Source organism: Clostridium tyrobutyricum, assembly GCF_019144085.1.
Classification (GTDB): Bacteria; Bacillota; Clostridia; order Clostridiales; family Clostridiaceae; genus Clostridium_B; species Clostridium_B tyrobutyricum_A.
Window position 1 is genome coordinate 1 of sequence record NZ_JAHHUY010000008.1, and the last position, 57,671, is coordinate 57,671.

At 30.1% G+C, this 57,671-nt stretch carries 57 protein-coding genes (1 of these 57 running past the window's edge); 5 read left to right on the top strand and 52 right to left on the bottom strand.

Going from position 1 to position 57,671, the window contains the following annotated elements; all coding sequences use genetic code 11:
* Nucleotides 1-306 precede the first annotated feature (306 nt).
* Nucleotides 307-849: a spore protease YyaC gene (yyaC, locus tag KM800_RS05250; protein ID WP_217812127.1), complete on the top strand. Its 543-nt coding sequence runs from the start codon at nt 307-309 to the stop codon at nt 847-849.
* Nucleotides 850-907: 58 nt separating this feature from the next.
* On the opposite strand, the gene KM800_RS05255 is transcribed toward yyaC, so the two are convergent.
* The 29 genes from KM800_RS05255 to KM800_RS05395 form a co-directional block, all read right to left on the bottom strand.
* Complete coding sequence (locus KM800_RS05255; RefSeq protein ID WP_217812128.1) at nt 908-1,936, bottom strand: rod shape-determining protein; 1,029 nt, start codon at nt 1,934-1,936, stop codon at nt 908-910.
* 83 nt (nt 1,937-2,019) lie between these two features.
* Nucleotides 2,020-2,274, bottom strand: coding sequence for a sporulation transcriptional regulator SpoIIID (spoIIID, locus tag KM800_RS05260; RefSeq protein ID WP_217812129.1), 255 nt, complete (start codon nt 2,272-2,274; stop codon nt 2,020-2,022).
* Between the two features lie 160 nt (nt 2,275-2,434).
* Complete coding sequence (locus tag KM800_RS05265; protein WP_217812130.1) at nt 2,435-3,154, bottom strand: M23 family metallopeptidase; 720 nt, start codon at nt 3,152-3,154, stop codon at nt 2,435-2,437.
* Between the two features lie 92 nt (nt 3,155-3,246).
* Nucleotides 3,247-4,263: a stage II sporulation protein D gene (gene spoIID, locus KM800_RS05270; protein WP_217812131.1), complete on the bottom strand. Its 1,017-nt coding sequence runs from the start codon at nt 4,261-4,263 to the stop codon at nt 3,247-3,249.
* Between the two features lie 155 nt (nt 4,264-4,418).
* Nucleotides 4,419-5,678, bottom strand: a complete 1,260-nt coding sequence (murA, locus tag KM800_RS05275; protein ID WP_217812132.1) for a UDP-N-acetylglucosamine 1-carboxyvinyltransferase — start codon at nt 5,676-5,678, stop codon at nt 4,419-4,421.
* A 52-nt stretch (nt 5,679-5,730) separates the two neighbouring features.
* A complete protein-coding gene (locus tag KM800_RS05280; protein WP_217812133.1) occupies nt 5,731-6,489 on the bottom strand; it encodes a hypothetical protein in 759 nt (252 codons plus the stop codon).
* Nucleotides 6,490-6,658: 169 nt separating this feature from the next.
* Nucleotides 6,659-7,057 carry a F0F1 ATP synthase subunit epsilon gene (locus KM800_RS05285; RefSeq protein ID WP_217812134.1) on the bottom strand — a complete coding sequence of 133 codons (399 nt, stop codon included), beginning with the start codon at nt 7,055-7,057 and terminating at the stop codon, nt 6,659-6,661.
* Between the two features lie 31 nt (nt 7,058-7,088).
* Nucleotides 7,089-8,486 (bottom strand): F0F1 ATP synthase subunit beta, encoded by a 1,398-nt coding sequence (gene atpD / locus KM800_RS05290; RefSeq protein WP_217812135.1) that lies wholly within the window; start codon nt 8,484-8,486, stop codon nt 7,089-7,091.
* Nucleotides 8,487-8,498: 12 nt separating this feature from the next.
* Nucleotides 8,499-9,347, bottom strand: a complete 849-nt coding sequence (gene atpG / locus KM800_RS05295) for an ATP synthase F1 subunit gamma (protein WP_217812136.1) — start codon at nt 9,345-9,347, stop codon at nt 8,499-8,501.
* A 22-nt stretch (nt 9,348-9,369) separates the two neighbouring features.
* Nucleotides 9,370-10,884, bottom strand: a complete 1,515-nt coding sequence (gene atpA, locus KM800_RS05300; RefSeq protein ID WP_217812137.1) for a F0F1 ATP synthase subunit alpha — start codon at nt 10,882-10,884, stop codon at nt 9,370-9,372.
* A 10-nt stretch (nt 10,885-10,894) separates the two neighbouring features.
* Nucleotides 10,895-11,434: a F0F1 ATP synthase subunit delta gene (locus KM800_RS05305; protein ID WP_217812138.1), complete on the bottom strand. Its 540-nt coding sequence runs from the start codon at nt 11,432-11,434 to the stop codon at nt 10,895-10,897.
* A gap of 2 nt (nt 11,435-11,436) precedes the next feature.
* Nucleotides 11,437-11,916 carry a F0F1 ATP synthase subunit B gene (locus KM800_RS05310; RefSeq protein WP_217812139.1) on the bottom strand — a complete coding sequence of 160 codons (480 nt, stop codon included), beginning with the start codon at nt 11,914-11,916 and terminating at the stop codon, nt 11,437-11,439.
* 57 nt (nt 11,917-11,973) lie between these two features.
* Nucleotides 11,974-12,213 (bottom strand): ATP synthase F0 subunit C, encoded by a 240-nt coding sequence (gene atpE / locus KM800_RS05315; RefSeq protein ID WP_217812140.1) that lies wholly within the window; start codon nt 12,211-12,213, stop codon nt 11,974-11,976.
* A gap of 80 nt (nt 12,214-12,293) precedes the next feature.
* Nucleotides 12,294-12,986: a F0F1 ATP synthase subunit A gene (locus KM800_RS05320; protein WP_217812141.1), complete on the bottom strand. Its 693-nt coding sequence runs from the start codon at nt 12,984-12,986 to the stop codon at nt 12,294-12,296.
* A 32-nt stretch (nt 12,987-13,018) separates the two neighbouring features.
* Complete coding sequence (locus KM800_RS05325) at nt 13,019-13,381, bottom strand: ATP synthase subunit I (RefSeq protein WP_217812142.1); 363 nt, start codon at nt 13,379-13,381, stop codon at nt 13,019-13,021.
* Nucleotides 13,382-14,034: 653 nt separating this feature from the next.
* A complete protein-coding gene (locus KM800_RS05330; RefSeq protein ID WP_217812143.1) occupies nt 14,035-15,216 on the bottom strand; it encodes an acetyl-CoA C-acetyltransferase in 1,182 nt (393 codons plus the stop codon).
* Nucleotides 15,217-15,435: 219 nt separating this feature from the next.
* The gene (gene wecB / locus KM800_RS05335; protein ID WP_330655530.1) at nt 15,436-16,596 is read right to left on the bottom strand and encodes a non-hydrolyzing UDP-N-acetylglucosamine 2-epimerase; all 1,161 of its coding nucleotides are present in this window, start codon (nt 16,594-16,596) and stop codon (nt 15,436-15,438) included.
* Between the two features lie 10 nt (nt 16,597-16,606).
* Complete coding sequence (locus KM800_RS05340) at nt 16,607-17,635, bottom strand: MraY family glycosyltransferase (protein ID WP_217812145.1); 1,029 nt, start codon at nt 17,633-17,635, stop codon at nt 16,607-16,609.
* Between the two features lie 29 nt (nt 17,636-17,664).
* Nucleotides 17,665-18,078: a deoxycytidylate deaminase gene (locus KM800_RS05345; RefSeq protein ID WP_217812146.1), complete on the bottom strand. Its 414-nt coding sequence runs from the start codon at nt 18,076-18,078 to the stop codon at nt 17,665-17,667.
* Nucleotides 18,079-18,209: 131 nt separating this feature from the next.
* Entirely contained in the window at nt 18,210-18,839 is a 630-nt protein-coding gene (gene upp / locus KM800_RS05350) for a uracil phosphoribosyltransferase (protein WP_217812147.1), read from the bottom strand.
* 31 nt (nt 18,840-18,870) lie between these two features.
* A complete protein-coding gene (gene rpiB, locus KM800_RS05355; protein WP_217812148.1) occupies nt 18,871-19,320 on the bottom strand; it encodes a ribose 5-phosphate isomerase B in 450 nt (149 codons plus the stop codon).
* A 76-nt stretch (nt 19,321-19,396) separates the two neighbouring features.
* Entirely contained in the window at nt 19,397-19,855 is a 459-nt protein-coding gene (locus tag KM800_RS05360; RefSeq protein ID WP_217812149.1) for a low molecular weight protein arginine phosphatase, read from the bottom strand.
* Between the two features lie 31 nt (nt 19,856-19,886).
* Entirely contained in the window at nt 19,887-20,939 is a 1,053-nt protein-coding gene (locus tag KM800_RS05365; protein WP_217812150.1) for an L-threonylcarbamoyladenylate synthase, read from the bottom strand.
* A gap of 28 nt (nt 20,940-20,967) precedes the next feature.
* The gene (locus KM800_RS05370) at nt 20,968-21,690 is read right to left on the bottom strand and encodes a ZIP family metal transporter (protein ID WP_217812151.1); all 723 of its coding nucleotides are present in this window, start codon (nt 21,688-21,690) and stop codon (nt 20,968-20,970) included.
* A 65-nt stretch (nt 21,691-21,755) separates the two neighbouring features.
* On the bottom strand, nt 21,756-22,373 hold the full coding sequence (locus tag KM800_RS05375; protein WP_217812152.1) for a hypothetical protein: 618 nt from the start codon (nt 22,371-22,373) through the stop codon (nt 21,756-21,758).
* Nucleotides 22,374-22,417: 44 nt separating this feature from the next.
* Nucleotides 22,418-23,488: a peptide chain release factor 1 gene (gene prfA, locus KM800_RS05380; protein WP_217812153.1), complete on the bottom strand. Its 1,071-nt coding sequence runs from the start codon at nt 23,486-23,488 to the stop codon at nt 22,418-22,420.
* 90 nt (nt 23,489-23,578) lie between these two features.
* Entirely contained in the window at nt 23,579-24,436 is an 858-nt protein-coding gene (gene prmC / locus KM800_RS05385; protein ID WP_217812154.1) for a peptide chain release factor N(5)-glutamine methyltransferase, read from the bottom strand.
* A gap of 23 nt (nt 24,437-24,459) precedes the next feature.
* Nucleotides 24,460-25,392, bottom strand: a complete 933-nt coding sequence (locus KM800_RS05390) for a DUF1385 domain-containing protein (RefSeq protein ID WP_217812155.1) — start codon at nt 25,390-25,392, stop codon at nt 24,460-24,462.
* Entirely contained in the window at nt 25,392-25,994 is a 603-nt protein-coding gene (locus KM800_RS05395; protein ID WP_217812156.1) for a thymidine kinase, read from the bottom strand. Before KM800_RS05395 ends, KM800_RS05390 begins: the two co-directional genes overlap by 1 nt.
* Before the next feature lie 189 nt (nt 25,995-26,183).
* On the opposite strand from KM800_RS05395, the gene rpmE reads away from it, so the two are divergent.
* Entirely contained in the window at nt 26,184-26,396 is a 213-nt protein-coding gene (rpmE, locus tag KM800_RS05400) for a 50S ribosomal protein L31 (RefSeq protein ID WP_217812157.1), read from the top strand.
* A 65-nt stretch (nt 26,397-26,461) separates the two neighbouring features.
* Here the strand turns inward: rpmE and rho are convergent, their stop codons facing one another.
* The 5 genes from rho to ypeB form a co-directional block, all read right to left on the bottom strand.
* On the bottom strand, nt 26,462-27,940 hold the full coding sequence (rho, locus tag KM800_RS05405; protein ID WP_217812158.1) for a transcription termination factor Rho: 1,479 nt from the start codon (nt 27,938-27,940) through the stop codon (nt 26,462-26,464).
* 293 nt (nt 27,941-28,233) lie between these two features.
* On the bottom strand, nt 28,234-29,841 hold the full coding sequence (locus KM800_RS05410; RefSeq protein ID WP_217812159.1) for a CTP synthase: 1,608 nt from the start codon (nt 29,839-29,841) through the stop codon (nt 28,234-28,236).
* A 256-nt stretch (nt 29,842-30,097) separates the two neighbouring features.
* Nucleotides 30,098-30,403 carry a ribose-5-phosphate isomerase gene (locus KM800_RS05415; protein WP_217812160.1) on the bottom strand — a complete coding sequence of 102 codons (306 nt, stop codon included), beginning with the start codon at nt 30,401-30,403 and terminating at the stop codon, nt 30,098-30,100.
* A 132-nt stretch (nt 30,404-30,535) separates the two neighbouring features.
* Nucleotides 30,536-30,946 (bottom strand): DUF1934 domain-containing protein, encoded by a 411-nt coding sequence (locus tag KM800_RS05420; RefSeq protein ID WP_217812161.1) that lies wholly within the window; start codon nt 30,944-30,946, stop codon nt 30,536-30,538.
* 72 nt (nt 30,947-31,018) lie between these two features.
* The gene (gene ypeB, locus KM800_RS05425; protein WP_217812231.1) at nt 31,019-32,386 is read right to left on the bottom strand and encodes a germination protein YpeB; all 1,368 of its coding nucleotides are present in this window, start codon (nt 32,384-32,386) and stop codon (nt 31,019-31,021) included.
* 313 nt (nt 32,387-32,699) lie between these two features.
* On the opposite strand from ypeB, the gene KM800_RS05430 reads away from it, so the two are divergent.
* The gene (locus tag KM800_RS05430) at nt 32,700-33,950 is read left to right on the top strand and encodes an MGDG synthase family glycosyltransferase (RefSeq protein ID WP_217812162.1); all 1,251 of its coding nucleotides are present in this window, start codon (nt 32,700-32,702) and stop codon (nt 33,948-33,950) included.
* Nucleotides 33,951-34,005: 55 nt separating this feature from the next.
* On the opposite strand, the gene spoIIR is transcribed toward KM800_RS05430, so the two are convergent.
* From spoIIR to KM800_RS05480, 10 genes are all read right to left on the bottom strand, one after another.
* On the bottom strand, nt 34,006-34,716 hold the full coding sequence (gene spoIIR / locus KM800_RS05435; protein ID WP_217812163.1) for a stage II sporulation protein R: 711 nt from the start codon (nt 34,714-34,716) through the stop codon (nt 34,006-34,008).
* An 84-nt stretch (nt 34,717-34,800) separates the two neighbouring features.
* Nucleotides 34,801-37,056: a Ger(x)C family spore germination protein gene (locus tag KM800_RS05440; protein ID WP_217812164.1), complete on the bottom strand. Its 2,256-nt coding sequence runs from the start codon at nt 37,054-37,056 to the stop codon at nt 34,801-34,803.
* A 20-nt stretch (nt 37,057-37,076) separates the two neighbouring features.
* Complete coding sequence (locus KM800_RS05445) at nt 37,077-38,540, bottom strand: spore germination protein (RefSeq protein WP_217812165.1); 1,464 nt, start codon at nt 38,538-38,540, stop codon at nt 37,077-37,079.
* 147 nt (nt 38,541-38,687) lie between these two features.
* Nucleotides 38,688-39,530, bottom strand: a complete 843-nt coding sequence (ispE, locus tag KM800_RS05450; RefSeq protein WP_217812166.1) for a 4-(cytidine 5'-diphospho)-2-C-methyl-D-erythritol kinase — start codon at nt 39,528-39,530, stop codon at nt 38,688-38,690.
* 106 nt (nt 39,531-39,636) lie between these two features.
* Nucleotides 39,637-42,267, bottom strand: a complete 2,631-nt coding sequence (gene cphA, locus KM800_RS05455; RefSeq protein WP_217812167.1) for a cyanophycin synthetase — start codon at nt 42,265-42,267, stop codon at nt 39,637-39,639.
* A gap of 15 nt (nt 42,268-42,282) precedes the next feature.
* Nucleotides 42,283-43,089, bottom strand: coding sequence for a cyanophycinase (locus tag KM800_RS05460; protein ID WP_217812168.1), 807 nt, complete (start codon nt 43,087-43,089; stop codon nt 42,283-42,285).
* Between the two features lie 136 nt (nt 43,090-43,225).
* Nucleotides 43,226-44,785 carry a DUF3794 and LysM peptidoglycan-binding domain-containing protein gene (locus KM800_RS05465; protein WP_217812169.1) on the bottom strand — a complete coding sequence of 520 codons (1,560 nt, stop codon included), beginning with the start codon at nt 44,783-44,785 and terminating at the stop codon, nt 43,226-43,228.
* Nucleotides 44,786-45,193: 408 nt separating this feature from the next.
* Nucleotides 45,194-45,430, bottom strand: coding sequence for a Veg family protein (locus KM800_RS05470; RefSeq protein ID WP_017751744.1), 237 nt, complete (start codon nt 45,428-45,430; stop codon nt 45,194-45,196).
* Between the two features lie 204 nt (nt 45,431-45,634).
* Nucleotides 45,635-46,519: a sporulation peptidase YabG gene (gene yabG / locus KM800_RS05475; RefSeq protein WP_217812170.1), complete on the bottom strand. Its 885-nt coding sequence runs from the start codon at nt 46,517-46,519 to the stop codon at nt 45,635-45,637.
* 126 nt (nt 46,520-46,645) lie between these two features.
* Nucleotides 46,646-47,653, bottom strand: coding sequence for a CotS family spore coat protein (locus KM800_RS05480; RefSeq protein WP_217812171.1), 1,008 nt, complete (start codon nt 47,651-47,653; stop codon nt 46,646-46,648).
* A gap of 114 nt (nt 47,654-47,767) precedes the next feature.
* Here KM800_RS05480 and KM800_RS05485 point away from each other — a divergent pair, with 114 nt between their 5' ends.
* Nucleotides 47,768-48,895: a glycosyltransferase family 4 protein gene (locus KM800_RS05485; RefSeq protein ID WP_217812172.1), complete on the top strand. Its 1,128-nt coding sequence runs from the start codon at nt 47,768-47,770 to the stop codon at nt 48,893-48,895.
* Between the two features lie 86 nt (nt 48,896-48,981).
* Here KM800_RS05485 and KM800_RS05490 read toward each other — a convergent pair whose 3' ends face one another.
* Genes KM800_RS05490 through KM800_RS05505 form a run of 4 tightly spaced genes read right to left on the bottom strand, consistent with a single transcriptional unit; the run spans nt 48,982 to nt 52,066 of the window.
* Nucleotides 48,982-50,010, bottom strand: a complete 1,029-nt coding sequence (locus tag KM800_RS05490; protein WP_217812173.1) for a CotS family spore coat protein — start codon at nt 50,008-50,010, stop codon at nt 48,982-48,984.
* 42 nt (nt 50,011-50,052) lie between these two features.
* On the bottom strand, nt 50,053-50,802 hold the full coding sequence (locus tag KM800_RS05495; RefSeq protein WP_217812174.1) for a spore coat protein: 750 nt from the start codon (nt 50,800-50,802) through the stop codon (nt 50,053-50,055).
* 39 nt (nt 50,803-50,841) lie between these two features.
* The gene (locus tag KM800_RS05500) at nt 50,842-51,036 is read right to left on the bottom strand and encodes a hypothetical protein (RefSeq protein WP_217812175.1); all 195 of its coding nucleotides are present in this window, start codon (nt 51,034-51,036) and stop codon (nt 50,842-50,844) included.
* A 22-nt stretch (nt 51,037-51,058) separates the two neighbouring features.
* Complete coding sequence (locus tag KM800_RS05505; protein ID WP_217812176.1) at nt 51,059-52,066, bottom strand: CotS family spore coat protein; 1,008 nt, start codon at nt 52,064-52,066, stop codon at nt 51,059-51,061.
* Between the two features lie 175 nt (nt 52,067-52,241).
* Between KM800_RS05505 and KM800_RS05510 the strand changes: the two genes are divergently transcribed.
* Nucleotides 52,242-53,363 carry a glycosyltransferase family 4 protein gene (locus KM800_RS05510; RefSeq protein ID WP_217812177.1) on the top strand — a complete coding sequence of 374 codons (1,122 nt, stop codon included), beginning with the start codon at nt 52,242-52,244 and terminating at the stop codon, nt 53,361-53,363.
* Nucleotides 53,364-53,510: 147 nt separating this feature from the next.
* Here the strand turns inward: KM800_RS05510 and KM800_RS05515 are convergent, their stop codons facing one another.
* From KM800_RS05515 to larC, 4 genes are all read right to left on the bottom strand, one after another.
* The gene (locus KM800_RS05515) at nt 53,511-54,785 is read right to left on the bottom strand and encodes an ABC transporter substrate-binding protein (protein ID WP_217812178.1); all 1,275 of its coding nucleotides are present in this window, start codon (nt 54,783-54,785) and stop codon (nt 53,511-53,513) included.
* A 111-nt stretch (nt 54,786-54,896) separates the two neighbouring features.
* Nucleotides 54,897-56,288 carry a radical SAM protein gene (locus KM800_RS05520; protein WP_217812179.1) on the bottom strand — a complete coding sequence of 464 codons (1,392 nt, stop codon included), beginning with the start codon at nt 56,286-56,288 and terminating at the stop codon, nt 54,897-54,899.
* A gap of 406 nt (nt 56,289-56,694) precedes the next feature.
* A complete protein-coding gene (gene larB / locus KM800_RS05525; protein WP_217812232.1) occupies nt 56,695-57,444 on the bottom strand; it encodes a nickel pincer cofactor biosynthesis protein LarB in 750 nt (249 codons plus the stop codon).
* A 47-nt stretch (nt 57,445-57,491) separates the two neighbouring features.
* A protein-coding gene (gene larC, locus KM800_RS05530; RefSeq protein ID WP_217812180.1) for a nickel pincer cofactor biosynthesis protein LarC crosses the window boundary here: on the bottom strand, nt 57,492-57,671 show its 3' end. The gene runs 1,065 nt beyond the window's last position; the window shows 180 of its 1,245 coding nt (coding positions 1,066-1,245); the start codon falls outside the window, past its right edge; its stop codon occupies nt 57,492-57,494.

The window sequence follows — 57,671 nt, forward strand, 5'->3', positions numbered from 1 at the left end:
TCTACCAGCTGAGCTATGCCAGCGTATGATTGATATTTTGGCAATCAATAAAACTTATAAATAAAAAATTCATTACCGTAAATTAGTATACATGGTGAATATAATATTTTCAAATTTTATATACCACTATTTTCATGGATTATATAGTATTATATTCATTTTTCTCTATTTTTCTTTCAATATCGCACATTAGCGATTATAGTACTTATACCCCATTTATTAAAAAATATTATATTACATTCTATTTTTTTAATTATGTCATATAAATTATATATGACATTCAACACATATAAAGAGGTGAACACTTTGAATAAAGTAAAATCTAACCATAAGAGTAAACTGGCTTACTATAAGTTAGCATATTTTTTAAAAGATTATATTAATGAAAATACTGTAATAGTTTGTATTGGAACAGACAAATATATAGGAGACTGTCTTGGGCCTTTAGTAGGTACACTTCTTAAAATAAATCATTTTCCCCTACCTGTATATGGTACAATTGAAGATCCAATACATGCTTTAAATATTGATAATAAGCTAAATGAAATAAAATTAAAACATAAAAATTATAATATTATAGGTATAGATGCCTGTCTTGGCAACCAAGAAAATATAGGTGAGATACAAGCGAGAGATTTCCCCATTCATCCTGGAAAAGGTGTTGGTAAATCTCTGCCCAATGTAGGAGAATCATCAATAATAGGTATAGTTGATTCAAATGAAAATGAAAATACATTTAGCTGTACTAATAATATAAGATTAAGTTTAATTTTATCCATGGCAAAAGTTATACTTCGTTCTTTAATGCATGGATACTATTTATACTATAATGATGATTTACTTGTATAGATAAAAATCTAACTTACTAGAAATTAATTCAAACTAATAAATTAGATTTAAATGAATATTAGTCTATAAGAGTTATATCATCGCCACTAAATGTAAGCTCCATTTTGTCCAAATATTCGAGTACTTTACCTGTACCAATAGCTACACATGATACTGCATCTTCAGCTACATATACTGGTACACTTGTGACCTCCTGTATCAACTCATTTAACCCATTTAAAAGAGATCCCCCTCCAGTCATGACAATACCTTTATTAGAAATATCTGCTGCCAATTCTGGAGGAGTCTTTTCAAGTACTGCGTGGGTTGTATCAGCTATTGCATTTATAGTATCTTTTAGTGCATCTCTCATTTCAGTAGATGATACTGCTATATTTTTAGGAAGACCTGTAACTAGATCTCTACCTCTTATTTCCATGCCAATTTCACTGTCTGGTTTATATGCAGAACCTATATTTATCTTTAATTCTTCTGCAGTTCTCTCTCCTATCATAAGTTTATGTTCTTTTCTTATATATTTCATTATTGATTCATCAAACTTATCTCCAGCTATCTTGATAGAAGATCTTACAACAATACCCCCCAAGGATATTACAGCTACATCAGTAGTGCCTCCACCTATGTCAATAACCATATTTCCTTCTGGTTTTGTTATATCAATACCAGCACCTATAGCTGCTGCTAATGGTTCTTCAATCAAAAACACTTTTTTTGCGCCTGCATTTTGTGCCGCATCAATTACAGCCCTTTTTTCAACTTCTGTAGCCTCACAAGGGACACAAACTACAACTCTAGGAGTAATTCTTTTTTTACCACAAGCTTTTCCTATAAAATATTTCAACATCTTTTCAGTTACATCATAATCAGATATAACCCCGTCTCTAAGTGGTCGTATAGCCACAATATTGCCAGGTGTTCTTCCAATCATCTGCCATGCTTCTTCACCTACAGCAAGTACCTTATTTTGGTTCTTGTCTATTGCAACTACTGATGGTTCTTTTAATATTACACCTTTTCCTTTAATATAAACAAGTATTGTAGCTGTACCTAAATCAATTCCCATATCTGTTCCTATACTAAAAAACATTCCTTTTTCACTCCTACTCTCCCTTTCTTTTCATTGCATATCACTATTAAGTTTATCATATTATAATTATAATAGGAATGTTTTTAACCTTCAATAGCCTTATATTTCATTTTAGTTGCATTACCACCCCTAATATGTCTCTCTGCTTTATTGAAATCCAATATGGTTTTTGCCTCTTTTGCTATCTGAGGATTTATTTTTGGAAGTCTCTCAGTCATATCCTTGTGTATGGTACTTTTACTAACGCCAAAAACCTTGGCGGTTTTCCTAATAGTAGCCCTTGATCCTATTATATATTCAGCTACCTCTAAAACTCTTTCTTCAATATAATCTTTCAATTTATTTCAACTCCTCTATAAATTCTGAATTAATAATCAAAAATTCAATTTATTATTAATTAATTTTTAATACATAAAATTTCTATCTATAATAAATACAAAAGTATCTTAATTTTCTTTTTCTATGAGCCATTTCTTTATTTAAAGAAATGGCTGAAATTTAATATTTTATATATTTTCCCGGATCAACAAAACTATTTCCTTTTAAAACAGCAAAATGAAGATGATCCCCATATTTTTCATAGCCAGATCTAAGACTAGTATTTCCAACTACTCCTATTACTTGACCTTTTAATATATTCTGACCTTTAGAAACTTTTAAGTTAGAATCCAAGTTTGAATAAACTGTCTTCAATCCATTTTGATGATTTATAATTACCTGAACTCCGTCTTGAGTATTAGTATCCACTTCTTCTACTTTTCCAGTCATGGAAGCAAATACTGGTTTTCCAATAGGAACTTGTATATCATATCCTAAATTTGGCCTATAAGTTCCTGTAGAATCCCAATATACTGGGTCTGTTGAAAATCCTCTTGCTATATTTCCTTCTACTGGCTTTTGAAAAGTCGTGCTAACTGAATTTGACACTCCTTTTGAAGGTTCTTGCTTTTGAGAATTAGCGTTTGTTCTACTTTCTGCTTTACTACTTTTTTTAACTTGAAGAGCATTATCATATTTATCTTCTGACTTAGCCGTATCTTTGTGCTTATTTTGTGATTGAGATATAGCAGCTCTGTTTTTTTGCTCAGCTTGATTTCTAGTATTCCTGGCTGTTAAATAAGCCGCTGTAGCTGCCACACAAAGACAGATAAATAATATTATATAAAAGCCCTCCTTTTTCAAAAAACTAAATGGTCTTTTAATAAAATTTTTGTTCATATCAACACCTCCTTTTTGTAGTTTGTCCAGAGTATAGAAAAAAATACATCTTTTGTAAAATTTAATCAAAAAAATAGCAGTATTTTTAACTGCTATTTAATATCACTAATTTTTTCTATTTTCACTCCACTATAGTAATGACAAAGTATATCCTTGTAATTTTTACCTTTTATGCCCATAACGTTAGCGCCCCATTGACTCATACCAACATCATGTCCATATCCTAAACATTGAATATAAACTTTGCTATTGCTAAAGCTTATACTAAAATTAGCTGAATTGAGCCCCATTAACATTCTAAATTTTGTACCTGCTATAGTTGTTCCACCAAGTTTTATTTGTTTTACAGAACCAGCTTCTGTTCTATGCTCTATTTTTACTTGGGAGCTTAAGTTTTGTATGGATAGTCCAGCTTTTGGATACTGCGAATTAACCTTTAGTACAAACTCTTTTAGAGAAAATGTATTTGATGTTTTATATTTTTTAGCTATTTCTTCTCCCGGACTTTTAACACTTTTTAAATACCCAATATTTGAATTAAAAACTTCACTGGCATCTTCCGTAACTCCACTGCTTGTAGAGAAATAATAGGGTTCTTTAACCAATTTACCATTATAAGTTAAAATTTCCCCCTGAGTAGACTCTGAAGCATCTACTACTTTGTTCCAATATGTATTACTATACTTTTGAGGCCATTTTTCCATTCTTTCCTTTTTTGACATGAAAACCTGACATTTCGGAGTATCACACACATCTGCTCCAGTATTACTTTTATATTTTACACCTCCATACTGTTCCATATGGGCTAAAGCAAATGTTCTAGCTGCTACAGCTTGTGCTTTAAGTGCCTCTTCCGAAAAGTTTGCCGGCATTTCCCCTGCCACTACTCCTGTCACATAATCTTCTATAGGAATTTCTTCTACCTTGTTTTCTTTAGTTATATAAACTTTAATTTTATCCACATACTTTTCCTTAGATATTATATTTTTAGAGTTTATAAAAAAATCTGGCAATTTTCCTATCTGCTTATACTGAAAACCAACTATAATTAATGACATTAAGATTATAAAGGTTGAGAACATCCCCATTAAAATAAATATTCTCTTCAATACTAACGGACTCCTCTCAATTATACCTGCAATGTTATACTACCATTACAGGCTTAAATTATAAAAACTTTATATATTGTGATATTTCCCAAACAATATAATTTATGATGAATCCGAAGAGAATATTACAAATAATTTTTTAATATAGATTTATATTAATTTACTACCCTTTCAATATCTGCACCAAGAGCCTTAAATTTATTTTCAATGCTTACATAGCCTCTATCTACATGATATATATCTGATATTTCTGTTTCCCCCTCTGCAGCAAGGCCGCAAAGTATAAGTGCTGCACCTGCTCTAAGATCTGTAGCTCTAACTTCTGCACCTGTAAGTCTTGGAACCCCCTCAATAACAGCACTTCTACCATCTATTTTTATATTGGCCCCCATTCTTTTCATTTCAGCTGCATGCATAAATCTATTTTCAAATATAGTTTCAGTTACTATGCTTGTGCCAGTTACTGTAGCTAATAAGCCCGTAATTTGAGACTGCATATCTGTTGGAAATCCGGGATATGGCATTGTCTTTACATCTATTGGCTTTAAATCCCTATTGCCATCTACAATTACGCTGTTGCCATGAGGTTTTATATATACTCCCGCTTCAGTAAGTTTAGCAATTATAGGCTTTAGATATTCAAGGTTCACCCTGTTTATTTTAAACTTGCTTCTAGTTATTGCTGCTGCAACCATAAAAGTGCCACATTCTATTCTGTCATTTATAGGATTATGTGTTGTTCCCTTTAGCTCTTTTACTCCTATTATCCGAATAGTATCACTACCAGCACCTATTATACTGGCACCCATATTATTTAAAAATTTTCCCAGGTCTGCTATTTCAGGTTCTTCTGCAGCATTTTCTATTATAGTTTCACCTTCTGCCATTACAGCTGCCATCATTATATTTTCTGTAGCTCCTACGGAAGGAAAATCTAAATATATATTGTTTCCAATTAACTTATCTACATTTGCCTCCACATAGCCATGCCCTACATTTATGTTTGCACCAAGAGCATTAAATCCCTTAAGGTGCAGATCTATTGGTCTTGTTCCTATATTACATCCACCAGGCAAAGACAATTTAAAATGTCCAAATCTAGATATCATTGGCCCCATTATAAGAAATGAGGCCCTCATTTTTTTTACAAGTTCACTATCAGGCATAGAATCTCCAATATTTGAACTGTCTATTATTATTTTATTTGAAGTCTTATCTATATTTATTTCTGCTCCAATGCTTTTTAATATATTACTTATAACAAATACATCCTCCAACAATGGTACATCATCTATAATACATTTATCGCAGCTTAATATACATGCTGCTATAATAGGTAATACTGCATTTTTAGCAGAACTTATTTTTACTTCTCCATGAAGCTTGTTTCCTCCTCTAACTACTATTTTACTCATTAATTGTCCTCCATTCTATAATTTCTGGTATGTTCTTTATTTGAAATAGTCATCAATATGTCTCCATAATTTCTGGTGTTCCCATTATTAAATAAGTACCAGTAGAATATTCTACAACTGCAAAATTAAAATCAATTGGTGCTCCGTTACTATAGATTTTTTCATATTGACCTGTGTAGGCAGTAGAAGTATACCCATTTTCTATAGCTTCAGTATTTATCTTATTAACCCCGATAATTTTTAAAACATCTATTACTTTTTTATAAGTTTCATCTACATTATTATTTTCCATTCTTATCTTAATATACCTATAAGTTCTAATATTTTCTACTTTATTTCCCAGTATTTTATCCAAATTATTTTCTAATTGCTGAATCATATACTTATTATCCTTTTTAACTATATCGATCTTTACAATATTATGATCATCATATTGTGTGCTTTCTATAAACCCATTGATAGAATTTCCCTGAAACTCTGTGGAATAATCTTCATTATTATAAGATGTTTTTTTATTCAATTTACCATGTTTATCTATTTTATCAAATAATTCATCTACAGTTTTTCTTCTGTCGCCGTGGCTATCAAATTGAACCATAATACCATATTCTACAGTTCGTCCCTTTAATGATTTAATTATGTTACCAAATACATCTATCTTGTTACATGTATTTACTGATTTATTCTGAAAGAGTGTTTCATTTGAATTGTTTTTTTCTTGAGTATATGTTTTGTTTGCTAATGATTTGAATGATAATGATAGTATAAATACTATACATAATGTAATTGAAAAGATAACTTTATTCTTCACGATCTGTCCCCCCTATTTATTCTAAAATTATGGACAGATTTCAAAATAATATTCACTATTTTAATATTTTTTGTAATGCATCTACTACTAATATATAGTTGTTATAACTATATTGTGAATAAATTAGGTCAAAAAAGGTGCAGAGTAAATACTCTGCACCTTTTAATGATTATTTCAAGTTAATTCTGGCTAATGCCCTAGCTAATGCCATCTGAGCTCTCTTCACATCTATATTGTCCTTATGACTTCGCAGTCTTTCTTCTGCTCTTTTTTTAGCTTCTTGTGCTCTTTTTTTATCTACTTCATCTGGCCATTCACAATCATCACACAAAATTTTTAGTTCGTTATTTTTTACTTCCAATATTCCACTGGAGGTAAATACTGTTAGCTTTTTACCATCTTTTTGTGTGATTTCAGTATCAGCAGGTCGAAGCGTAGTTATTAAAGGCATATGATTTGGAAGAATTGCAATACTACCTTCTATGCTTTCTGTTAATACTTCTACCACTTCTCCACTGTAAAATTCTCTTTCAGGAGTAAGGATAGTCAATTTTAAAGGTTCTGACATATTAATCTCCTTCTCTTACAACTAATATAATCTATTGAGCTTTATCCATGCTCTTAGCAGCTTCAACAACTTCTTCTATAGATCCCTTGAATAAGAAAGCTGTTTCTGGTAAATTATCATATTTACCTGCAAGTATTTCTTTAAATCCTTTTATAGTTTCCTTTATTGGAACATATTTACCTTTATATCCTGTAAATTGTTCAGCAACAGAGAATGGTTGAGATAAAAATCTTTGAATTCTTCTAGCTCTTAAAACAACTAGTCTGTCTTCTTCTGAAAGTTCATCTACACCAAGTATTGCTATAATATCTTGAAGTTCACTATACCTCTCAAGTATATGCTTAACTTTTGATGCTATATCATAGTGTTCTTTTCCTACAATTCTAGGGTCCAATATTCTTGATGTGGATCCCAGTGGATCTACAGCAGGATAAATACCAATTTCTGATATTGATCTTGATAAAACTGTAGTAGCATCAAGATGTGTAAATGTTGTTGCTGGTGCTGGGTCAGTCAAGTCATCTGCTGGAACATATACTGCCTGAACAGATGTAATAGAACCATTCTTGGTAGATGTTATTCTCTCCTGAAGAGCACCCATTTCTGTAGCAAGTGTTGGCTGATAACCAACCGCACTAGGTATTCTACCTAGAAGTGCTGAAACCTCAGAACCTGCCTGTGTAAATCTAAATATGTTATCTATAAACAGAAGTACGTCCTGACCCTTATCTCTAAAATATTCAGCCATTGTAAGTCCTGTAAGAGCAACTCTCATTCTTGCTCCAGGCGGTTCATTCATTTGACCGAATACAAGCGCAGTCTTCTTTATAACTCCAGACTCCTGCATTTCATAATAAAGGTCATTTCCTTCTCTTGTTCTCTCTCCAACACCTGTGAATACAGATAATCCACCATGTTGTTTTGCTATATTGTTTATAAGTTCCTGTATAAGAACTGTTTTACCAACACCGGCACCACCAAACAATCCTATCTTTCCACCTCTTTGATATGGGGCAAGAAGATCTATAACTTTAATACCAGTTTCAAACATTTCAGGCTTTACAGACTGATCTTCAAAACTTGGTGGTAATCTGTGAATTGGATGGTAAGTATCTGTCTTTACTTCTCCCTTTTCATCTATAGCCTGACCTAACATATTGAAAAGTCTTCCTAAAACCGGTTCTCCTACAGGTACAGATATAGGAGCTCCTGTATCTAAAGCATCCATACCCCTCATTAATCCATCTGTGCTTTCCATTGAAATAGTTCTTACTACATCGTCACCTAAATGTTGGGAAACTTCTGTAACAACTTTTCTATCTCCAGATTGAATATCTATAGCATTATATATATTAGGAAGGTTTTCTGGTTTGAATTTTATATCTATTACAGGTCCTATAACCTGAACAACTTTGCCTATATTTGGCATTAATGTCCCTCCTTACTTAAGAGCTTCTGCTCCTCCAACTATCTCAGTTATTTCCTGAGTTATAGCAGTTTGTCTCTCTCTATTATATTTAAGATTTAAATTTTCCAGTAAATCATTTGCATTTTTAGTTGATCCATCCATGGCTGTCATTCTTGATGCCTGTTCGCTAGCTTTTGAGTTCATCATGCAATTAAGAAGTTTTTGTTTTAAATGTGATAGAACCACGTCATCTATCATATATTCTGCTGACGGCTCAAACTTCACAGAAACTCGCTTAGTTTCCTTGTTAGCTTCTAGAGGAAGTACTTTCTCAACAATTACATTTTGTCTAACAGTAGAAACAAATTTCGTATATGCTATATTAATTTCTCCTACTTCTCCATTTTTATAAAAATCGAGTGCTTTATATACTATGGTATTTGCCTCTTTCATGGTAGGAATATCCGGAATATCTACATATTCCGCTTCAGTTTTATAATGCAGTCTTTTAAAATACATTCTTCCCTTTTGTCCTACCGCTATAAGAATAGAATTTTCTCTATCCTTTGACATTTTAGCATCCAGTCCAGTTACAACACTATTATTAAATCCTCCACAAAGTCCTGTGTCTGAATTTAAGCATATATATAATTTCTTTTTGCTTCCATTACCATGTATATAAATGTTTCTTCCTTCAGCCTCTGAAACAAACTCATTTACAACAGAAGTAAATAACTCACAGTATTTATCATTTGCATCAAGCTTCTTTCTGACTTTTCTAAGATTAGCGGTGGCAATAAGTCCCATGGCATTTGTTATTTTCTGGGTACTAGTTACTGATTTAATTCTTCTCTTTATTGCAACAAGTCCTGCCCCTGCCATATTTCACCTCCCGCAAAGGAAATTACACCTCTGCTAAAAATATTTTTTTAAATTCTCCTATAGCACTTCCAATTTTATCGCTTAATTCATCAGATATAACTTTTTTCTCTGCTATTTCCTGTCCCAGTTCTTTATGATGAGTATCCATATATTCAAGGAATTCGCCCTCAAATTGTACGATTTTTTCAACTGGTATATCCATTAAATGATTTCTACTAGCTCCAAATAATATAAGTATCTGATTTTCTACAGGCATTGGTTTATACTGAGGCTGCTTTAATATTTCTGTTAATCTCTTACCTTTTTCGAGTCTTCTCATAGACTCTTTATCAAGGTCGGAACCAAATTGAGCAAATGATGCAAGTTCTCTATACTGTGCAAGATCCAATCTAAGTGTACCTGCTACTTGCTTCATAGCTTTAATCTGTGCATTACCACCAACTCTGGATACTGATATACCGGCGTTTATAGCTGGTCTTTGTCCTGCGTAGAAAAGTTCTGTTTCAAGGAATATCTGTCCATCTGTTATTGAAATAACATTTGTTGGTATATATGCAGTAACATCTCCTGCCATAGTTTCTATTATAGGCAATGCTGTAATAGAACCTCCACCTAATTTATCTGACAATTTTGCAGCTCTTTCAAGTAATCTTGAATGTAAGTAAAATACATCTCCAGGATATGCTTCTCTTCCTGGTGGTCTACGAAGTAATAATGACATTTCTCTATAGGCAACTGCATGCTTGGATAAATCATCATATACTATAAGAACATCTTTTCCCTTATGCATGAAATATTCACCTATGGTGCATCCTGCATAAGGAGCAATGTATTGAAGTGGTGCGGAATCTGATGCTGTAGCTGATACAACTACTGTATAGTCAATAGCACCCATTTCCGTCAAATCATTTACTATATGTGCTACAGTAGACTGTTTTTGTCCTATAGCTACATATATACATATTACATCTTTTCCCTTTTGATTTATTATAGTATCTATGGCAATAGCCGTTTTACCTGTTTGTCTATCTCCTATAATTAATTCTCTTTGTCCTTTTCCAATTGGTATCATTGAATCTATAGCTTTTAATCCAGTCTGAAGTGGTTCATTAACAGACTGTCTGGTTATAACTCCCGGAGCTACTACTTCTACAGGCATAGTTTCTGAAGCTTTTATAGGTCCTCTACCGTCAATAGGTTGACCAAGAGCGTTTACTACTCTTCCTATGACGTCATCTCCTACTGGTACTTCAACAACTTTACCTGTACTTTTAACTGTATCTCCTTCTTTTATTCCCTCTTCAGAACCTAAAAGAACACAACCTACATTGTCTTGTTCAAGGTTCAGAGCCATACCATAAACACCATTTGGGAACTCTAAAAGTTCATTTGCCATGCACTTGTTAAGGCCATAAACTCTAGCAATACCATCACCAATTTGAATTATTGTACCTGAATCAACTGTTTTTAATTTTTTTTGATATTTCTGTATTTCATCTTTTATAATTGAAGTTATCTCTTCAGGTTTTATGTTCATAGGCTCACCTCTAATCTCTCTTAAGCATTATTTTTTTCATTTCAGAAAGTTTTGATTTTATCGTTCCATCAATAACTTCGTTATTTATATCAATATAAACACCGCCTATTATAGATGAATCCAATTCTGCTTTTATCAAAACTTTTTTATTAAATTTCTTTTCTAACTTCTTTTGCAATTCTTTTTCTTCATCTTGTTTTAAGGGAACTACTGTCTTTACTTTAGCTATAACAGTATTATTTTTTTCTAGATAAATATTTTCAAATTCTTTAAAATTATTTTCAATACTCATAATCCTATCTTTCTTTATAAGAATCATTAAATATGAAAATATATCATCATCTATACGTCCCTTAAATATATTAGTAAATACTTTTTCTTTAGCTGTAGTGCTGACTTCAGGATGTTCAATAATCTCTAACAATTTATGATCATCTTTTATAAGTTTTACAACTTCTCTAAACTCTTCTAAATACTCTTTTACTTTTCCTTTTTCTTCTGCAATATTATAAATTGCAAGAGCGTATCTTCTATCTAAATATTCATACATAGTTAGATACCTACCTTAGCTATAAAATCTTTAATAAGTTTTCTATGTTGTACTTCATCAATAGAGCCTTCTAGAGCTTTTGATGATACTAAAACTGCCAAATCTACAACTTGATTTTTTATATCATCTTCTGCCTTCTGTTTTTCTCTTTCAGCCTCAGTCTTGGCCCTGTTAAGTATTAATTGGGCATCTTTCTGAGCATCATCCACTATACCTTTAGAAACTTTATCAGCTCTGTTTTTATAATCCTCAACAATTGACTTACCTTCTTGTTTTGAATTAGATATTAGTTTCGTATGCTTAACCAATAATTCTTGGGATTTCTTTTCATTTTCATTAGCATTTTTAATTTCAGAATCAATCTCCTCTTGCCTTTTGTCAATAGTGTCAGCAACTCTCTTAAAGAAGAAATGTTTTAAAATTAAAAACAATATTATAAAGTTTATTATTGTTATAATAACTCTAGACCAGTTAATTTCCATATTGAGCTTCAATCCTCCCCTCTAAATATCTATTAAATTGCTGGGGTTATAATTAAATCAAACCTTAAATACTAAGATAAGAGCTATCAATAGTGAATATATAGCTGTTACTTCGGCTAAAGCTGCACTTACAAAGAAAGTACTAAGTATTTTACCACTTGCTTCTGGTTGTCTTGATACTCCTTCAACTGCTTTTCCAGCTGCAGTACCAACACCAATACCTCCTCCTAAGCATCCTATAGCAGCTAATCCTGCACCAACTGCTGCCATACCTGATATAAATGAATGTGCATCCATAATAAAAATCCTCCTTTAAATTTTCAAAAATAAATTTTACTTATAATTCTATACTACTAATTCTATACTACTTTTTTCTTTTATTCTTCTGCTTCTTCTGCTACAATCTTTATGTTCATCATTGTCAACATAACAAATACTAACATTTGTATTGATCCATCAAACAAATCAAAGAACGCATGTAAAGGAATAGGTATAATAAATTGTGCAGGCCAAGCCATGCTGGCTAATCCACTATATACCATTCCAACAATTACAGCACCTGCTGTCATATTACCAAATAGTCGTAAACTCAATGAGACTGGAAGAACCAATCTTTCTATAATATTAATTGCAAACAATGGTGCTGCTGGCTTACCATATGCCAATAGATACTTTCCTACTCCAGCTTTTCTAATTGCATTATATTGAACTAATACAAAGGTTATAATTGCCAGACCTGCTGGAACGCTTAAATCTTCACTAGGTGTCCTTACGCCTAATGCTAATGGGCCAATATTAATTAATATAATGTATATAGCCAAAGTTCCAACATAGGGTATAAAAGAAGTATATCTCTTTCCCATATTTCCCTCAACCAAGTTTTTTATTGCACCATAAAGCATCTCAACTGCACTTTGTTTTTTACTAGGGATTTTTTTCATATTGCTTGTCATAACTATTGCAAGTATGGCAAGGAATATAATTATTACCCATTGGGAAACAATACTAGATGTTATCGGGATATTTAAAGAACCCAAATGTATTGTAAACAATGTTGAAAACTTCTCCACCTTATCACATCCTTTCCTTTAATAAATTATCATCAATTATTTCTAACAACTGAATATATATATATTCCCAATAAATTGGAAGTATATCCAACTAGATAAGCAATAGTACTATATTTATCATAGTTAAAGATTAAATATCCTACTGCTGCTGCAATTATAATTCTTAATACAAAGCCTATAATATACAAAGATGCTGATGAATTCTTAAATTTTTCAAAAGCTAGTCCGCCAACTGCACTATTAATAAAGAAATTCAATACTGCTATAAGTACTCCAACCATTATAAAAATACCATAACTCTTGAATATTATCTGTCCTATAATGGATAGTATAATACCAAATATGAGATTAATTATGGATACCTTCTTTATCATATACACAATATCTTTATTCATGAAGTTCCTCCTAGAAGTAATTACTGACTTCTCAATGAATCCAAACATATTAAGATTATATCACAAAATAATACAATTTTCTCTAATAAATTTATACAGCTTAAAGCTCATACAACAGACCACTCATACTACTGCTCTTTTTAAATAAAATCAAAATTGTATTTTTAATATCAATCATTTGTTAGTTACCTTATACGAGTAATTATATATCTAACTTTATAATTAATTAAAACATTAAATTTCATGATTTTTTTTAATATACGTCTATATTGGTTAATTAAAACGTAAAACATGCCTATGTATTATATATATAGGCATGTTTATTATATTTATTGTACAAACTTAAAATTTAAACTACTGTGAATAAATAGTTGATTTTTCTTAAATATAAAAATTCATCCTTTAAAAAGACAATAAGACATAATTTTAACATTATCTTAAATATTATATGTAATAAGTATTAATTGTACAGCATTATGATAACGTTTAACGTATTGATGATACTATACTGATTTTTACAATATAGATAGAAAAAAGCAACTGATTTCTATAAAATACAGGAATCAGTTGCTTTTTTTCTATCTATAATTATCAGGGATACCACTTAAAACTGTCTTTTTTAATAAAAATTTAACATTTTAAATTTTTGCTTATTATCTTTCAACGATTATAGCAGTTCCCATTCCACCGCCTATACATAATGTAGCTAAACCACGTTTTGAATCTCTTTTCTTCATTTCATAAAGTAAAGTAGTAAGTATTCTTGCTCCTGAAGCTCCAATAGGATGTCCAAGTGCTATTGCTCCTCCATTTACATTTACTTTGCTCATATCAAATTTCAAGTCTTTTGCAACAGCTAAACTCTGAGCAGCAAATGCTTCATTTGCTTCTATTAAATCTAAATCATCTACAGTTAAATTAGCTTTTTCAAGTGCTAATTTTGTAGCATGGAATGGTCCATATCCCATTATACTAGGATCCAAGCCTTTTGATCCATAAGAAGTAATTTTAGCAAGTGGTTTAATTCCCAATTCTTTTGCTTTATCTGCACTCATTATAACAAATGCTGCAGCTGCATCATTTATACCTGAAGCATTGGCAGCTGTAACAGTTCCGCCATCCTTCTTAAATGCTGGTTTTAATTTTGATATTCCTTCAACAGTTACACCGTCTCTAGGGAATTCATCAGTATCAAATACTATTTCTCCCTTTTTTCTATCCTTTATTACTACTGGAACTATTTCATCTTTAAATTTACCAGCTTTTATAGCTGCTACTGCTTTTTGTTGTGATGAAACTGCAAATTCATCTTGCATTTGTCTTGTTATGTTCCACTTTTCTGCTATATTTTCAGCCGTAATACCCATGTGATAGTTATTAAAAGCATCCCAAAGTCCGTCTTTTACCATTTCATCTATAATCTTACCATCAAACATTCTTTGTCCCCATCTTGCACCAGGCATTACATATGGAGCAGCAGACATATTTTCCATTCCACCAGCTATAACGATATCATCATCACCGGCTTTTATCATCTGAGCTGCTAAACTTACTGCTCTAAGTCCTGAACCACAAACTTTATTTATAGTAAATCCAGGCACTGTATTAGGTATACCTGATTTTATCAATGCTTGTCTTGCTGGATTCTGACCTAAACCTGCCTGTAATACATTACCCATTACAACTTCATCTACAAGTTCTGGTTTAATATTAGCTCTTTTTAAAGCTTCTTTTATAACCAAAGCTCCTAAATCAGTTGCTGGAACTGACTTCAAGCTACCTCCGAATTTACCTATTGCTGTTCTAACGGCACTTGCAATTACAACTTCTCTCATGACTATTCCTCCTAAATATTTATATTTTAAATTTAAATTGATTACAAACCTTTTTATCAACAACTTCATTATACTAGATAATTAAAAGTTTATCAATCATTTTTGTTAAAAAAAACACAAAGTTTTTTGAAATAATAGCCAGAAGGTCTGACCACTCTAGCTATTCAACATTTTTATATTTATATAATATATCATTTTGACTAAATATTCAATAAGAATTTATATTTTTAAGTAATCGAATTCACTATATTTTCCTTTTTCTATGTTAAAATAATCAAGTATGGCATCTACAATCCTAATTGAAGCTTTACCATCACCATAAGGATTTATTGACTTACTCATTTTATCATATTCTTCTTGATTTCTTATAAGTTCATTTGCACTTTTAACTATAAATTCAGTAGATGTGCCTACAAGCTTTACAGTACCTGCTTCCACAGCTTCAGGTCTTTCCGTTACATCTCTTAAAACAAGAACTGGTTTACCCAAGTGAGGAGCTTCTTCCTGCAATCCACCTGAATCTGTCATAACTAGATAACATCTGTTCATTAAATTATGAGTTTCATCTGTATCAAGAGGTGGAAGCAAATGTACTCTATCTATTCCTCCAAGTATTTTATACACTGTATCTTTGACGATTGGATTTAAGTGCACCAAATATATTAATTCCACATCTTTATTCTGTTCTACTATGTCCTTTAAAGCTTCACAAATATTTTCTATACCCTGCCCCCAATTTTCTCTTCTATGGGCTGTTATCATTATAACTTTATTTCTGTTATAGTCTATTTTATTAAGCTCATTATTGTGAAATTGATAACTGTTACTTACTGTAAATCCCATAGCATCTATAACTGTATTACCTGTTACAAATATTTGTTGTCTCTGTACTCCTTCTTTTAACAAATTATTCCTGGACTTGGGTGTAGGTGCAAAATGTAAATCAGCTATAGCACCTGTAAGCTTTCTATTCATCTCTTCTGGAAATGGGAAATACTTATTATAAGTTCTAAGACCTGCCTCTACATGACCTACTTTTATTTTTTTATAAAAAGCAGCCAATGCACCACCAAAAGTAGTTGTGGTATCGCCATGAACAAGTACTAGATCTGGTTTTTCATTTTCAAATATTTCATCTAGTCCTTCAAGCACTCTAGTTGTTATACCTGTAAGACTTTGCTTCTTTTTCATTATATTCAAATCAAAATCAGGTTGTATTTCAAATAAGTTCAATACTTGATCCAGCATCTGTCTATGTTGTGCAGTTACACAGACTTTATTTCTTATTTGAGATCTTTTATTTAATTCTTTTACAAGCGGAGCCATCTTTATAGCTTCTGGTCTTGTACCAAATATTGTAATAGTCTTTAACATCTCTATATTACCTCCATTACTCTCTGTGCTTAAAAAATCCTACTTTCCAAGCTAGTATAATAAGTACTATCATAACTCCCAACAATAAAAAATAAGCCTTCTGTGGATTTATTTCCGCGGCAATTATAGAAAAACTTCCAAGTATTGCACTTATTATATACATTATTAAAACTGCTTGTTTTTGATTTAATCCCATATCTAAAAGTCTATGATGAAGATGTCCTTTATCTGCTGACATAATAGGTTTTCCATTTATTTTTCTCCTTATTACGGCAAACAATGTATCATATATAGGTATACCAAATGCCAATATTGGTACTGCGATAGGAAATACTGCTGCTGATTTTATAGCTCCTTCTATAGATATGGCCGCAAGCATAAATCCTAAAAGTTGAGCTCCTGTATCACCCATAAATATACTTGCAGGATTAAAATTATAAGGTAAAAATCCAAGTATAGATCCTGTAAATATAATAGTTACCATAGCGGCTTCATTTCTTCCATTCAAAACAGCTATTATAGAAAGTGTAATACCTGCTATTAATGCTATTCCTGCTGCCAATCCATCCAAACCATCAATTAAGTTCATTGCATTGGTTATTCCAACTACCCATATTATAGTAAGCGGTATAGACAACATTCCTATATGTATATACTGATATATGCTACTAACAGGATTTGTTATAATAGTTATTCTTATACCAAAATATATAAGAATTAACGCTGCCAATATTTGAAATAATAACTTGCACCATGGTTTTATATCATATTTGTCATCTATAAAACCCCCAATTACTATTACAGTAGCTCCAAATATCAAGCCTTTTTCAGGACTGGATAATTCCCCCTTGTTTAAAATTAATGTTATTATAAAAGAGATATATATAGATAATCCTCCTAGAAGTGGAATTGGTTTATTATGTACTCTTCTACTATCTTTAGGTATATCTATAACATCTAACTTTACTGCAATTCTTTTTACAAATGGTGTAAATGCCGCCGATATCAGTATTGAAATTACAGCAAGAATATATATATTATTCATAAGTCAAACCTTTCTCATAAAATTGCATTTTATTTTCTTACTATCTTCATTAATTCAATCTTAGGTGCATATTCAAACCAATTGATTTCAGGAGTATATTCCTTACAAAATATTACTTTTTTTATACCACAGGTAATTATAAGTTTTTGACATTCAGGACATGGCATATGCGTAACATATAATGTAGCATCCTCCCTGTCAATAGGAGGAACTTCTAAAAGACAATTTACTTCAGCATGAATTGTCCTTATACAATGTCCCTGCTTCATGAAACATCCTGCTTCATCACAATGAGCCAATCCTTTTGGACTTCCATTGTATCCTGTACCTTTTATCCTTCTATTTTTAACCAGGACTGCTCCTACATGAAGTCTTGGACATGTGCTCCTTTCCGCAACTTGAAATGCAATATCCATAAAATAATTATCCCAATCTTTTCTCATAAAAAGTTATCTCCCAGCATAAATATGTTATATTATATTATAAACTATAAATTCATATTTTTAAAGAATTGCAGTTATCTTATAATAGAATTAGAGACCCTTGAATATGCAGTCAAGAGTCTCAATTTTAATTATTTAGTTCCGTAAAGTCTGTCACCTGCATCACCAAGTCCTGGTATTATATATCCATCCTGATTCAATTTATCATCTATAGCTGCTACATACACATCTACATCCGGATGCATGTCAGTAACCATCTTAATACCTTCTGGTGCTGAAATTAAACACATAAGTCTTATCTTTTTTGCACCTTTTTTCTTTAAAAGAGTTATTGCATCTGATGCTGAACCGCCTGTAGCAAGCATTGGATCTGTTACAATTACATCTCTTTCTTCTATGTCCTGAGGTAATTTGCAGAAATATTCTACAGGCTTTAAAGTTTTTTCATCTCTATAAAGCCCAATATGTCCTACTTTAGCTGCTGGGATAAGGCTTAACATTCCATCTACCATACCAAGTCCAGCTCTAAGTATTGGAACTATTGCTACCTTTTTACCAGAAAGCATTTTACAAATAGTCTTGCATATAGGTGTTTCTATTTCTACTTCTTCTGTAGGAAGATCTCTCGTTACTTCATATGCCATAAGCATAGCTACTTCCTCTACAAGTTCTCTAAAATGCTTTGAGCCTGTATTTTTATCCCTTATTAAGGCTAATTTATGTAATATAAGTGGATGTGCTATCTGTGTTACTTTGCTCATGTGTATTTCCTCCCTTTATTTATCACAAGTATTATTTACTGTATTTATTTTCTATCATGGTAATTTTATCAATTCTTTTTTTATGTCTTCCTCCTTGAAATTCAGCACTTAAAAATGTATCTACTATATCCATTGCCACTCCTGAACCTATTACTCTCTGTCCAAGTGCCAATACATTAGCATCATTATGTTCTCTTGATGCATGAGCACTAAATGTATCACCACATAGAGCCGCCCTTATTCCTGGAATTTTATTTGCGGATATACTTATTCCTATACCTGTTCCACAAACCAATATACCAAATTCATAATTTTTAGAAGCTACCTGTTCTCCAACTTTTTCTGCAAAATCCGGATAATCACAGGAATCTTCTGAAAATGTTCCAAAATCCTTAAATTCTATATTTTTAGTCTTTAAATGTTCCATTATTTCCTTTTTTAAAGGAAATCCAGCATGGTCACTTCCTAAAGCAATCTTCATAAATATACCTCCCATAGTTTATTAATAATCTAAAATAATAGATGTGCACAAACCACAAAAAAAGAAGATAAAAACATTAAATAATGCCTGTATCTTCTTTCAGTTTTCTTAAAAGTAATAAAATACTAGCCTCTATCTGTTTATAAGTAAGTTCATATACATCCATATTTCTTCCAAATGGATCAGCTATATCACCCTTTAATGCTATAATTTCCCTCAATGTAAATATTTTATTCTTAAAATCTGGAAAACTGTCTGTAAGAATATCTTTTATATACTGGGTCATAGTTAAAATCAAATTTGAATCATTTAATTTGCTGTTAGTAATTTGAACTGCTTTTCTACTGCTTATATCAACATCAATATATCTTTTGACAACATCTGCAGATTCAGGAGAGGTTATACTATTTGCAATAACAGATATACCTGCAGAATGTGAATATAAGCCATCTATATTGCAAAGTTTATTAAATATGGCTTCTGCCATACAACTTCTACACGTATTGCCTGTACATACAAATAAAATTTTTTTCATAGCACTCCCTCCTCATTAATAATAAAAGTTTTTAAACTTGTGTAATATCAAAAGCAGCAGATTTCTGAAGTCTATTCATTACAGCTATTCCTATACCTTCTTCTTCAAAAGCCTCCGAAATTACAATATCTATATTTTCATCATCAAAGCTTCTCAATGTTTCAAAAAGACTTTTCGATATCTCTACCATATTCTTTCTGCTTCCAAGAGATATTATAAAACCTTTTTTATAGTATTCTTTGGTTTCATCTGTGGCCATTATGCCTACTTTTTTACCTTCATCTATATAATTTTGCACCATTTCACTAATTTTTGCAATAGTTTTTTTCAAATCTCCCTGAACTATTTTAACCTTGGCTTTTGGTGCATAATGTCTGTACTTCATGCCTGGAGCCTTGGGTTTTAAATCTCTACTTGGTTTCCTCATAACTGCAGGATCAATATATATATTAGGCTCAATTTTTCTGAGCATCTCAAGTGTTATTCTACCTGGTCTCAATATACAACTTGGCTCTACTGTGCAATCTATAACTGTGGACTCTACTCCAAATTCAGACATACCTCCCCCTATAATCAAATCTACCCTTCCATTTAAATCCTCTATACATCTTTCGACATCCGTAGGACTGGGCCTTCCAGATATATTTGCAGAAGGAGCTGCAATAGGTACTCCTGAAGATTTTATAAAACGATTTGCTATAATATTTGAAGGCATTCTTATTCCTATACTTGAAAGTCCCGCACTTGTAACATCCGGTATCAAATCTGTCTTTGGAAGTATTATTGTCATAGGTCCTGGCCAAAATTCATTCATAAATTTTTCAGCTGCATCAGGTATATATTTTACCAGCTTATAAATCTCTTTAATATCTGATATATGTACTATGAGAGGATTATCCTGAGGTCTTCCCTTTGCTTCAAAAATTTTTTTCACTGCATTTGTATCCAATGCATTAGCTCCAAGTCCATATACAGTTTCTGTTGGAAATGCTACGAGTCCTCCTTGTCTTATAACATATCCTGCCTTTTTTAAAATTTTTTCGTCAATATTTTTTTCATCTAACAGCTCAACTTTTGTATTCATTTCATTACCGTCCTTTTTAATACGTACTCTACAGAAAGTATACAATCGCAAGTCCAAGAATTATTCCAAATATAGTTCCCAATGTGCAAATTACTCCATCCCATAATTTAGAGGATTCTGGTATCATCTCACCACAGACTACATACAACATTATACCTGCTGCAAATGAGAGACATACCCCAAGTACATTATTAGATATTCCTGCAATAAAAGCTCCAAAAAATGCACCTATAGCTGTAGGAAATGCTGTAATAAAAGCATATAGAAGTATCTTTAATTTTTTTATTCTAGATGACATAAGTGGTGCGGATACTGCAAGGCCTTCTGGTATATCATGAATTGCAATTATAAGACACATCTTTATTCCAAGACTATTACCTGCTCCAAAAGCGCACCCCATTATTATTCCCTCAGGAAAATTATGAATCATAAGTCCAACAGCTGCCATAAAGGCTACTTTCAAATGCTTATTTGAATTTCCTATGTTAACCTTACTGTCAATCAAGGCAATAATTAATGCACCTAATAAAATACAAACTACAGTACTTAAAAACCCCCAGGTACTAATTGCCTCTGGTATAAGTTCAAATACCACTACAGAAAGCATAAGCCCTGCAGCAAAGCCAACTATTGTTCCAATTAGTCTGTTGGAGGGCTTTCTTACTACTATTCCCATAGATGCGCCAATCATTGTTCCCATAAGTGATATTATGCTGCCTATTATTACAATATCAGTAGTATCAATATTCAAAAAACCACCTATACTATTATTGTTTATGTTCTATATGTATTTAAAATAGATGATTTATATGTGCATCATTTGTTTTTTATTTTGTCAGAATTATCTCTATAGTATTTTATTTTATCTATAGCTTGTTCTGTAAAGTGTGCATAAACACAACTTTTATATATATAATTTAAAAGAAGATATTTTTTTATACCTCCTCTTTTAATTACAGTATAATAAATATTCCATTCAGGATGTATCATTTTGAATTTATCATATTCATAAGCTATATAAGAATATCTCTTTAAAAATTCCAATCTCATAGGAAGCATTTTGCTGCTTCTGAATCTTGAAGTAGATAAAATTATAATTTTAAAATCTTCCAATTCATTACTTTTGGATATATAGCTTTCTACATCTACAAGTATAATTTTATCACAAATTATATTTATTTTATTTCTTTTTAAACCTAACTTTATTACGAGTTTATATTTATTGTACTCAAAACTCAAAAGTTCATTGCTGGTCCGTATTATAACAGCCAAAAATATAAGTATTTCTATAATCATCAGATATATCATGTAAAATATAGTATACCTTTTAGAAAAATATAAAAACGTTGGGAGAGCAAAAAAGATAAAGCTCATAGACAACATAAATATTCTATAAGATTTTTTTTGTTTTCTTACAGCTTTATCTATATTCATAAATATCCGTTAAAATAGATAACGGTTTTCAACTCCTCCCATATTTAGTTTCCCATAGACTCCATCTTTTTGGCCTGATCTGCTGTTATAAGTGCATCTATTACTTCATCAATATCTCCATCTAAAAATGAGTCTAATTTGTACAGAGTCAAACCTATCCTATGATCCGTAACTCTGCCTTGTGGGAAATTATATGTTCTTATTCTTTCACTTCTATCCCCAGTTCCTACCTGACTTCTCCTGTCCTCTGCGATACTATCATTTCTCTCTTTTTCTGCTACTTCAAAAAGCCTGGATTTTAATACCTTCATAGCTTTTTCTTTATTTTTAAGTTGAGATTTTTCATCTTGACAGGATACCACAAGTCCTGTAGGAAGATGTGTTATTCTTACTGCTGAATCTGTAGTATTTACACACTGTCCTCCATGTCCTGATGCTCTAAATACATCTATTCTCAAATCATTAGGACTTATTTCTATATCTACATCATCAACTTCAGGAAGTACTGCTACTGTTGAAGTAGAGGTGTGAATTCTACCACTGGATTCCGTATCTGGAACCCTCTGAACCCTATGAGTACCGCTTTCATATTTTAATCTACTGTAGGCACCCTTACCTTTTACCATAAATACAATCTCTTTAAATCCTCCAATATCGGTGGCATTTAAACTTATGGTTTCTACACTCCATGATTTTCTTTCTGCATATCTGGTATACATCCTTGTAAGATTGGCTGCAAAAAGGGCTGCTTCCTCTCCTCCTGCTCCACCTCTTATTTCTACAAAAACATTTTTATCGTCATTTGGATCCTTTGGTAAAAGTAATAATCGCAATTCTTCCTGAGTTGCTTCAAGTTTTTCTGTAAGAGACTTTATTTCTTCTTGTTCCATTGCACGCATTTCTTTATCTGTCTCTTCTTTTAACATTGCTTTATTATCTTCTAAATCTTTATTTGCTTTTTTATATTCTTTATATTTTTCAACTACAATTTCTAGATCTGACTGTTCCTTACATAATTTTCGCCATTCCTTCTGATCTTTCATAACCACAGGATCAGCTATTTTAACGGACAATTCTTCAAATTTATTTTCTATAAAATCAAGTCTTTCCAACATTATTTTTATCACTCCGTATAAATATTTTCACAATTTATAATTATAGCATATAATTTTTATATGTATCAATTTTGAATATGTGAATTGCATCTAAAATTTTCCATATACTACTCTATCTCTTCCTGACAAATCTTTATTACTTCCTATATCTGTAAATCCATTTTCCATAAGTATGCTTTCTACTTCTTCCTTCTGATCATATCCTATCTCAAACATTAAAATTCCACCTTTATTTAAAAGCTCTAAGCTCTGAGTAACTATTTTCTTGTAAAATTTAAGACCATCTTTTCCTCCACAAAGTGCTTCATGAGGCTCATAATCTTTTACATCCTTCATCAATGTGTCTATAGTACTTTCTTTTATATAAGGAGGATTTGATACTATAATATCAAATTTTTCATCATCAACTATAAATCCCTGTAAAAGATCACTTCTAAGTACCTGAACTCTATTTTCGAGAGAAAATTTTTTAATATTCTTTCGTGTAATCTCACAGGCCAAAGGAAATTTATCACAACACCTTACATGTACATTATCTACCAATTTAGCTATAGATATTCCTATAATTCCGCTTCCACAACATACATCACATACATGTTCAAAATTATTTTCCTTTATTTTATTTAGTGCTTCTTCAACTAGTGTTTCAGTGTCAGGTCTTGGAATTAGAACTCCTCTTTCTATATTGAAATTCAATCCCATAAACTCGCATTCACCTAATATATATTTTACAGGCATTCTTTTTTCTCGTAAATTTAACAACTTATGGTATTCTTCTATTTTATCCCTATCTACTTCATAGTCCCTATTTATAAGTAAAAATAGTTTATCTTTATTTAAAACTTTTCCAAGTAAAAGTTCAGTATCTAATTTATAGCTATCTATATCTCTTAATTTTTCATAACCATAAGTTAGAAGTTCTCCAACTTTAGTCTTTAACATTTCCATTTTCTTTCTCCATTTCAAGGTAATTATAAATTTTTTTCTTTACTATCTTCCTCTTCTATTCCTTCTGCATATTTTAATGCAGTTATAGCCACTTCAAGTTGTTCACAATCAGGTTCTCGAGTAGTAAGCTTTTGAAGCATTAGTCCTGGATATGCCAACACTTTTGAAACTATATTATTACTCGTTCCCATCCATTTTATCAGTTCATAGGTTATTCCAGAAACTACTGGTAATAATATTATTCTATACAATATTCTTTGCCATATACTGTGCCACCCAGTTAGTGAAAACAATACTATACTCACTATCATAACTAAAAACAAAAAATTAGTTCCACATCTTGGATGAAGTCTGCCAAATTTTTTAGCATTTTCAGGTGTCAGATCACATTTATTTTCATAACAGAATATAGTCTTATGCTCTGCACCATGATATTGAAACAATCTATTTATATCTGACATTTTTCCTATAAGGTATATATAAATTAAGAATATTATAACTCTTATTATTCCCTCCAATATATTTAATGCAATACTATTATTAACACCTATTTTCTTAAATATATTTGCTAAAAAGGTTGGAAATATAAAAAATATTATAACCGAAACCCCCAATGATATACAAAGAGTAATTCCTAAAATTATATCATCACTTTTATCTCTAAAAATCTTTTTAAGCCAATTATCGAATTTACCTGGTTCTTCATCTTCGGCAAAAAATGTTGCTGAATAGTTAAGAGTATTTATACCAACAATAAGGGATTCTATCAGTGCAATAAATCCTCTTATAACAGGTAATGCAAAAAATTTATTTCTTTTATTATATGGTACGCAATCATTTTTATCAACTACGATATCTCCATCTGATTTTCTAACGGCAGTGGCTATTCCCTTTGTTCCACGCATCATAACCCCTTCTATAACCGCCTGTCCACCAACTGATGTTGATTTTGGCATTACATCACCTCATTTTGAATTTTATCTCTATATTTAAAATAACACTTTCCACATAAAGATTCATACTCTACATTATCCTTTTTATCTATGGCCACCTGCTTACCTGCAAATACAAATTTTCCATTTACTTTTCTTCCATTGAATATAGCCTTTTTACCACAATTGCATATAGTCTTCAACTCTTCCAGACTGTGTGCTACAAGCAGCAATCTCTCACTACCTTCAAATCCTTCCATTTGAAAATCCGTTCTAATTCCATAACATATTACAGGTATGTCATCTATTACTGCTATTTTTAATAATTCATCTATATGTGTTCTTTTTAAAAACTGCACTTCATCTACAAGTATGCAATCCATACTGCCATTTTTATATATCCATTCTTTTACCCTATATCTGATGCTCTCATTTTTCCCAATTAATATATCTGCCTTACGTGAAAAACCCAATCTTGATACAATTTTATCTCCACCTTTTGTATCTGTCCTAGGCTTCATTAAAACAACTTTCATTCCTCTTTCTTCATAGTTATATGCAACTTGAAGCAAATTTGTGGATTTCCCACAATTCATAGCACCATATCTAAAATATAATTTACTCATGTATAACTTCCTCTTTTAAGTTTTTATACTGGTTAAATATATTTTAACAAACATAAATACTTTATTAAAGCATTTATTTATAATTTTTATTTATTGTGAATTTTTATTTATTGACTTATATTTATAGACATGATATAATTTTTTAGTTAATATAATAAACGTAGTTAAATTTTGAAAGAGGTGAACAATATGAGAAAAGGCATACATCCAGAATACTATCATGATGCGGTAGTTAAGTGTGCATGTGGAAACACTTTCACAACTGGTTCAACTAAAAAGGAATTGAAAGTGGAAATATGCTCTAAATGCCATCCATTCTACACTGGTAAACAGAAGGCTATCGATGCAGGTGGAAGAGTTGATAAGTTCTTAAAGAAATTCAACTTAAAAAATGAACAGTAGAACATATATAATTTAAACTTAAGCTATTAAAACCTGTCCCAATATTTATTAGGGCAGGTTTTTTATTACTTGCTTTTATCCAATCGGCGTGCATTGGTATCCACTTTACTTACAAATCCCATGAATTCTTTGTTATCTTTAGTTTTTGTAAGTATATTTATAAGTTGCTCTGTAACATTTTGATTACTATTTTCATCATACATGATTCTTCTTATATTAAACGCTGAATCTTTTTCTTGTTGAGTTTCAAATAATAAGTCATCTCTTCTTGTACCTGACTTATAAACATCTATAGCAGGGAATATTCGTCTCTCTTGAAGCTTTCTATCTAAATGGACTTCCATATTTCCAGTTCCCTTGAATTCTTCAAATATCATATCATCCATTCTACTGCCTGTTTCTATCAAAGCTGTTGCCAATATAGTTAGGCTTCCGCCTTCTTCTATATTTCTTGCAGCACCAAAAAATTTTTTAGGCATTATAAGTGCTCCTGGATCCAATCCACCCGAAAGAGTCCTTCCTGTTGGTGTTATTGTCAGATTATAAGCTCTTGAAAGTCTTGTAATACTATCTAAAAGTATTACTACATTTTGTCCCTGTTCCACCATTCTCTTTGCTCTTTCAAGTACCATATAGGCAACTTTCGTATGATGCTCAGGCTCTTCATCAAATGTAGAATATATTACTTCTCCACGAATTGATCTCTGCATGTCTGTAACTTCTTCTGGTCTTTCATCAATAAGTACAACTATTAATTTTATTTCTGAATGATTTATTGATATACTTTGGGCTATTTTCTTTAGAAGTGTAGTTTTTCCCGCCTTAGGAGGTGCTACTATAATTCCCCTCTGACCCTTTCCTATGGGTGATATTATATCCATAAGTCTTGTTGACAAATCTGAACTTCCTGTTTCCAGTCTTATTCTTTGATTGGGATATATTGGGGTGAGAGTTTCAAATGGTTTTCTACCAACTGCTCTTTCTGGATTTTCTCCATTTACTTTTTGAACATATAGAAGTGCCTTGAACTTTTCTCCCTCTTTTGGAGTTCTGACCTTTCCAACTACTTCGTCACCTGTTTTTAAATTAAATCTTCGTATCTGTGATGGAGATACATATATATCATTAGGACCGGTTAGATAATTTTTACCTCTTAAAAATCCATAATTATTATTTTCTATAATTTCAAGTACTCCTCTTGCACTATCCGACTCATTTATCATTTCCTTAAGTTTTTCTTTTTTCTCTTCTCCACTGTCCTTGGAGTCTTCAGCTTTTTCCTCATTTACATGTTTTAATCTACCTGTTGAAGGAGATTGGGTTGATTCCTCTTTTTTCTCTTCATCATTATGTACTATTTCATTTTTAGGACTTATTTTTTCTCTAAGTATGAGTCCGTCTCTTTTTATATAAGCTGGAGACACTTTTTTTATTTGTTCAATTAACTCTGCTTTTTTATATTTATATATATTGCCTATTCCTAAATTCTTTGCAAACTCCTTAAGTTCTGCTAACTTCATATTATCTATATCTTTATTAACCAAAAAGTAACACCTCTCATTATTTAACTTTGTACATAATTCTTTGGGGAAATCAAAAGAGATATAAAAACAAGTAAAGAAAATTTCATATGGGTGGGTAATAATTATATTTTATATTATAACCTTTTAAAATATTTTAATCCACATAGTTATAAATATTAACCTATTTTCATAATATTATTATTAATTGCAATAATCAATACTATTTAAATAAAAGCTATTGGGAATATCCAAAATAGTAGTACATTAACTAGTTAATCTAGCCAAATGTACTACTGAAATAACTGCATTTATGTCTATTTATTAGAATTATTTAAAGCTGCACTAATAAAGTCTTTGAATAATGGATGTGGTCTATTAGGTCTGGACTTCAATTCAGGATGGAACTGTACTGCTACAAACCATGGATGGTTTTTCAACTCTACAATTTCCACTAACCTTTCATCTGGACTTAATCCAGAAAATATAAGGCCTGCATCTGAGCATTGTTTTCTATATTCATTATTGAATTCATATCTATGTCTGTGTCTTTCATTTATAACTTCCTGTCCATATGCTTTATATGCATTACTGTCTTTTGAAAGCTTACATGGATAAGATCCCAATCTCATAGTTCCACCTTTTTCAGCCATATCTTTCTGATCAGGCATTAGATCTATTACAGGATATTTAGTATCAGGATCTATTTCAGAACTGTGAGCTCCTTTATATTCCAATATGTTTCTGGAAAATTCTATTACGGCGCACTGCATGCCAAGACATATTCCAAAGAAAGGGATCTTGTGTTCTCTGGCCCATCTTACAGCTTCTATTTTTCCTTCAATTCCTCTGTCTCCAAATCCGCCTGGTACTAAAATTCCATCTAAATCTTTAAGATACTCAGAAGAATTGTCTTTTGTTACATCTTCAGAATTTATCCATTTAATATCTATGTGTGAATTATTTGCATATCCACCGTGATTCAATGCTTCAACTACAGATATATAAGCATCATGTAATTCTACATATTTGCCTACAAGCCCTATAGTTACTCTATTAGATAAATTTTTTATTCTGTCTACCATATGTATCCATTCATCATTATCTGCATTACCAGACTTTAGTCCTAATTTTTTACATACTAAATCGTCTAATCCCTGGTCATGAAGCATTAATGGAACTTCATATAAATTACCAGCATCTAAATTAGGTATAACTGAATCCTTACCTACATCACAAAATAAAGCTATTTTTTTCTTAAGATCATCAGATACTTCCTTTTCAGATCTACAAACTATTATGTCAGGCTGTATTCCTATACCTCTTAACTCTTTTACTGAATGTTGTGTAGGTTTGGTCTTAAGTTCTCCAGATTTGCGTAGATACGGTATCAGTGTAACATGAATAAAACATACATTTTCTGTACCTATATCATATTTTATTTGTCTTATTGCTTCCAAGAAGGGAAGAGATTCTATATCTCCTATAGTTCCTCCAATTTCTGTTATAACTACATCTTCATTCTTTTCCTTAGCTACTCTATAAACTCTAGACTTTATTTCATTTGTTATATGTGGAATTACCTGCACTGTACTACCTAAGTATTCGCCTTTTCTCTCTTTGGATATTACGGACCAATATATCTTACCTGTAGTGACATTATTATTTTTACTTAAACTCTCATCTACAAATCTTTCATAATGTCCTAAATCCAAATCCGTTTCTGCTCCATCATCTGTAACAAATACTTCTCCATGCTGATAAGGGCTCATAGTTCCAGGGTCCACATTTATATATGGATCAAATTTCTGAATTGAAACTTTAAGTCCTCTATTTTTTAAAAGCCTGCCTAGAGAAGCTGCAGTTATTCCTTTACCAAGTGAAGATACTACTCCTCCAGTTACAAATATATATTTTGTGCTCATAGTTTCCTGCTTTGCAGCAGTACTCACCCCCTGCTTTCCATTTTTATTAAAATTTTGGCAAAATAATTATTGACAGAATATTTTTTTAGTATTATAATAAAAATTACTCAAATAATATAATGTTAATTAACTACTTTTTTAACATACCTAATATAATAGCATATTAATCTAATATATGCTAGAGTTTTTTGTTTTTTTAATTTGTATTTATACCTCAGTGAATTTAAAATTCACTGAGGTTATATTTTATAATAAATTATTTTGCTCTGTCTAGTAAGTCTTCAGCTTCAAAATACATATTTCTTATTTTTCTATTAAGTAATAACTTTTTTTGTGCCTGATTTATATTATTCTCTAATTTAATTTTGTTTATAGAAGGAATATCTTTTTTCAACATATCCAAATCAAAACATTCATATTTTTTTATTAGTAGAAAAAATAAATGTTTGCAATCCTTATCTTTTAAAACATTAAACAACTGTTCTTTGCTTAAGCCTTTATACTCACATAATATATCAATTATAGCTGAATATGTCTGGGTTTTATCATTAAAATACTTCATAATAATTTTCCTCACTAAACTTAACTATTTCAACTTTCTTGTTTATTATCACAAGATTAGTTGATTTATCTTTATATTGTCCAGCTAAGATAATTTTAAACATAAATAGTTATAAAAGACACTTTAATTGTCCTAAGCCTTTATATTAATTTTTAATTTTGTATTTTGATAACTCTGACCAGATATACTTAAATTATAGTCTATAAGTATGTTTCCTCCACTTTCATTTACATCAATTTCAAGTTTATTAGTTTGTATTCTCAATTCCATAGCACCATAAGGTGTATCATATACAGTTAAATTATCCTTATTTTTGCCAAAATCCATATTAGCATTCGTAGTTCCTATTCTCATAAGCGAAAAACTATCATTGTTCATTTTAAAAGTAGTCTCAGTACCTTCCATGCCAGATATTTCCGTTTCCTTATACTTGGCATAATAAAAATCATCTTCCTTATAAAAATCTCCTGGTGTTACAACTTCTATAAGATCTTCATCATCTTCCCTAGTACTTGACACTGATATAACTGCCTTTTTCTTCATGCATATTCCTCCTATGAATCACATTGTCATAAATATAGATTCATTATATCAAAACAATCAAGTTATGGAAAGTTACATCGTCAATTCTCCATTAGGGGTATTTATTATTTGAAGAATTCTTTCTTCATATCCTGTATCCGCATTTATATATACTTTAAAACTGTCTCCATTACATACTCCAGAAAATTCATAACATAAAACCTCTTTATTCTCTTCTGTGGGAATAATAGTCAATCTCTCGCCTGTTATATTTAGTCTTTTTCCAACTCTTTGTTTGGCTCTGCTTAAACTTACTTTAGGAGAACTTATTTTTCTTTTTTCATCATGAGACACTAAATATTTTACAGATTCAACTCCAACTACTTCTCCATTGTCCAATGCTACTTTTAATTTTATTTGATCAGGATATATTATTACATTACCACGTTTATATACATAACTTATAACTGCTTCATTTCCATATCTCAATGTATATATAGGCAGCATGTTTTTATATCCTAAACCATTCAAATATTTTGTTCCCATGTCAATAGCCTTTTTCATACTTATTGAAGAATTATTTATAACCCTGTCATTTATAAGATATACTACTTTTCCACCATTTTTGCTTATCTCACATGATATGTTTTGATTTCTATTATTATTTTTTACAGTTGATGTAAACCTATATATTTTTATATTTGAATTTTCTGTCAGGCTTTCAGTTTTTAAATTTTTAAACTTCTTATCATCTATAACTTTTCTTGCAATCTTTTCAGCTTGATTTTTGGAAACCTCTTTTTGTGAAGTTACTCTAGGTTTTATAGAAAGAGTATTATCTGAAAAAGGACCATCATATATCAAAGCAGGATACTGAGTTATCTGCTTTTGTATGTTTTGAAATTGAGATACCGCAGAGTTTCCATCATTTTTAGCCAATACCCCTGTAACTTTCTTTCTTATTTCTCCCCATCTTACTTGACCCTGATTTATATTATTTGAAATATTGCTTAACTGCATTTCTAAATCACTTGATTGTTTCTTCAGCCTATCTATATCGGCATAATCCTTATTGCCAAGGCTTCCTCCTTTGCTGGATATATCCCCTAATGTATAGCAGAAATCGCCTACCTGATTTAGAAATTTACTTGTATTTGATATGGCTGGCTGAGAAACAGGGAGGGAATGGAGTTTATCACTAGCTATAGCTGAATGTCGGAATATTTCTTCAAATACAACTATTCCTTGTTCTCTAGAACCTATAACCTCTGCCTTCGCCAGGTTAACCCTTATATTTCTAACTGAGTCTATAAGTTCATACATGTTTTTCCCATACTCACCTTGAAGATAATTTCTGTAATCATTTCTTTCCAAAGTCATAAGAATTGCAAAAGTGCTTGAAAAAACTACAATCAATGTGACTATGGCAGTATATATTATTCTTTTTTTAGATGTCTTCATTAAACTTATGTCACGCAATTTGTGAGTGCTATGACTGCGCAACTCTTCCCTCCTTATTTTCAATTTTAATTTTATAGATATTATCTGTATTATTTTAAATAATATACATGAACTGCCATATATAAATCACATATATAAATTACTTTTCTGCTATAATATAATATAGTACTATATATTAATTTTTTCTTAATTGTTTATAAAATCGGTTTATTATTATTCTTATATTTTATATAATATTAGTAATATTAGGAAATGAATGAATTTAGAGTTTTATCGATAACAGCCATATATCCTTAATCAGAAGGTGATTGAAATGAAAGTCCTAATTTTCTCGGTATCAGCTGGAGGTGGTCATGTCCACGCAGCAGATGCCCTAAAAGATTATATTAAACTAAAGGATCCAGATTCAGAAATAAAAATAATAGACACGCTAAAATATATAAATCCATTAATAGATAAAGTAGTTATTGGAAGCTATTTAAGTACATTAAAAGTTACTCCCTTTTTATATGGGAAATTATATTCTTATTCAGAAAAAAATGATCCCATTGCCATAACTTTGGCTTCAAAGATAATGGAAGTTTTAACTTCCAAACTAATTCCATTAATAGACGATTTTAAAGCTGATATACTTGTATCTACGCATTCTTTTACTACAGAAATGCTATCCATATTAAAATTCAAATACAACCTTAATATACCCTGTATGTCTATAATAACGGATTTCTATCCTCACAGTACATGGCTTCATCCTTATATAGACGCATATGTAGTATCAAATGATGATATGATTGAAAAAATGGTATCCGAAGGAATTAAAAAGGACTCCATATATAATCTTGGTATACCAGTTAATCCAAATTTTAGGAATGAGTACTCCAGGGAAGTAACATTAAATGAACTGAATTTCTCCAGTTCCAAATTTACAATACTTATTATGGGTGGAAGTCTTGGGATGGGTAAAATAACTAATATATACGAACAATTGAGTAAAATACCCGAGAATATTCAAATAATTATAATAACAGGCAAAAACAAAAAACTTTATACAGACCTCTCAAAATTAAAAAAATCTTCTTTAAAAGACACCTGTATAATAGGTTTTACTAATTGTGTAAACAAGTATATGCAGTGCAGTGACCTTCTACTAACCAAACCAGGTGGACTCACAATTACAGAAGCCTTGATATCTCATGTTCCCCTAGGTATATTTTCACCAATACCTGGACAAGAAGAAAAAAATGCACAGTTTCTTTTTAAACACGAACTTGCTGTTAATTTAACCAATATATCAAAATGTGGAGAAAACATAGTAAAACTTTTAGAATGTAAAAGCAGACTTAAGAAAATACAACAAAACTGTATTAATTTTTCAAAATCATATTCAGGCAATCACATAGCAGATTTAATCGATTCACTTGTAAATAGCAGCAAACTTAAACTTGAGCCAGTTCCTAACATGATAAAAAACAAACCTTATGAAAAGGACGATATAAAAACTATACTAAAATCAGCTGGTGAACATCTGTTAAAAACAGCTAATAAATTATTTGAAGACAATTAGCTTTTTAGAAACTTGGGGCCATTAACCCTAAGTTATTAAAAAGTTATCAAAACATCTAAAATCCTAATCCTTTTGCAATGTCTAATATTTTAAATCTAACCTCTATGTTATCATCTTTAACATTATTATCATTATTTTTTTTATTATTTAAATTTTCAATACCATTATCAACTGAATTATATTCTTTTTGATTCAATACAGTTTTCATCTCCTTTTCTGTCTTTTTATACGATGCCTGACCTCTGGATATATCTACAAAACATAGAGGAGGGAACATTACACACCACCAATTTCTGCCTTTACCTTGTCCAATTATTATCCTATAAGCTTCATACCTTCCCTGAGGCAAGGTTATGTTTCCATATGTTTTTATAGGAAAATTAAACTGTGAAAGTGTACTCGTAACTCCATAGCTATATCCATGTTCTCTTATAACTTTTCTAGCTACGCTCAAAATATTATTATTATTTTCTTTTAAAATTTGTCTCGATTCAACTATACTTTTAGAATTTGATAATTTAGGTGAAATATATTTTAATACTTCATCTCTTACTTTTAGTTTTAGAGCTTGATCACTTTGTGTATCACTATTAGCTATAACATGAAATCTTATAATTTTTGATGCTATACTCTGCTGAACATTATTTGATTGACTATTTGAACTATATTTGAATAAATTGTCGTTAAAATCACTAGATTGAACAGTAAAATTTAAAGTAAATATAACTAAAATACATAATATTATTAATCCAAAAAATTTTTTCATAACTTTCTACTTCCCTTCAGACTTAATTTTCATTTATACTAGAAAGTATTGACAGATATTTTGGTTATATTCACTTAATTTAAATTATTTTACTACTCCAATTCTTCTTATTTGAGTGTCTATATTAACATTTATAGTTGAATTTTTATACTCATTATCCCAATTATCCTTAACTCTATTCCATATACCCGGGTGATATTCTTCTAAATATTTTCCAAATCCTATTGGATCTATTATTAACTCTTGTTGTATCTTTTTTAATGCTTCTTCACATTCTATCTTTATAGACTTATTAAAATTGTCTTGAATGTACTTTAGTGTATTTACTGAAAACAGATCCTTATCCAAATAATAATTTTTTATTTGAGCTTCAATCCTTACGTGTATATTAAATTGCAATTTTCCTTTAACTTCACTTACGCTTATCTTTCTATTGGTATTATTAATATCTATATCAACAGGATGATTATCTAAATATATCATCCTCTTACTTCCCTTTAATTTACCTTTTAAAAATTCTATATTTGCAGTTTCTGTAGGATTCAGAATTCCCTTAGCTTTAAAATTTTTAACAGCTAAAGATCCCAATATTTTTACATCCTTATTATTTTCATCCATTCCTATTTTAGGTAGAAGACTATTACCATTTTCATTCATTTGAACTAAAAAGTCATTTAAACTAACAGGAATTATTTCTGTATTGCTAGAATCATTGTTTATTAATCCTATAATATAACTTTCCATATTTTTTTCCATATTAGTTTTTAATTTTATATACCTCTCTGCTTTACCTTGAACTACAACTATATACATATTTCGGTTTAATGAGGGCTCTCTTTGTAGATAATCCAAAATCTCTTTTAATACATATGGATGTTCCATAATCCCATCACTAAACACTAATAAACTCGTATGACTGAATCTTATAGATCTGCTGCTTTTAAGTCTTGCCTTGCTAACTGCATCTTGAAAAGAATATCCATCTGCATCTATATATTTATCCTCTGCCTGTGCACCTTTATCTGGGCCTAGTTGAGATAAATCTGGCGAACCAAATGTAAGATGAATTTTTTTTAAGTCAATGGAAGTTAGTGGATCTTCAGGTTTTACATTCTTTAAATACTTCTGTTTATCTATATCCTCTCCTGTATCTACTCCGATTATTGAAATCAACTGCTTGTTTTCAATTTCTACCTTATCCCAGCATCCCGTAAGAAGAACACATATAAGAATTAAGGGCATAACCTTTTTTATAATTGATTTTTTTTTAAACTTTCTAAAAAGAAGTATAATCAACGGAAGTATAACAACATTAAATACAAATAATGGAGGTATGAATTTATTGCCCATATCATACAAAGTAGCTATATTCTTTGGATAAAGAGCTATAATATAGACTATGACTCCTAAAAATATAGATGGAATAGTAATGCTTTTTAATTTAAACATATCCTTTACTATATCCGAAGATAGATAATATAGGTTAGAAAAGGTGGTAAAATAAAACATAACCCACATTGCCATAGCTACACCTTCCCACCTTTCTATAAATGCTCCCTGGATATTTATAGATTTCATCATAGTCATAGTTGGCCAAAGTAATATGTTGGTCTGATGTTTTGAAAATACAGCCAAAGATAATATAACAATAACAGTATAAAATACTGTTATAAATAGTATACTTTTACTAGTTGTCTTGATTAAAGAAAGTTTAGATTTTATATAAGGAATCATTAAATATATTATTTCTATTCCTGAAAAACTATATATACAAGTTTTAAACGCTTCTCCATACTTAATGGGGCTATTGTTGAATACCGGTAATATATTACTGAAATTAACATTATTCAATGTAAAAATCATCATAATTATAACTGGTACAAACATTATCCAAAATGATATCTCATTAAATTTTATTAAACTCCCCAAACCTCCAGTTATTAAATACATTCCTGTAAGTATAGTTACAATAAATATGAATTCAGTGGGAGTCTTTTCTAAAAGATACATTTTTACTACTTCCGTAAATATTCTCATTCCAAAAGATATTGAGATTATATTGTATGCTATAAAAATTAAAGCTAAAATTCCTCCAAATATTTTTCCGAAATTATTATTTAATATAATGTATAATTTATTATACCCATTTCTCTTTACTGCCAAATATGCTATATACAATAAAAGGTACGCTATAAATCCTGCAAAAATAGTTACAATCCATCCGTCTGTACCTACAATAGAGGATATTTCTTGTGGATATGAAAATATTCCTACTCCTATGACAGTTACAATGATAGTACTAAATAATCCAAAACTAGTAATAAACTTTTTATATTTCATATTCAATATCACCTCTATTCTTATTTCTGCCTTACTTTATCCTGAGTTTTCATATATTTAGGTCTTTTTTTAAACAAATTAATTGGAAATCTCAAATACATATCTTTAAAATCTGACATATTCTCATTTACCATAGGTGAAAGATAAGGAATACCAAAACTTTTCAGTCTAACAAGATGTATTAACGTTAGTATAAGACCTATCATCATTCCATAAAGTCCAGCTATAGCCGATAAAATTATAAGGATAAATCTTATTATTCTAAATGCAGTAGTCATTTCATAATTTGGAGTAGTAAAACTCGTTATTGCAGTAACTGAAACTATAATAATCATAATAGGACTTACAATTCCTGCTTGAACTGCTGATTGCCCTATAATAAGTCCACCTACTATTCCAGTAGTAGCTCCTATAGCTTTTGGTAACCTGGCTATGGCTTCCAATAGCAGTGCAAAACTAATTTCCATTATTACAGCTTCCATAAAAGCTGGAAATGGCACCCCTTCCCTTGATGCTGCAATAAAATAAGCAAGCTTAGTAGGTATTATTCCAGTATGAAAGGATGTCACTGATACATAAAGTCCTGGCATTACAAGTGCTAAAATTATGGATAAAAATCTTATTATTCTTATACTTGAACTATATATCCATCTTTGATAATAATCATCTGGTGATTGAAATAAGTTAGCCATTACCGTTGGTATTATAAGAGCAGAAGGTGAATTGTCTACAAGTATTGCAATTCTTCCTTCATAAACTGCAGAAGCTACTACATCCGGTCTTTCTGTGCTTTGAATTTGTGGAAAAACAGACCACTTATTATCTTCTATAAGCTGCTCTATGTATCCACTATCCAATACTGCATCTATCTTGATTTTATCTAATCTCTCATTCAGATCTTTTAGTGCATCTCTATTTACTATATCGTCTATATATATAATGGCCATATCAGTTTTTGATCTTACTCCTATTGGATTTGAAACTATTTTTAGTCTAGTATCTCTAATTCTTCTTCTTATAAGAGCAGTATTAAATCTAATTGTCTCTGTAAAACCATCCCTTGATCCTCTTATTACAGTTTCAGAAGATGGTTCAGATACTCCCCTTGCAGGCCAATATCTAGTAGCTATTACATAAAATTTATTCAATTCATTTACAAACATCAATGTATCTCCAGACATAAGCAAATTTACGCCTTTTTCCATATCATCTAATGTGCTAACATCTGATACTGTAATTAATCTATCTTTTATTTCGCTTCTATCTTCTATGTAATTGGAAGCTGCCATAGTCATAATTCCTCTCATGAGATCATTAAGAAGGTCTTTGTTAACCATTCCATCTATATGAACCAATGCAGTCTTTATATCACCTATATAGAACTCTCTAAATATAACATCTGAGTTATTGTTAAATAATTTTTTTAAATAAGCCACATTTTCATCTATTTCAGGAGATACATAATTCTCTATTATTTCTTGCAAATCCATCACTTCCTATAAAATAAGATTATCCTTGTAAAATAGGATTTGCTTTTTTAAACCTGTTTATTCATTTTATTACAATATAATTGCATAAAAAAAGGACTATAAAAATATGATTTGAATATTTTTATAGTCCTTTTTTAAAAATTAAATAGTTCTCGTTATAAATACTTCATTATATTTGGATTTCATCTTGTCATAACAAAATTGGGCTTTTAACATATCATCGAAAAAAGCAAATATAGCAGATCCGCTACCACTCATAAGTGAACCTATAGCTCCAAGGTTATAAGCTTCTTTTTTTATCTGTCTCAATATATAATGCTTCTTTAAAGTTACATTTTCCAAAACATTTTTCATGTTTTCACATAATTTAATAATATCATTTTCCTGTATAGCATTTAATAAAACCCTAATATCAGGATGTTTATTTATTTTATTTATATCTAAATTACTGTATGTATCCTTTGAAGACACTCCAAATGGTGGTTTAATAATTAATAATATGTGATCCTTAAATGACTTAATAGGAGTAACCTTTTCTCCTATTCCCTCACAAAGTGCAGTTCCACCTTCAACGCAATAAACTACATCTGTGCCTATCTTTAAAGCTATCTCTTTTAATTCTTCATTACTGATCTTTGGTCTGTAATTATCTCTCATTACTCTAAGTACTGCAGCAGCATCTGAACTTCCTCCGGCAAGGCCTGCTGAAACTGGTATGTACTTCCTCACATCTATCTGGACTCCACTTTTTATCCCATATTTGTCTATAAATAATTGTGCAGCCTTATAGGCTAAATTTCTATTATCAGATGGTATATATGGTTTATTGCAATATAACTTTATTCCCTTTTCTATCTCATTTATTGTTATAATATCATATAAGTCTATGGTCTGCATTATTGTTTTCAAGAGATGGTATCCATCTTTTCTTTTACCTATTACATCCAAAGACAGATTTATTTTAGCATGAGCTTTAACTAACATATTCTCCTCCAAGTTTTAGCTTTATTCGAGTAAAACTAATTTTATTCTTATATTTTACTACAAATAAAACTAAAACTCTAGATTTAACTTCCATTGGCTTTTATTATCAAACTGTTATCTGTGAATTTTGTGTTTTTTTTGAACTTTCTTCTTTGATCTTTTTATTTACCAAATCTTGAAGTGGTTTTAATTTCTCAAAGAATATTACTATTATATCTCCATTTTTTTGATTGTCTATAGCATCTTCAAGTGCTGATTTTTCATCTAATATAGTTCTTAATTCCTTTACATCAAAACCAGTTTGCAATATTCCTCGCTTCAAAATAGAAGCTATATCTCCTAAACTTCTACCTCTTCTATCTTTATCTTCCTTGATATATATACAGTCAAAACTTTTACCTGAAATCCTACCTATTTCTTCTACGCTGCTATCAGATCTATCCCCAGGTAATCCTATTATTCCAACCAATCTTTTATGGTCCATTTTTTTTATTCCATTTATTACAGCTTTGTATCCTTCTATATTATGGCCATAATCCAAAATGATTTTTGATCCATTTAGTTCATATATATTAAATCTGCCTGGATTAAGAAGTGAATTTCCATAAAAATTTTTCAATGCATCTCTTATATACATATAATTAATATTCAGTGCTACTGCTGCTGCACAAGCTGCCATTGCATTTTCAACATTATACATTAATTTTCCATCAAGAGATATTTTTATATCTGAAACTTTGATTATAGGTATAACATTATTGTCTTCTTCAAGATATATGATTTTATTATCTACATAAATACCATATCCATCTTTTTTTATATTGTTTCTCAGTATTACATTATACTTATCTTTAGAAAACATTATCATCTTACTTTTAATTCTGTTTATTATACTTATACTTACCAAATCATCTGCATTCAACACCACATATCCATTATCCTTTATAGCTTCTCCTACAAGTGACTTGACATGTGCAAGATCATCCATTGTCTCTATTCCGTCTATTCCCAGATGATCTTCTGTTATATTTGTTATTATTCCCACATCAGCTTTGTCATAGGCAAGGCCCTTCTTTATTATGCCTCCCCTGGCAGTTTCAAGAACTGCTGCTTCCACTTCATGATTGTTTAATATAGCCTTAGCACTATAATATCCTGTAGTATCTCCTGTATATATACATTTATTGTTTATATAAATGCCTCCTGTTGTTGTCATGCCTACACTATATCCTGCAGTATGCAGGATATGGGCTATAAGTCTGGTAGTCGTTGTCTTTCCATTAGTTCCCGTAACAGATATAATTGGTATACTACTACATGAGTCTTTAAATAATTCATCTAATATTGCCTTGGATACACTTCTAGCCTTTCCCTTGCTTGGATATTGATGCATTCTTATACCTGGTGCAGCATTAATTTCAAGTATAGCCCCATTTTTAAATGCAGATTTACTTATATCACTACAGCATAGATCTATTCCACAAATATCCAGACCTATCGCCTTGGCAGCTCTTTCACAAATATCTACATTTTCACAGCATATCATATCAGTGCAATCTTCAGCTTTCCCTCCTGTAGATAAATTTGCATTTTCTCTTAATACTAATTTTTTACTTTTTTCAAGTATGCTATCTAGAGTATAATTTTCTTTATTTATATGTGTTTTAAGTTTTTCATCAATTTTTATTTTAGTAAGTGGTTTTTCATGTCCATATCCTCTCATATTATCACTGTTAATTTCATCTATAAGTTGTTTTACCGTACTTACTCCATTTCCAATAACATAAGGTGATATTCTATGAGATACCGCTTCAACTTTTCCATCTACCACACATACTCTATAATCTTTGCCTGATATATTTTTTTCTACGATTATGTCGTTAAAATCCTCAGACAATAGTTTATAGGCTCTTATAAGCTGCTCTTGATTTTTCAAATTTGGGAAAACTCCTCTTCCCTGATTGCCTCTTCTTGGTTTTAAGACTACAGGATAGCCAATCTCCTCTGCTTTCTCCTTTAGATCATCTATATCTTTTACCATTTCTCCTTCTGGAACTGGAATACATTGATTTCTCAATATTTCCTTTGTGAGAAGCTTATCACATGCCAGATCCACAGCTATGGCTTTCGTATTTGAAGATATAGTCGCTTCTATAGTTTTGCTGTATTTTCCATAACCAAGTTGAAATACACTTGTATCTCCTATTCTAGTTACAGGTATTCCCCTGTTTTTAGCTTCATCGATTATTGATGCGGTGCTAGGACCTATTTTTTCATTTCTTAAAGTATCTCTCAGCAGATTAAAAGCCCTGTTAAAGTCATATTTTTCATTATTTATTAAAGCGTTCACAAAATCTACAGCTGTCTTCCCCACCTGAACTGCCATATTTTTAAGAACATATTGATATATTATATAATATTTATCTCCGCTTATTTCTCGTGACTTTCCATAAGCTACGTCAATACCCAGCATATTTTGAATTGCAATTATCATATGTTCACATACATGTGCAAGATAAGTCCCTTCATAAAGTCTTTTTCTAAATCCGTTATCTTCATCTATCCCACATCTGTGTTCATTTAATTCCGGTATAGTTTTTAGTAAAGTTTCATTAAAGTTTTTTATATCTTTAGTTGGGATTTCACTATATCCTTCTAAGTCCACATACATTTTAATGCATGTTTTATGAGAATATATATTTCTTCCCTCAAAAACTCTAATCTTATCTATTTTCATCTTAATTAAATCCTCCTAATCGCTGTACGGTAGTTTATTTAATATATTGAATTTATTTCCATTTTTAAGTACATGTAATTTCACATCAAATATTGACAATATTTCTTCTGGATGCTGCTCCGAAACATTACTACTGCTTATATGAGAACCATCTATTATATATACAGCTCCAGATCCTATAACATTAACTTCACCATCATTTTTAACTACAATGGCAGTGTCCTCATCTATTCCTATGCCTAAGCTCTCTGGATTTTCTGCAATTCCCACAAGAAGTCTTCCTATTCTTCCTCTTTGAGCAAAATGTTGATCTATTATAACCCCTTTTATAAGTCCAAGTCCCGGTGCCATCTTCAAGGTACACTTTTTAGGTGATTCATCATCCGGACCTGTAACTATCATAGTTTCACTCATAACAGATGCTCCTGCCGAAGTTCCAACAAATATGCATCCGCCTTTATACAACTCATGAATTTTCAAATAAAGTGGTGTTCCTCCGATAAGACTTGTTATTCTAAGTTGATCTCCTCCTGTAAAAAAAACTAAAGATGCATCTTTAATTTTTTCAATATTATTATTGTCATAAGCATTTTTTCTATTTTCTATGTTCAATATTCTTATATTTTTTATTCCTAATTTTTTAAATATATTATTGTATTCATTTCCAAGTTCTTCGGGAATTTCAGACGCTATCGTTGCTATAACCAATATGTCTTTTTCATTATTTAATTTACTGCATATTTCTTTTAATATGCTTTTATCACCTTTCTTATCCTCTGCTCCCCCTATTATTATCAAGTTTCCCTCTAATTTTTCTTCCAAAATGACGCACCCTTTCCTATAGATATGTTATATTTTAACCATATTTAAAATAATTATACCCATAAGAAAAAACTCCAGTTTTAAATTAAAATACTGAAGTTTACATTTTGATTAAATCACTTATATATTCTATTTTTTAACTTATAATAGCTCTGCCTGGTATAAGAAGTTTATCACCTATCTTTATAGATTCCGGATCTTCCACATTATTTAATCTAACTAGATCTTCTACAGTAGTATAATATCTCTTTGAAATTTTCCACAAAGTATCTTCATTTTGAACAACATATATGGTAAGGCTTGAATTCTTTTGAGGAACTTCTCCATCTGCAGTATCTACATCTACTAAAAACTCCTTATGAGTGATGTAATTTACCATTGCATAAATTTGTACCACTGCCTTTATGGATATAGTATTAACTTCCACTTCAGCATCTATGCTCTCAAGAGAGGCCTTTGCTATACACTGCATATCTATTTTACTTCCTGGTATATCAACAGAAAAATTAAATGGTATTTCTTCATTAGCTTTTTTTATATGACCAGTTGAAATACTATATAATGCTTTTACATTTAATATGCCTTCTACTACTACTTTATCTTCTACTATTTTTTTATCTGTAATGCACACATCACCGTGACATATAAATATTTTATCCAATGTTTGTCCATCCTCTATTGATATGTTGGACTTGATCATATTATCAGATGTATTCTGTCCATGTATGACATTTAAAGTATAATCATTTTTATCTATTTTCATAAGTGAATGAGGCGAATACGCATCTTCAATTATATCCATGTCTTCTTTATACATAACTTTGGTATTTGAATTAACAAGCACCTCTATCTGTGATATTCTGTCCTCGCCTAAATCATCTTCCCTAATACTGTATTCTATTCCATCTACATTGAAATCTGTAAAACTGTCCATGGAAGACGTTACACCCTTTAACTCCAATTCCTTATTTACGAGTACATCATCTTCTATAACTGCAATCTCCTTAGTCTCTTTTCCTCTGTACAGCATTTTAATGATAACATAAGCTTCTACTTGCACCATATCTTCAAGTATAGTTATATCCTTTTTATGAACAGTTGCATCAATCTTCAATACATTTCCTATCTGGGGTTTGTCAGATGGTATTTGAAGTTCTGTCTTAGCTATTAGACTTCCCTGAACTGTTCCAAGTATCTTGTCTAAAGTAGCAGGATTTTTCAGCATCTGTATATCATCATCTGATCCGGCTATATCTTTGATAACTTCAAAATCATAATTTTTATATACTTCTGATTTTAATTTTACAATTCCTTCAATTTCAACTTTTCTCTCATTTACCATGGTACAATCTATATGTTCAATATAGCAGTCAGCATCACAAAGCATTGTATGTTCAGCTCCATCTATCTCTACATAGTTTGAAAACTCTCCTGTGTAATTTGTACTATATACACCTGTATCATTATCTTCCTTTGCCAGATAAATTATATTGTAATCTATTTTACCTTCTAGAAATACTTTATCCTGCATTACTTCCTTATTTGTTATAGTTGGATTTGCATCTAAAACTAAAACACTTAAAACATCAGGATGAGTATCAGGTATAACATACTCTGCTTTTATAACAGTATCACAAAAATTTTCAGCAAGAAGTTGTTCACATTCTATGTTTTCTCTAATTAAATCTATACTCATGTTAATTAACCCTCCTCATAAAACCTACTAGTTTATTTATATAATCAAACCACAAAAAATATTCCACTAATTGCTAATAAAATTTATTTGTATATAAATATTGATTATGAGTCAGGAATTGTATTATAATAAATATATAATCAAACAAATATTGCCCCATCTAAATAGATGGAGCATAATCAAAGAGATTTGTTATAAACTTCATTATTCATAAGCTGTTGTACTATAAATGTACTTGAATTTATGAATGTATTGTAGCTATTTTATTTTTTAATTGCAAAACTGCAAATGAAGTATGATTAGACAACTCACTTGTTTGTATTCTTATAATATATATTTAATTGTAATGTATTCATTTTATTATTTGAAATAAAATATTCGATGAGATTAAGAATTTTACTATAAGTTTTATGCTGAAAATACCAATTGAACTGTCTTAGTTAAAATGTCTGAATAGCTATATGAAACTTTTCGTCTAATGTTGCTGTCCAGTCTAATTACAAATATGCTAGGATAAGCCTTTTCAATTATCCCTTCATTTACAAAAACTTTTCTTCTGCCACCGTTTGCCTTTAAGGTAACTTTATCACCTACGTGGTCTTCGATATTTCTTCTTATAGAAGCCAAAACATTTGGTCTTGCCATATTAAACACCTTCTCTCCACAATTTTATTATATACCCGTATGGGTATTATGTCAAGTGAAACTTTATATTGTAATGTAAATAATTTATTTTGTCAATATTATATTTTTATAAGCAAAGCTTATATAGCCTAATTTAACTGATTATTTATTAAAATTTCTTTAATTGACTCATATAAGCAATATTATTTACAAATTCCATACTTTTTATACGTATGGTGATTTTGGAAATCCTTCCCTATATTTTCCTCTAGTTTGAAGACCACCTATTCCATTTGTTCTAGTTATAGTATTTTCCAATGCCTCTTGAATAGATACTACTTTTTCTATATTGGTATAAGCTATTTTCTCACATAAAAATACTGGATCCAAACAGTGAATTAACACTCTGCTTGGGGAACTGGCAAAATTTGCTCCTGAATCAAGTATACTTTCATAACACGATTGACAAGCTCCTGCAAATATTACTAAATCATCATAATTTGGTTCATAGTTTCTAAGTTTTGAAACTGAATCTACAAAATATTTTGAGTTTTTATAATTGTTTAGATCTGTATAATCTGAAATGTCTTTAGATATGGCATCATGTCCGGTGATAACTACTATGTCAGGCTTTATATTTTTTACAAGCTCAACTATCTTTTTAGGCTGCTCTGCCTCTGATATATTTTCACCAACTACATCAAGCATCAATTGCTTATATACCTTAAGACATACATCCAGATAATCTTTGTCACCATCTACATGAAGTATCTTACCTGGTCTACCAAATGCAAGTTCATTTTTAGACTTACTGTCAGCAAATTTTCGCATTTTATATTCACTCTGGGCACATCCCCCTCTAAAGCCACCCCTTCGTGTCAAAATAGTTTTAATTGAATTATTAACTTTTTTGTTAAATATCTTTTCACCGTCCGTTAAAGACTTTTCAGGAACTATCTCCAGATCACTTTCTTTAGCATCTGCGATTATTCTAATATTTCTTCCTTTTAATCTATATAAAACTCCTTCCTTTGTATTTTCTATATCTATTATTTTAAAAGTTATATCTCTTCTATAAGATTTTCTTACAACAGAATCACCAATTTTCATATTTTCATCCCCGCACAAGTAGTCATAATAATATATAGTATGTATATAGGCTATTTTTGTGAATATAAAAAGTTAAACCCCATTTAGCTGTTTCCTTAACTAAACAGGGTTTTTAGGAAATTTTACTTATACTTCTTTCAAATTATAATATTCTTTGAATTGATCGATAAAGTTAACATATTTCTCACGTTCTAAAATTAGTTGTTCTAGTTTATTACTAAAAGTATTAAGAGGCCAATTTACTTCATTATAATAATACCTGTTAGAAAGTCTCCAAACACGCTGAGGAAATAGTAAAAATGCAAACAGTACTGTATATTCCTCCTCTTTAAGTTGACTCACCTCATTGTAAGAATTCAATATAAGTTTTGCATAGTCCATACTCCAATTTACTCTTTTCAAAACCTTAATCATAAAGGTAAAAATATCGTACACTCTTATCTCTCTTTTACAATAATCGAAATCTATAACATTCACATTATTATCATTGTCTATTATAATATTGTGAAATGTATAATCATGATGGCAGAAACTCATATCTTCTTCTGTAACAGCACACAATTCATTGTACTTGGAATTTTGAAGCACCTTTATAGCTCTCTTTCCAAAATCCTTATAAAACTCTACATTCTTGATGTAATTCATATCAAATTTACCTTTATTGCTCTTCTTTCTGCTCATATCCCTCATCTTGTCAAAAGATCTGACTCTCTTTTCCATAAGATGATGCCATCTTCCAAGATCTGTTTTCAACTTGCTATTTTCCGGTGGCTCATACCCTTTGGAACCTTCATGTAGATTAGCAAGACATCTTGCTGCATTTTTAATATCTAAGTCATCTTTAAAATCACATTCTCTACCTGGTATCCATTCAGATAGAGTATATATGTCCTCATTAACTAGTGCATATGGATTGCCATTTGTATTAAGTGAGTATTTGTCCACTCTTGGAAATCCATTATTTATAAGATGCTCTTTTGCTCCATATACAAATAAAAGTTTTTGAGTACCATAATTTATTTTTTTTAAACATTTTAAACCTTGGTCGGTTTTTAAGAAATATACTCCCCTATTAGGTTTTATACTTTCAATCTTAATGCCAAATTGTCTCTCTATTTCAAATTCTCGCATCATGTTTAATCACCTCTTTACATTTATATGAATATACCCGTTAATTTAGAATGATATTAACACTTTTGTCCTTATTTTAATATAATAAAATATACTAAGTTTATGGGGAATTTTATCATGAGAATAGGAATTGATGGACGTGCCGCCAAATGGTATAGGGGTACTGGCATAGGGACATATACCTACCAGTTAATAAATTGCTTGAATAAAATAGATAGAATAAATGATTATACTCTTTTTATGCCTGAAATCTGCAAAAAAGAGATGAATTTAGGAAAAAACTTTGTACTGAATAATATTCAAAACAATAATGAAAATAATTTTTGGGATGAGGTAAATACTCCAAACATTTTAAAAAATGGGCAAATACAGCTTTATCACATTCCCCAAAATGGAGTTGGTCTACCTTCTATAAAAAAGTGTAAATTTGTTATAACACTCCATGATGTTATTCCTTACAAAATGCCTGAAACTGTAAGCGATAGATATCTAAAATTATTTTCAGAATATATCCCCAAAATAGTACCAATGTGTGATGGTATAATCACAGTATCAAATTTTTCTAAATTAGATATAGTAAAGACTTTTAATTTTCCTGAAGAGAAAATATATGTAACCTCACTTGCCAGTGAAGACATATATAAACCTCTCAATAAATGTATAAGTAAATATATCGCTAAGAAATATTATGATATAAAAGATGATTTTATACTTTATGTAGGTGGTTTTAGTCCTAGAAAAAATATACTAGGAATTATAAAAAGTTTTAGTAAATTTATTGCTTTGTATAAAAAACCAATAACTCTTGTTATAGCAGGTAATCGAGGAAAATCCTATAGTATATATAAGCAATGTGCTGAAAAGCTGCATATACAGGACAAAGTATTATTTCCTGGATTTATATCAATCAACCACTTGCCTTACGTATACAATGCAGCCAAGCTATTTGTATATCCTTCTCTTTATGAAGGTTTCGGACTGCCTACTGTAGAAGCTATGGCCTGTGGTATTCCAGTAATAACATCTAATATAACATCAATACCAGAAGTAGTAGATAAAAGTGCCTTATTAATAAATCCTAAGGATACTGATTCTCTGTGCAAAAGCATGTTGAATGTGCTTTCCGATCAAACTCTTTATAATAAATTGGTAAAGTCAGGATTAAAAAGGGCTTCTCAATTCAGTTGGGAAAAAACTGCTAAAGATACAATACGTGTTTATAATAAAATTATAAATGAAAAATAATTGTAAAAAAATTGTGCACTTTACACTTCAAAGCACACAATTTTTTTACACAAATTTATCTATATTCTCTCACACCTTTTCATAAATCATTTTTCATTACAGATTATCTGGTTAAAGTTTTCTAAAAATTCCTTTCTGTCTTCTTTATATCCAGATTTTTTCTTCATTCTATCTAAAAATACATTTTCATCCCATTCTTTTCGTTTAGTATAATAATCTCTGGATATAGTATAGAAATCATGAGGAAAGTTTAACATGGCGTTTAGTACTTTTAATTCTCTTTCACTCAAGGTATTTGTAATACAATAATTGTCAATTATTGATTTTGCCTTATCTATGTCAAATGCAAAATTTTTTATTGCCTTATTTATAAAATTACATAAATCATGTACCTTTATATCAATAACTGCATAATCAAAATCTATAAAATAGGCTTCTCCATTGTTTATTAGCATATTATGGTAAGCTAGATCATTATGGCATACAACTACTTTGTCATCCTCGCTGCATAGCTTATAATAGCCTGCCTTATCCAGCATATCTATGCTATCTTTTATCTCATCTATATAATAATCTGCATTTTGTACAAATATTTCATCAAACTCTGTTTTCTTTTCATGAATTGCTACAATATTTTTAAAGAATTCCATTTCTTGAATTCTTCTCTTAAAAGTATTGAGCAAATTTCCATTGGTATATTTGCTCTTCAAATCAGTTTTAAAACCTTCAGATGCTTCATGTAATTGTCCTAATGCCTTTGATGCTATAGATAGCTCTACAGGATTGTTAAAATTACATTCTGTACCATCAACTACATCTATTATGCAATACATATTTCCTTTCCATATAGTACATATATCTCCATTAGTGTTTTTTGAAAAATTAACTACTCTAGGAAATCTATTTCTTATATAAGACAGTAAATCATATATATAATTTAATTCTTCTATAGTATATTCAACTTTTTTTAAAATCTTTTCACCTTTGTTAGTAGAAACCATATAAACATTTCTAATTGGTACTACATCATGTACTTTTAAATCGAAGCTTTTAAAAAGTTCTATACAAAGATCATACTGAATAAGGTACTTTTTATCACTATATCTATATGCCAATCCGAGTTCCTCCAATTAATATTGATATCAAAATATTCAAGATTAATTATATTTATTTATAATCTTCTTTATCTCATGAATATATTTTTCTTTATCCTGCTCTTTCACATCTCCCCTATAACGATTGCAGCATTTCATAAATTCATATGGATATTCAACCATAGACAATATAAACTTTAAACTTTCTTTATCTAAATTTTCAACTCTGCAGAATTCATCGGCAATATTTTCAGTATTTATATTTAGTTTCTTTTTATTTAATTTCTTAATAAAATAAAAAGCATCCATTTCAAGCATGTTGTAGCAGCATCCATCTAAATTTATTACTTTTATATTTTCTTCCTGCCTTAAATTATTAAAGTAACTATTTTTAAGACATACTTCAAATCTATTAGAACTTCTTTTTAAAAGATGTATATAATTATTTTCATATATTTCTTTTATACATATTTCAGCTTTTTCAAGATATTCTCTTCCTACTTCTGCAACTATTTTCTCAAATTCATTATTAGCACTTGTTTTTGTGATTTTGTTTAAATCTCTTTTCAGCCATTTTATATATACTTTATATTGCTCTACTGTCCTTCCTGCATTGTTTGTAAGCCTCTTATTCATACGTCCCTTATATCCCAATATTCTACTGTGAAATTGTCCTATAGCATTAAGCTGATCGCTTATTTTCAACATATTTATATCTTTGTTTTTTACTTCAAAATTAAAATTATTTACCTTAATTATTCCTTTAGTTGCAAGATATTTATAGAAACATGAATCAAGATCAAAATAATACACTAAAAAATCACCTCACCTCATTACCTCCTTTTAAATCAATCAATGATGATGTTTACCCATTTTTTTTAATATTTTTCTTCTTTTCCTCTCAAGTTCTGAAATTTCTTTTTTTCTTCTTTTTATCTTATCCATTTGTTTTACTGTTTTTTTTAAACTATTAACTTTATTATCATAATATTCTAAATCATTATTTTCATCTTCTTGTTTATCTTTATATCTCCTTTTATGGGACATTTTATTATCTCCTTTCAATATTTTAACTATATTTTCTTATTCTAAAATCATCTATAAATTTCTGTTTTTCCTCTTCGTCATCATATATCTTTTTTAATTTTTTTATAAATACATCCTCAGTCCATCTATGTTTCTCCCAATAATACTGTATTCCTATCTGCCAATAGTCCTGGGGAAACTCCATAAATCCTGCCATAATAGGAATATCATCTTCCATAACTCTATTTATAGAATCATACGCATCCAATATAAAAAGTGCAATATTCATATTCCATTTTCCATGTTTCATTATTCTTAAAAGTAAGCTTGACAAATCATGAAGATGCGTATCCAATATACAATAATCAAAATCTATGACATTTACATGGCCATCTCCTGTTATGAGCACATTGTGATTGGCATAATCATGGTGGCAAAATCCATTTTTTATAACTTCAATTTTCATTTTTTCAAGATAACTACTTTCTGATAGATTTTTCTTAGAATACTTGCAAAGTTCAATTTCCTCATTCATTTTTTCAAGATACATAACATCAAATTTCGTTTTTTTATCCTTTTTTAAAATTCTTCCCTTAAAATCTACTATCTCATTTTCTCTCGTATTAAAAGTATCTATCCATTTAAACCATCCAATTCTTGGATTCATATCTTCTGTCAGCTTAAATCCCAAACTTTTATTGTGAAGTTCTGCAAGTTTAGACGCAGCCAATAAAACATCTAAAGAATTATCATAATTTGCTACTCTAGAATCAATCCACGGAGTTAAATATGCAAGCTTGTCTTCAATCTGTATATAGTCTTGTCCACATTGAGTGTTTAATATCTCAGGTATATTTTTAAAATCATTTTTTTTCAAATATTTTATAGCAGAGATGATAAATAAAAAATGACCGAAATCATAATTTATTACTTTTAGGCAAAAATCATTATAACCATTGCTAATTTTATACACATTCTTTATTTTTTGAATATATTCAATATGGAGATTATAATTATTTTTTACAAGCTCTTTAACTTTTAAAATATCCAAGCTTTTACCTCCAAAATTACTATATTTGTAGTATATGAATAAGTATTTATGTATGTGATAAATCTTATAATTCACCATTTTATACAAGTAGTAATAGTATATAAAAGACTCCTTTATCGGATAAATCCCCACTAAATTTATTTTTAGATTTAGTGTACTATGGAGGTGAAAGTTAATGAGAATTGCCATTGATGCAAGAGGAATCAACTGGTATAAAGGTACCGGGATAGGAACTTATACAGATAGGATATTAAATCATATGATAAAAAATCACAGTGAAAACTTTTATCACATATATTGGTCAGGTAAAAAATATGATAGTTTCAACAAAAAAAATACCAATATAATAATGGCATCTAAAAAACAACATAGATTTTTTGAGCAGTACTATTTCCCACAAAATATAAAAAATGAATCTATAGATATATATCATGTACCTCAAAATGGTATAGGTATATCAGAAAATATTACTTGTAAAAAAGTTATAACTATTCATGATTTAATACCATATATATTACCTCAAACAGTTGGTAGAGGTTACCTTATAAAATTTCTAAAAGAAATGCCCAGAATTATAAATATGGCCGATGGAATAATAACCGTATCTCAGTGTTCAAAAAAAGATATACTGAAATATTTTCCTATAGATGAAAATAAAATATTTGTCACTCCTTTGGCTGCAGATAAAAAATACAAACCACTTGATAAGGAAGTATGCAGGAATAAAATAAATATAAAATATAACATAAATAAGCCTTTTGTACTGTATATAGGAGGTTTTAGCCCAAGAAAAAATGTGTCCTCATTGATTAAGGCTTTCTCCAAAGCATACAAAAATTTAGATATGGATCATGACCTGGTTATTGTAGGAGCAGATAAGGACGAACTTGGAAAATTAAAAACTCTTTCCTATAATTTTAATATAGAAAAAAACGTAAAATTTACTGGTTTTGTTCCAAATGAAATTCTGCCAATATTTTATAATGCAGCGGATTTGTTTGTATATCCTTCTTTATACGAGGGATTTGGTCTTCCTCCACTGGAAGCTATGAATTGTGGTACTCCTGTAATTACATCTGATATATCTTCAATTCCAGAAGTAACGGGTAATAGTGCTATATTAATTAATCCAAAAGACGAGGAATCCTTAATATATTCTATTGAGGCAATTTTAAATGATAAAACTATAAGAGAAAACTTAAGTTTAAAATCCTTGGAGCGTTCTAAACTGTTTTCCTGGGAAAAGACTTCTGAGAAGACTCTAGAAGTATATAGTAAAATATTAAATTCACAATAAAAACAAAAATAAAACCTTTTAACTAGTATTACGATCCTAGTTGAAAGATTTTATTTCTATGTTCAAAAATCCCTATGATTAAATTCCCCATAGGTATTATATAATATATTTGATTTTTTGTAAACGTTTGTTGAATGCTTTTTAATTTTATTTTAAGTTTTTTTCTAGTGATTTTCCTATAATATCTATTAATGTCTTTGTGTCTTTGTTTTTTAAATTATCTGAACTTAACACATTATTTATTTTATCCTTTACCTTTGGAAAATTTTTTGTGTATTCTACATTGTAAGCATTTTGTTGAGAAATAGCAAACATCTTCCATACATTGCTATTAAAATAATCTACAGGTTTATCCATATATTTAAATGAATATGCTGTTTTATATACAGGAAATCTGCCAGTATTATCTAATAGATCCAACTGGAGTTTATCATCTGTCAATGCAAACTTTATAAATGCCAAAGCCAATTGAAAATTCTTGGAATTTTTATTTACTATTATATTCGTTCCATCGGTGGATACACTAGTATTACCACCTGATTCAAAAGCCGGGAGCTGCATAATTCCCCATACCCCTTTTACTTTTGGTATATCTTTCATAAGTTTATAAACAGAATATGGACTTGCAATAAAGGTGAGAGTTTTACCTGCCTCTGCACTTTCCATCATTTCTCTTTCTGAACTAAAATTCGAAATAATATTTGCCATATATATATCTTTTTCCAGTTCGAATATTCTTGACCACTTTTCAGATTCAAAGTCCAATTTTTTATCATTAAAATAGCCAGTACCAAGTTGATTGGCAAAGAACAAATTCAAATTATTATTTTCATAATTTCCCATAAATATTTTCCCTGTATCTTCGGACAATTTTTCCCCTACTTCTATGTAGTCTTTCCATGTCTTTATGCTATTTGCATCTATTCCTTTACTATCAAATAGATCTTTTCTATATACTATAAGTTTGGGAGTTGCATCCCATGGCATTGAATAAATTTTACCATCTATGCTATTATCACCGATTCTATTAGAAATTATGCTGTTTTTATAACCTGAAACCGAGTTAGTCAAATTTAAGATATCATCTTTATATTTATCTACACTATACTGTAAATTCTCATTGTCAACACTTATTATATCCTTTTTATAATCTTCACTTTTTAAAAATCTTTTCAAATTGCTTTGTGTATTATTACTAACTGTTATGTTTATATTGACTTTATTTTGAACTTTTTTAAATTCTTCCGCTGCATATTTAAACTGAAGTTCATGATTTTTATCAGTTACTATATTTATATCCCCTTTATAAACTTCCTGTTTCTTATAGGAATCCTGCTTTTTACATGACACTACCATACTTAAAATCACAATCATTAATATAATCATGATTAGCTTTGTGCATCTATTGTTATTCACAAACATCCTATACTCCCTTTCTTATTCAAATACAACAGAATTATCTTTGATAATATTATATCATAAAATATATATTTATCTAACAAAAAAGCTGAAGATCTAATCTTCAGCTTAGCTTTAACCTTTTGACATCTCAAAATTTCCTTTTTCACCAAATTCTTCTTTCCATGCTTTTTCTGCATAAGGTCTGAATTCAGCTGACAAATTATCCAATTTCTTCTGAAATTCTGGATCTTCAATCATCATTCTAGCACCTTCATCTGTAGGTTTTGCCCCTGTCCTCTTTACAATATCCCTAACTTGTTTTGTATTATCAATCATCATGCAAGGCATAAGTAAATTACGATTATAAGGTTGTCTATCTCTTAATAATTTAAAGAATTCTGATCCAAATACATCCATTAACTTTTTGCCTTTTACATTATCTACAGCAAAATGTGCAAATATACATGGCTCTAAATCTTCTTTTGAATTAATATGACAATAATATTTTCCTGCAATACATCCTCCTACATAAGGAGCATCATTAAAGAAATCAAGAGTAAAGTAAGGTTTTGTAGTTCTTAAAGTTCTTACTCTTTCTCCAAGACGTATTCTTTGTTCTGGAGTAAGCATCAGACTTGTATCCGGCTCTTTTCCTACAGGCATGAAAAGGAAATACCATGTCATCCTTGCTCCCTTTTCTATAAGCATATCAATAAACTCATCTGAAGTTACTGTATCTATGTTGTGTCTACCTGTAGCAGAAGATACTCCAAATAGGATTCCACGTTCCTTCAATAAATCCATTGCGTGCATAACTTTTTGGAATACACCTTTTCCTCTTCTTGCATCTGTTTCTTTTTCGAATCCTTCAAGAGAAAACATTGGTATAACATTACCAAGTTTTTGCAATCTATCTGCTAATTCCTCAGTAAAAAGTGTTGAATTTGAGAATGGTGTGAACATACAATCATTGTATTTTTCATATAAATCTAACATATAGTCATTTATAAAAGGTTCTCCTCCAAGTATTACAAAGTAATAAACTCCAAGGTCTCTTGCTTCCCCTATAATTCTGTCCAATTCTTCTAATGGAATGTCATCTTTTTTGCTATAACTGGATGCATAACAACCAGTGCATCTTAAATTACATCTCATAGATGGACTTATAAGAATTGTAAAAGGTACTTTTGTTCCTGTTTTTTCAAATAAGGCATCCCTCTTTGGTATTCCATACCAAGCTGCGTTTGCAAAAAAATTAACAAAAAACTTGTCTAAGCAATTTTTATTAGTTTTTGAAACTATGTCTACTACTAATTTGTGTATAGCTGGATTTTCATTGTATAATTGCTGAACTTTATCAATTTGTGACATACTAATTTTAGATTTTGATTTTCCAACTGTATTTTTTATTATTGCAAATAACTTATCAAGGCTTTTTTCTGGGTCTTTGCCGTTTAGTATTTCTAAACCAGCTTTCACCAATGTATCTTTGGCTTTTCTTTCTAATATTCCTGCTACCTTCATTGCCATTCCCTCCCGATAAAATAATAATTAATAAATGATTTCTCGTGTCAATATATTACATATTTCTTGTAACTACTTATACATTATAACCTCTACCATTTTAATGTTCAATTAGATAATGTCATAGATATCATACGATATTTATAGAGACTTAAAGACTTACTGGATAGTTTTTAAAAATTTCATCATAAATCATTCAGAATAAGTATATTTAAAATATTTTGCCATTAATGACTATTGAATAGAAAACTATTATATATGATAACGATATAAATGATTTTTTATCATTGTACTGATTATTCATTATAGTCAGAAAAATAGGTTATACTTTTTTATAAATTTTTTATTATATATTAAATTATAAGAGCGAAATTTAAAAAATATATAAATTTTTTCCATTGCTCTTCTAATGCAACTTATTTATTATACTTGCAAGATATGCAGCTCCAAATCCATTATCTATATTTACTACACTTACACCACTGGCACAACTGTTTAGCATTGATAAAAGAGCTGAAAGTCCATTAAAATTGGCTCCATATCCAATGCTGGTTGGAACAGCTATAACTGGCTTATTTACTAAACCACCTACAACACTTGCCAGCGCACCCTCCATACCAGCTATAACTATTACTACTTTAGCACCTCTTATTAATTCCAACTTACTAAATAACCTGTGGATTCCTGCTACCCCTACATCATATATTCTCTCTACTTTCTCCCCAAATATTTCAGCTGTTAGTGCTGCTTCTTCAGAAACTGGTATATCAGATGTTCCTGCAGTTACTATAGCTATATATGTTTTAGACATTTCTATTTTTTTGTTTTTTATTGTCATAATTCTAGCCTGTTCATTGTATTTGGCTTTAGGACATATTTTTTTTACAGCCTCATACTGTTCTTTAGTTGCTCTTGTCCCAAGTATATTGTCTTTATTATCCATCATAGCTTCCACTATGCCTTTTACCTGATCTACAGTTTTACCTGCACAGTAAATAACTTCTGGATACCCAACTCTCATTTCTCTACTGTTATCAATTTTTGCATAACCAAGATCTTTAAATGGTAAATCTTTTAATCTTTCAACTGCATCTTCTATACTTATAGAATCCTGTTTTACTTCTTCAAATAGTTTTCTTATATCTTCCAAATTCAACATATCACCCTACTCCACAATATTATGCAAATCAATATTTAATTATACTAATCATGTTTTGATATAATTACTGCTTTTTTAATTTCCCATATACTAACGTTATTTTGACGGGCCAACCTCTTACAATCCTCATATTCTGTCTTGGTTCTTATTTTTTTACCCTTGTAATAGCAATTCTTTACTGTAATTTCTCCATATTTAGTTTTTACCTTTTCAAAATCCCTTTC

Excerpts from the sequence above, each read along its gene's own strand:
- KM800_RS05255 (WP_217812128.1), bottom strand. The coding sequence starts at position 1,936 with ATGTTTTTTAGTATAGGAACAGATATGGGAATTGATTTAGGTACAGCT.
- KM800_RS05265 (WP_217812130.1), bottom strand. The coding sequence starts at position 3,154 with ATGAACAAAAATTTTATTAAAAGACCATTTAGTTTTTTGAAAAAGGAG.
- murA (WP_217812132.1), bottom strand. The coding sequence starts at position 5,678 with ATGAGTAAAATAGTAGTTAGAGGAGGAAACAAGCTTCATGGAGAAGTA.
- KM800_RS05285 (WP_217812134.1), bottom strand. The coding sequence starts at position 7,057 with ATGTCAGAACCTTTAAAATTGACTATCCTTACTCCTGAAAGAGAATTT.
- atpD (WP_217812135.1), bottom strand. The coding sequence starts at position 8,486 with ATGCCAAATATAGGCAAAGTTGTTCAGGTTATAGGACCTGTAATAGAT.
- atpG (WP_217812136.1), bottom strand. The coding sequence starts at position 9,347 with ATGGCAGGGGCAGGACTTGTTGCAATAAAGAGAAGAATTAAATCAGTA.
- atpA (WP_217812137.1), bottom strand. The coding sequence starts at position 10,884 with ATGAACATAAAACCTGAAGAGATAACTTCAATTATAAAAGATGAAATA.
- KM800_RS05305 (WP_217812138.1), bottom strand. The coding sequence starts at position 11,434 with ATGTATGAATATTTAGATAGAAGATACGCTCTTGCAATTTATAATATT.
- KM800_RS05310 (WP_217812139.1), bottom strand. The coding sequence starts at position 11,916 with ATGGAAATTAACTGGTCTAGAGTTATTATAACAATAATAAACTTTATA.
- atpE (WP_217812140.1), bottom strand. The coding sequence starts at position 12,213 with ATGGATGCACATTCATTTATATCAGGTATGGCAGCAGTTGGTGCAGGA.
- KM800_RS05325 (WP_217812142.1), bottom strand. The coding sequence starts at position 13,381 with ATGAATAAAGATATTGTGTATATGATAAAGAAGGTATCCATAATTAAT.
- KM800_RS05330 (WP_217812143.1), bottom strand. The coding sequence starts at position 15,216 with ATGAGAGAAGTTGTAATTGCAAGTGCCGTTAGAACAGCAATAGGTAAA.
- KM800_RS05340 (WP_217812145.1), bottom strand. The coding sequence starts at position 17,635 with ATGAATAATATATATATTCTTGCTGTAATTTCAATACTGATATCGGCG.
- KM800_RS05345 (WP_217812146.1), bottom strand. The coding sequence starts at position 18,078 with ATGAGAAAAGATTGGGATAATTATTTTATGGATATTGCATTTCAAGTT.
- upp (WP_217812147.1), bottom strand. The coding sequence starts at position 18,839 with ATGAGCAAAGTAACACAGATAGCACATCCACTTATATTACATAAATTA.
- rpiB (WP_217812148.1), bottom strand. The coding sequence starts at position 19,320 with ATGAAGATTGCTTTAGGAAGTGACCATGCTGGATTTCCTTTAAAAAAG.
- KM800_RS05360 (WP_217812149.1), bottom strand. The coding sequence starts at position 19,855 with ATGAAAAAAATTTTATTTGTATGTACAGGCAATACGTGTAGAAGTTGT.
- KM800_RS05365 (WP_217812150.1), bottom strand. The coding sequence starts at position 20,939 with ATGAATACAAAAGTTGAGCTGTTAGATGAAAAAAATATTGACGAAAAA.
- KM800_RS05375 (WP_217812152.1), bottom strand. The coding sequence starts at position 22,373 with ATGAATATAGATAAAGCTGTAAGAAAACAAAAAAAATCTTATAGAATA.
- prfA (WP_217812153.1), bottom strand. The coding sequence starts at position 23,488 with ATGTTGGAAAGACTTGATTTTATAGAAAATAAATTTGAAGAATTGTCC.
- prmC (WP_217812154.1), bottom strand. The coding sequence starts at position 24,436 with ATGGAAATGTTAAAGACTAAAGTTGGAGAACTTCTAACTTATGGTTAT.
- KM800_RS05390 (WP_217812155.1), bottom strand. The coding sequence starts at position 25,392 with ATGCCAAAATCAACATCAGTTGGTGGACAGGCGGTTATAGAAGGGGTT.
- KM800_RS05395 (WP_217812156.1), bottom strand. The coding sequence starts at position 25,994 with ATGAGTAAATTATATTTTAGATATGGTGCTATGAATTGTGGGAAATCC.
- rpmE (WP_217812157.1), top strand. The coding sequence starts at position 26,184 with ATGAGAAAAGGCATACATCCAGAATACTATCATGATGCGGTAGTTAAG.
- KM800_RS05410 (WP_217812159.1), bottom strand. The coding sequence starts at position 29,841 with ATGAGCACAAAATATATATTTGTAACTGGAGGAGTAGTATCTTCACTT.
- KM800_RS05415 (WP_217812160.1), bottom strand. The coding sequence starts at position 30,403 with ATGAAGTATTTTAATGATAAAACCCAGACATATTCAGCTATAATTGAT.
- KM800_RS05420 (WP_217812161.1), bottom strand. The coding sequence starts at position 30,946 with ATGAAGAAAAAGGCAGTTATATCAGTGTCAAGTACTAGGGAAGATGAT.
- ypeB (WP_217812231.1), bottom strand. The coding sequence starts at position 32,386 with ATGAAGACATCTAAAAAAAGAATAATATATACTGCCATAGTCACATTG.
- KM800_RS05430 (WP_217812162.1), top strand. The coding sequence starts at position 32,700 with ATGAAAGTCCTAATTTTCTCGGTATCAGCTGGAGGTGGTCATGTCCAC.
- spoIIR (WP_217812163.1), bottom strand. The coding sequence starts at position 34,716 with ATGAAAAAATTTTTTGGATTAATAATATTATGTATTTTAGTTATATTT.
- KM800_RS05440 (WP_217812164.1), bottom strand. The coding sequence starts at position 37,056 with ATGAAATATAAAAAGTTTATTACTAGTTTTGGATTATTTAGTACTATC.
- ispE (WP_217812166.1), bottom strand. The coding sequence starts at position 39,530 with ATGTTAGTTAAAGCTCATGCTAAAATAAATCTGTCTTTGGATGTAATA.
- cphA (WP_217812167.1), bottom strand. The coding sequence starts at position 42,267 with ATGAAAATAGATAAGATTAGAGTTTTTGAGGGAAGAAATATATATTCT.
- KM800_RS05465 (WP_217812169.1), bottom strand. The coding sequence starts at position 44,785 with ATGAGTATAGATTTAATTAGAGAAAACATAGAATGTGAACAACTTCTT.
- KM800_RS05470 (WP_017751744.1), bottom strand. The coding sequence starts at position 45,430 with ATGGCAAGACCAAATGTTTTGGCTTCTATAAGAAGAAATATCGAAGAC.
- yabG (WP_217812170.1), bottom strand. The coding sequence starts at position 46,519 with ATGAAAATTGGTGATTCTGTTGTAAGAAAATCTTATAGAAGAGATATA.
- KM800_RS05480 (WP_217812171.1), bottom strand. The coding sequence starts at position 47,653 with ATGATGCGAGAATTTGAAATAGAGAGACAATTTGGCATTAAGATTGAA.
- KM800_RS05485 (WP_217812172.1), top strand. The coding sequence starts at position 47,768 with ATGAGAATAGGAATTGATGGACGTGCCGCCAAATGGTATAGGGGTACT.
- KM800_RS05500 (WP_217812175.1), bottom strand. The coding sequence starts at position 51,036 with ATGTCCCATAAAAGGAGATATAAAGATAAACAAGAAGATGAAAATAAT.
- KM800_RS05510 (WP_217812177.1), top strand. The coding sequence starts at position 52,242 with ATGAGAATTGCCATTGATGCAAGAGGAATCAACTGGTATAAAGGTACC.
- KM800_RS05515 (WP_217812178.1), bottom strand. The coding sequence starts at position 54,785 with ATGTTTGTGAATAACAATAGATGCACAAAGCTAATCATGATTATATTA.
- KM800_RS05520 (WP_217812179.1), bottom strand. The coding sequence starts at position 56,288 with ATGAAGGTAGCAGGAATATTAGAAAGAAAAGCCAAAGATACATTGGTG.